The organism is Thiomicrospira sp. (genome assembly GCF_036568485.1).
GTDB lineage: Bacteria > Pseudomonadota > Gammaproteobacteria > Thiomicrospirales > Thiomicrospiraceae > Thiomicrospira.
In genome coordinates this window covers 1-55530 of sequence record NZ_DATCSL010000047.1, presented here as the reverse complement: position 1 = coordinate 55530, position 55530 = coordinate 1, and the positions used below count along the sequence as shown (strand labels likewise).

The 55530-nt window shown below is 42.8% G+C and carries 68 protein-coding genes and 1 tRNA gene; 60 read left to right on the top strand and 9 right to left on the bottom strand.

Annotated elements, in window-relative coordinates; translation table 11 throughout:
- Window positions 1-111: 111 nt before the first annotated feature.
- The 18 genes from VIM91_RS04745 to pilV all read left to right on the top strand — a co-directional run bounded on the left by VIM91_RS04745 (window position 112) and on the right by pilV (window position 16036).
- Window positions 112-720 carry a DUF3577 domain-containing protein gene (locus VIM91_RS04745; protein WP_331863670.1) on the top strand — a complete coding sequence of 203 codons (609 nt, stop codon included), beginning with the start codon at window positions 112-114 and terminating at the stop codon, window positions 718-720.
- A gap of 96 nt (window positions 721-816) precedes the next feature.
- Window positions 817-1134: a hypothetical protein gene (locus VIM91_RS04740; protein ID WP_331863669.1), complete on the top strand. Its 318-nt coding sequence runs from the start codon at window positions 817-819 to the stop codon at window positions 1132-1134.
- Window positions 1135-2090: 956 nt separating this feature from the next.
- Complete coding sequence (locus tag VIM91_RS04735) at window positions 2091-2465, top strand: hypothetical protein (RefSeq protein WP_331863668.1); 375 nt, start codon at window positions 2091-2093, stop codon at window positions 2463-2465.
- Entirely contained in the window at window positions 2466-2699 is a 234-nt protein-coding gene (locus VIM91_RS04730; RefSeq protein WP_331863667.1) for a hypothetical protein, read from the top strand.
- A gap of 229 nt (window positions 2700-2928) precedes the next feature.
- The gene (locus VIM91_RS04725) at window positions 2929-3213 is read left to right on the top strand and encodes a hypothetical protein (RefSeq protein WP_331863666.1); all 285 of its coding nucleotides are present in this window, start codon (window positions 2929-2931) and stop codon (window positions 3211-3213) included.
- A 317-nt stretch (window positions 3214-3530) separates the two neighbouring features.
- Complete coding sequence (locus VIM91_RS04720; RefSeq protein ID WP_331863665.1) at window positions 3531-3836, top strand: hypothetical protein; 306 nt, start codon at window positions 3531-3533, stop codon at window positions 3834-3836.
- Window positions 3837-4088: 252 nt separating this feature from the next.
- Window positions 4089-5060 carry an ArdC family protein gene (locus tag VIM91_RS04715; RefSeq protein WP_331863664.1) on the top strand — a complete coding sequence of 324 codons (972 nt, stop codon included), beginning with the start codon at window positions 4089-4091 and terminating at the stop codon, window positions 5058-5060.
- 131 nt (window positions 5061-5191) lie between these two features.
- The gene (locus tag VIM91_RS04710) at window positions 5192-6322 is read left to right on the top strand and encodes an OmpA family protein (RefSeq protein ID WP_331863662.1); all 1131 of its coding nucleotides are present in this window, start codon (window positions 5192-5194) and stop codon (window positions 6320-6322) included.
- Window positions 6319-6765 carry a TcpQ domain-containing protein gene (locus VIM91_RS04705; protein ID WP_331863661.1) on the top strand — a complete coding sequence of 149 codons (447 nt, stop codon included), beginning with the start codon at window positions 6319-6321 and terminating at the stop codon, window positions 6763-6765. Before VIM91_RS04710 ends, VIM91_RS04705 begins: the two co-directional genes overlap by 4 nt.
- Entirely contained in the window at window positions 6765-8294 is a 1530-nt protein-coding gene (locus VIM91_RS04700) for a hypothetical protein (protein WP_331863660.1), read from the top strand. Before VIM91_RS04705 ends, VIM91_RS04700 begins: the two co-directional genes overlap by 1 nt.
- Before the next feature lie 5 nt (window positions 8295-8299).
- Complete coding sequence (pilO2, locus tag VIM91_RS04695; protein ID WP_331863659.1) at window positions 8300-9583, top strand: type 4b pilus protein PilO2; 1284 nt, start codon at window positions 8300-8302, stop codon at window positions 9581-9583.
- A complete protein-coding gene (pilP, locus tag VIM91_RS04690; RefSeq protein WP_331863658.1) occupies window positions 9570-10106 on the top strand; it encodes a type IV pilus biogenesis protein PilP in 537 nt (178 codons plus the stop codon). The genes pilO2 and pilP overlap by 14 nt, the downstream gene beginning before the upstream one ends.
- Window positions 10107-10117: 11 nt before the next feature.
- Window positions 10118-11677 carry a GspE/PulE family protein gene (locus VIM91_RS04685; RefSeq protein ID WP_331863657.1) on the top strand — a complete coding sequence of 520 codons (1560 nt, stop codon included), beginning with the start codon at window positions 10118-10120 and terminating at the stop codon, window positions 11675-11677.
- A complete protein-coding gene (locus VIM91_RS04680; protein ID WP_331863656.1) occupies window positions 11670-12755 on the top strand; it encodes a type II secretion system F family protein in 1086 nt (361 codons plus the stop codon). Before VIM91_RS04685 ends, VIM91_RS04680 begins: the two co-directional genes overlap by 8 nt.
- 22 nt (window positions 12756-12777) lie before the next feature.
- Complete coding sequence (locus VIM91_RS04675) at window positions 12778-13380, top strand: type II secretion system protein (protein ID WP_331863655.1); 603 nt, start codon at window positions 12778-12780, stop codon at window positions 13378-13380.
- Between the two features lie 13 nt (window positions 13381-13393).
- Window positions 13394-14326 carry an ATPase, T2SS/T4P/T4SS family gene (locus VIM91_RS04670; RefSeq protein WP_331863654.1) on the top strand — a complete coding sequence of 311 codons (933 nt, stop codon included), beginning with the start codon at window positions 13394-13396 and terminating at the stop codon, window positions 14324-14326.
- 4 nt (window positions 14327-14330) lie between these two features.
- Window positions 14331-14774 carry a type IV pilus biogenesis protein PilM gene (gene pilM, locus VIM91_RS04665; protein WP_331863653.1) on the top strand — a complete coding sequence of 148 codons (444 nt, stop codon included), beginning with the start codon at window positions 14331-14333 and terminating at the stop codon, window positions 14772-14774.
- A gap of 2 nt (window positions 14775-14776) precedes the next feature.
- Complete coding sequence (pilV, locus tag VIM91_RS04660) at window positions 14777-16036, top strand: shufflon system plasmid conjugative transfer pilus tip adhesin PilV (protein ID WP_331863652.1); 1260 nt, start codon at window positions 14777-14779, stop codon at window positions 16034-16036.
- Between the two features lie 1329 nt (window positions 16037-17365).
- Here pilV and VIM91_RS04655 read toward each other — a convergent pair.
- Window positions 17366-18298 carry a site-specific integrase gene (locus tag VIM91_RS04655; RefSeq protein WP_331863651.1) on the bottom strand — a complete coding sequence of 311 codons (933 nt, stop codon included), beginning with the start codon at window positions 18296-18298 and terminating at the stop codon, window positions 17366-17368.
- 268 nt (window positions 18299-18566) lie between these two features.
- Here VIM91_RS04655 and VIM91_RS04650 point away from each other — a divergent pair, with 268 nt between their 5' ends.
- The 22 genes from VIM91_RS04650 to VIM91_RS04545 all read left to right on the top strand — a co-directional run bounded on the left by VIM91_RS04650 (window position 18567) and on the right by VIM91_RS04545 (window position 37670).
- Window positions 18567-19583, top strand: a complete 1017-nt coding sequence (locus VIM91_RS04650) for a TIGR03756 family integrating conjugative element protein (protein WP_331863650.1) — start codon at window positions 18567-18569, stop codon at window positions 19581-19583.
- 91 nt (window positions 19584-19674) lie between these two features.
- Window positions 19675-20514, top strand: coding sequence for a hypothetical protein (locus tag VIM91_RS04645; RefSeq protein WP_331863649.1), 840 nt, complete (start codon window positions 19675-19677; stop codon window positions 20512-20514).
- Between the two features lies 1 nt (window position 20515).
- Window positions 20516-21244 carry a hypothetical protein gene (locus VIM91_RS04640; RefSeq protein WP_331863648.1) on the top strand — a complete coding sequence of 243 codons (729 nt, stop codon included), beginning with the start codon at window positions 20516-20518 and terminating at the stop codon, window positions 21242-21244.
- A complete protein-coding gene (locus VIM91_RS04635) occupies window positions 21228-21728 on the top strand; it encodes a hypothetical protein (RefSeq protein ID WP_331863647.1) in 501 nt (166 codons plus the stop codon). Before VIM91_RS04640 ends, VIM91_RS04635 begins: the two co-directional genes overlap by 17 nt.
- Window positions 21725-22171, top strand: coding sequence for a hypothetical protein (locus tag VIM91_RS04630; protein ID WP_331863646.1), 447 nt, complete (start codon window positions 21725-21727; stop codon window positions 22169-22171). Before VIM91_RS04635 ends, VIM91_RS04630 begins: the two co-directional genes overlap by 4 nt.
- The gene (locus VIM91_RS04625) at window positions 22171-22701 is read left to right on the top strand and encodes a PFL_4695 family integrating conjugative element protein (protein WP_331863645.1); all 531 of its coding nucleotides are present in this window, start codon (window positions 22171-22173) and stop codon (window positions 22699-22701) included. The genes VIM91_RS04630 and VIM91_RS04625 overlap by 1 nt, the downstream gene beginning before the upstream one ends.
- Entirely contained in the window at window positions 22701-24809 is a 2109-nt protein-coding gene (traD, locus tag VIM91_RS04620; RefSeq protein WP_331863644.1) for a type IV conjugative transfer system coupling protein TraD, read from the top strand. The genes VIM91_RS04625 and traD overlap by 1 nt, the downstream gene beginning before the upstream one ends.
- On the top strand, window positions 24810-25487 hold the full coding sequence (locus VIM91_RS04615) for a TIGR03747 family integrating conjugative element membrane protein (RefSeq protein ID WP_331863643.1): 678 nt from the start codon (window positions 24810-24812) through the stop codon (window positions 25485-25487).
- Between the two features lie 8 nt (window positions 25488-25495).
- Window positions 25496-26266, top strand: coding sequence for an EAL domain-containing protein (locus tag VIM91_RS04610; protein WP_331863642.1), 771 nt, complete (start codon window positions 25496-25498; stop codon window positions 26264-26266).
- A gap of 96 nt (window positions 26267-26362) precedes the next feature.
- Window positions 26363-26800: an RAQPRD family integrative conjugative element protein gene (locus VIM91_RS04605; RefSeq protein WP_331863641.1), complete on the top strand. Its 438-nt coding sequence runs from the start codon at window positions 26363-26365 to the stop codon at window positions 26798-26800.
- A complete protein-coding gene (locus VIM91_RS04600) occupies window positions 26797-27033 on the top strand; it encodes a hypothetical protein (RefSeq protein WP_331863640.1) in 237 nt (78 codons plus the stop codon). Before VIM91_RS04605 ends, VIM91_RS04600 begins: the two co-directional genes overlap by 4 nt.
- Window positions 27034-27135: 102 nt before the next feature.
- Window positions 27136-27447, top strand: coding sequence for a hypothetical protein (locus VIM91_RS04595; protein WP_331863639.1), 312 nt, complete (start codon window positions 27136-27138; stop codon window positions 27445-27447).
- Entirely contained in the window at window positions 27447-27806 is a 360-nt protein-coding gene (locus tag VIM91_RS04590; protein ID WP_331863638.1) for a DUF3487 family protein, read from the top strand. Before VIM91_RS04595 ends, VIM91_RS04590 begins: the two co-directional genes overlap by 1 nt.
- Complete coding sequence (locus VIM91_RS04585) at window positions 27803-28480, top strand: DUF2895 family protein (RefSeq protein WP_331863637.1); 678 nt, start codon at window positions 27803-27805, stop codon at window positions 28478-28480. Before VIM91_RS04590 ends, VIM91_RS04585 begins: the two co-directional genes overlap by 4 nt.
- Window positions 28477-29280, top strand: a complete 804-nt coding sequence (locus VIM91_RS04580) for a DUF3438 family protein (protein ID WP_331863636.1) — start codon at window positions 28477-28479, stop codon at window positions 29278-29280. Before VIM91_RS04585 ends, VIM91_RS04580 begins: the two co-directional genes overlap by 4 nt.
- Window positions 29277-30641 (top strand): TIGR03752 family integrating conjugative element protein, encoded by a 1365-nt coding sequence (locus tag VIM91_RS04575; protein WP_331863635.1) that lies wholly within the window; start codon window positions 29277-29279, stop codon window positions 30639-30641. The genes VIM91_RS04580 and VIM91_RS04575 overlap by 4 nt, the downstream gene beginning before the upstream one ends.
- Entirely contained in the window at window positions 30601-30981 is a 381-nt protein-coding gene (locus VIM91_RS04570) for a TIGR03751 family conjugal transfer lipoprotein (protein ID WP_331863634.1), read from the top strand. Before VIM91_RS04575 ends, VIM91_RS04570 begins: the two co-directional genes overlap by 41 nt.
- Entirely contained in the window at window positions 30981-33875 is a 2895-nt protein-coding gene (locus VIM91_RS04565) for a conjugative transfer ATPase (protein ID WP_331863633.1), read from the top strand. The genes VIM91_RS04570 and VIM91_RS04565 overlap by 1 nt, the downstream gene beginning before the upstream one ends.
- Window positions 33872-34276, top strand: a complete 405-nt coding sequence (locus tag VIM91_RS04560) for a TIGR03757 family integrating conjugative element protein (RefSeq protein WP_331863632.1) — start codon at window positions 33872-33874, stop codon at window positions 34274-34276. The genes VIM91_RS04565 and VIM91_RS04560 overlap by 4 nt, the downstream gene beginning before the upstream one ends.
- Window positions 34277-34383: 107 nt before the next feature.
- On the top strand, window positions 34384-34584 hold the full coding sequence (locus VIM91_RS04555; RefSeq protein WP_414719602.1) for a YqaE/Pmp3 family membrane protein: 201 nt from the start codon (window positions 34384-34386) through the stop codon (window positions 34582-34584).
- A 94-nt stretch (window positions 34585-34678) separates the two neighbouring features.
- Window positions 34679-36100 carry an integrating conjugative element protein gene (locus tag VIM91_RS04550; RefSeq protein ID WP_331863631.1) on the top strand — a complete coding sequence of 474 codons (1422 nt, stop codon included), beginning with the start codon at window positions 34679-34681 and terminating at the stop codon, window positions 36098-36100.
- Window positions 36101-36104: 4 nt separating this feature from the next.
- Complete coding sequence (locus VIM91_RS04545; RefSeq protein WP_331863630.1) at window positions 36105-37670, top strand: conjugal transfer protein TraG N-terminal domain-containing protein; 1566 nt, start codon at window positions 36105-36107, stop codon at window positions 37668-37670.
- 215 nt (window positions 37671-37885) lie between these two features.
- On the opposite strand, the gene VIM91_RS04540 is transcribed toward VIM91_RS04545, so the two are convergent.
- On the bottom strand, window positions 37886-38089 hold the full coding sequence (locus tag VIM91_RS04540) for a hypothetical protein (RefSeq protein ID WP_331863629.1): 204 nt from the start codon (window positions 38087-38089) through the stop codon (window positions 37886-37888).
- Between the two features lie 250 nt (window positions 38090-38339).
- Here VIM91_RS04540 and VIM91_RS04535 point away from each other — a divergent pair, with 250 nt between their 5' ends.
- Window positions 38340-38903 (top strand): hypothetical protein, encoded by a 564-nt coding sequence (locus tag VIM91_RS04535; RefSeq protein WP_331863628.1) that lies wholly within the window; start codon window positions 38340-38342, stop codon window positions 38901-38903.
- Window positions 38896-39888 carry a hypothetical protein gene (locus tag VIM91_RS04530; protein ID WP_331863627.1) on the top strand — a complete coding sequence of 331 codons (993 nt, stop codon included), beginning with the start codon at window positions 38896-38898 and terminating at the stop codon, window positions 39886-39888. The genes VIM91_RS04535 and VIM91_RS04530 overlap by 8 nt, the downstream gene beginning before the upstream one ends.
- Before the next feature lie 133 nt (window positions 39889-40021).
- Here VIM91_RS04530 and VIM91_RS04525 read toward each other — a convergent pair whose 3' ends face one another.
- Window positions 40022-40720, bottom strand: coding sequence for a hypothetical protein (locus tag VIM91_RS04525; protein WP_331863626.1), 699 nt, complete (start codon window positions 40718-40720; stop codon window positions 40022-40024).
- 219 nt (window positions 40721-40939) lie between these two features.
- Here VIM91_RS04525 and VIM91_RS04520 point away from each other — a divergent pair, with 219 nt between their 5' ends.
- From VIM91_RS04520 to VIM91_RS04505, 4 genes are all read left to right on the top strand, one after another.
- On the top strand, window positions 40940-41257 hold the full coding sequence (locus VIM91_RS04520; RefSeq protein WP_331863625.1) for a hypothetical protein: 318 nt from the start codon (window positions 40940-40942) through the stop codon (window positions 41255-41257).
- A gap of 313 nt (window positions 41258-41570) precedes the next feature.
- A complete protein-coding gene (locus VIM91_RS04515) occupies window positions 41571-41768 on the top strand; it encodes a hypothetical protein (protein WP_331863624.1) in 198 nt (65 codons plus the stop codon).
- Window positions 41769-41826: 58 nt separating this feature from the next.
- The gene (locus tag VIM91_RS04510; protein ID WP_331863623.1) at window positions 41827-42399 is read left to right on the top strand and encodes a recombinase family protein; all 573 of its coding nucleotides are present in this window, start codon (window positions 41827-41829) and stop codon (window positions 42397-42399) included.
- 2 nt (window positions 42400-42401) lie between these two features.
- Window positions 42402-42971, top strand: a complete 570-nt coding sequence (locus tag VIM91_RS04505) for a hypothetical protein (RefSeq protein WP_331863622.1) — start codon at window positions 42402-42404, stop codon at window positions 42969-42971.
- A gap of 229 nt (window positions 42972-43200) precedes the next feature.
- On the opposite strand, the gene VIM91_RS04500 is transcribed toward VIM91_RS04505, so the two are convergent.
- From VIM91_RS04500 to VIM91_RS04490, 3 genes are all read right to left on the bottom strand, one after another.
- Window positions 43201-43473: a hypothetical protein gene (locus VIM91_RS04500; RefSeq protein WP_331863621.1), complete on the bottom strand. Its 273-nt coding sequence runs from the start codon at window positions 43471-43473 to the stop codon at window positions 43201-43203.
- Window positions 43474-43540: 67 nt separating this feature from the next.
- Window positions 43541-44002, bottom strand: coding sequence for a hypothetical protein (locus VIM91_RS04495; protein ID WP_331863620.1), 462 nt, complete (start codon window positions 44000-44002; stop codon window positions 43541-43543).
- Window positions 44003-44301: 299 nt separating this feature from the next.
- Window positions 44302-44592, bottom strand: a complete 291-nt coding sequence (locus tag VIM91_RS04490; protein ID WP_331863619.1) for a hypothetical protein — start codon at window positions 44590-44592, stop codon at window positions 44302-44304.
- A gap of 312 nt (window positions 44593-44904) precedes the next feature.
- Here VIM91_RS04490 and VIM91_RS04485 point away from each other — a divergent pair, with 312 nt between their 5' ends.
- From VIM91_RS04485 to VIM91_RS04475, 3 genes are all read left to right on the top strand, one after another.
- Window positions 44905-45090: a hypothetical protein gene (locus tag VIM91_RS04485; RefSeq protein ID WP_331863618.1), complete on the top strand. Its 186-nt coding sequence runs from the start codon at window positions 44905-44907 to the stop codon at window positions 45088-45090.
- 178 nt (window positions 45091-45268) lie between these two features.
- Window positions 45269-45520 carry a hypothetical protein gene (locus VIM91_RS04480; protein WP_331863617.1) on the top strand — a complete coding sequence of 84 codons (252 nt, stop codon included), beginning with the start codon at window positions 45269-45271 and terminating at the stop codon, window positions 45518-45520.
- Window positions 45521-45667: 147 nt separating this feature from the next.
- The gene (locus tag VIM91_RS04475) at window positions 45668-45805 is read left to right on the top strand and encodes a hypothetical protein (RefSeq protein WP_331863616.1); all 138 of its coding nucleotides are present in this window, start codon (window positions 45668-45670) and stop codon (window positions 45803-45805) included.
- 27 nt (window positions 45806-45832) lie between these two features.
- On the opposite strand, the gene VIM91_RS04470 is transcribed toward VIM91_RS04475, so the two are convergent.
- Together VIM91_RS04470 and VIM91_RS04465 are read right to left on the bottom strand one after the other, a co-directional pair.
- A complete protein-coding gene (locus VIM91_RS04470) occupies window positions 45833-46252 on the bottom strand; it encodes a hypothetical protein (RefSeq protein WP_331863615.1) in 420 nt (139 codons plus the stop codon).
- Between the two features lie 2 nt (window positions 46253-46254).
- Entirely contained in the window at window positions 46255-46686 is a 432-nt protein-coding gene (locus VIM91_RS04465; protein ID WP_331863614.1) for a translesion error-prone DNA polymerase V autoproteolytic subunit, read from the bottom strand.
- A gap of 136 nt (window positions 46687-46822) precedes the next feature.
- Between VIM91_RS04465 and VIM91_RS04460 the strand changes: the two genes are divergently transcribed.
- From VIM91_RS04460 to VIM91_RS04410, 11 genes are all read left to right on the top strand, one after another.
- Window positions 46823-48697, top strand: coding sequence for a DNA cytosine methyltransferase (locus tag VIM91_RS04460; protein WP_331863613.1), 1875 nt, complete (start codon window positions 46823-46825; stop codon window positions 48695-48697).
- Window positions 48687-49037: a hypothetical protein gene (locus VIM91_RS04455; protein ID WP_331863612.1), complete on the top strand. Its 351-nt coding sequence runs from the start codon at window positions 48687-48689 to the stop codon at window positions 49035-49037. Before VIM91_RS04460 ends, VIM91_RS04455 begins: the two co-directional genes overlap by 11 nt.
- A 20-nt stretch (window positions 49038-49057) precedes the next feature.
- On the top strand, window positions 49058-49531 hold the full coding sequence (locus tag VIM91_RS04450) for a hypothetical protein (protein WP_331863611.1): 474 nt from the start codon (window positions 49058-49060) through the stop codon (window positions 49529-49531).
- Between the two features lie 26 nt (window positions 49532-49557).
- Complete coding sequence (locus VIM91_RS04445) at window positions 49558-49758, top strand: hypothetical protein (protein ID WP_331863610.1); 201 nt, start codon at window positions 49558-49560, stop codon at window positions 49756-49758.
- Window positions 49759-49987: 229 nt separating this feature from the next.
- A complete protein-coding gene (locus tag VIM91_RS04440) occupies window positions 49988-50767 on the top strand; it encodes a DNA adenine methylase (protein WP_331863609.1) in 780 nt (259 codons plus the stop codon).
- A gap of 145 nt (window positions 50768-50912) precedes the next feature.
- A complete protein-coding gene (locus VIM91_RS04435) occupies window positions 50913-51248 on the top strand; it encodes a hypothetical protein (RefSeq protein ID WP_331863608.1) in 336 nt (111 codons plus the stop codon).
- Complete coding sequence (locus VIM91_RS04430) at window positions 51241-51627, top strand: hypothetical protein (RefSeq protein ID WP_331863607.1); 387 nt, start codon at window positions 51241-51243, stop codon at window positions 51625-51627. Before VIM91_RS04435 ends, VIM91_RS04430 begins: the two co-directional genes overlap by 8 nt.
- Window positions 51608-51886, top strand: a complete 279-nt coding sequence (locus VIM91_RS04425; protein WP_331863606.1) for a DUF5710 domain-containing protein — start codon at window positions 51608-51610, stop codon at window positions 51884-51886. Before VIM91_RS04430 ends, VIM91_RS04425 begins: the two co-directional genes overlap by 20 nt.
- Window positions 51883-52062 (top strand): hypothetical protein, encoded by a 180-nt coding sequence (locus VIM91_RS04420; protein WP_331863605.1) that lies wholly within the window; start codon window positions 51883-51885, stop codon window positions 52060-52062. Before VIM91_RS04425 ends, VIM91_RS04420 begins: the two co-directional genes overlap by 4 nt.
- Before the next feature lie 10 nt (window positions 52063-52072).
- A complete protein-coding gene (mobH, locus tag VIM91_RS04415) occupies window positions 52073-54055 on the top strand; it encodes a MobH family relaxase (RefSeq protein WP_331863604.1) in 1983 nt (660 codons plus the stop codon).
- 82 nt (window positions 54056-54137) lie between these two features.
- The gene (locus tag VIM91_RS04410; protein WP_331863603.1) at window positions 54138-55070 is read left to right on the top strand and encodes a site-specific integrase; all 933 of its coding nucleotides are present in this window, start codon (window positions 54138-54140) and stop codon (window positions 55068-55070) included.
- A gap of 320 nt (window positions 55071-55390) precedes the next feature.
- Here the strand turns inward: VIM91_RS04410 and VIM91_RS04405 are convergent.
- Window positions 55391-55467, bottom strand: a tRNA-Met gene (locus VIM91_RS04405).
- Between the last annotated feature and the right edge of the window lie 63 nt (window positions 55468-55530).

Genomic DNA, 55530 nt, shown 5'->3' with positions numbered 1-55530 from the left:
TTTGTTCTGGGAGCCACGATTCAAATCTTTTCTACCCAATGGGGATATCACCTTCCCCGTTGGGGCTTGGTATATCCCCTTTTTTATTTTTAATATCTTAGGAGATATATCATGACTGCTACTACTAATCAAAACCAATACTTCGATTTGCACACTTCTGGCATCGGTTACATCAATCGTTTCCGTAAAGTCCCTACTCGTAAAGGCTCTTTTTGTTCAGTAACAATTGGGTTTTTAAGAGGTTCAGCTGATGAAGTCGAATATACCTATATAGACACAATAATCAGAAATAAAGAAGTATGCGAAATCTTGAAACAACATCAAGATGCAATCAACAACAAGGACTCAAAAGTGCTTGGTGTTTTGACTGTATCAGACATTTATGCTGAAACTTATGAGTCATCTGATGGCACTAAAGCCAGCATTAAAGGTCGCTTGATCGGTATGCGTCAATTGAAGGTCAACGGTGAAGTTGTTTATTCTAAGTCTGATGATTCAGATTCTGAAGAACAACCAACTGAAGAGCAAAATGATGCGCCAGTTATTCAAAATGAAGTTGCTGAATCAGCAGAAGCTCCAGTCGAACATGAAGCGCTTGCGCCAGAAGTTCAATTGGATCCAAAAGCTCCAGATTTTGCGGCTCAACGTGATCACTTGAAAGAGTTAGGTTACGTTTGGGATCGCGATCTTAAGCTTTGGGTGCTGCGTCAGGCAGCTTAAGCCACAAAAAAGGAACTTCGGTTCCTTTTTTTATATCTAACGTTAATTTATTAATTTCACCCATCTGGGATGCAAATCCCTAGGCTGGAGAGGTAAATGAAGATGATCAATTCAATTGTACATCAAGGGCAGTTTGGAGTAAGCGTCCTGATCAGAAAGAACCTGATGGTCAACATTTTTAATCTGTCAGGCATGAAAACTGAAACAGTATCGATTTTTACCGATAACTTCAAAGTTGAAGGCCCAAAGCATCTTGTTAAGATTTTTGAGCATGATGAGTGCGAGCCAACCGAATACTGGATCGCGCACGAACATCGACCTAATCAATGGGATTGGGAGGTCAAAATCACTAAAAAGGCTGCTATGGAACTTAAGCAATATCTGAAATTCGTTCCAGGTATGCTAAATATGTAATGTTGGAGAGAGCTAGTAGTGGAGCTCAAAAGGCTGGCATAGGCCAGAAAAGGAAACGGCACCTTTCGATGCCGTTATTCAGGAGATACTATGAGAGCGACCACTACTTCGATTCTCATAATCCTTGTGTTCTTATTATACTCATCACCTGCCTTTTAACAAGGTTATAAAGGTGGTGCAATAAGCCACAAGTGGCGGCCTTCGGGTCGCCCTCCTTTTCAATTTTTATATGCAGATGGTTTTGGTGTGTATTTTGTGTAAAATACAAGTCAAAGCTATTTAGGTTTAACCCAGTGGTCACTGCTGCACAGTGACGCCCTTGCTGACTTAGGTCAGCACCCTTAGCAGGCCTTCGGCTTCAATCGCCTGCAACAGATTTCGGTCTGGAAGTCATGCTCGCCCTGCTTTTTATATAATAAAAAGAAGGCTCTGGAACTCCTTGGGGTTTCTACGGTGTTTGGTAAGCACCCTGCTCGGCCACTCTTGTGGCCTCCTAATCTAATTACAAAGCGCTAGCCGGTGTAGATCGGGGTCTTGGCCAAGTTGATTTTTGTGAGTCAGTTTGGCCAAGGCTCCGGCCTCATCTACCCCGGTTTGCACACAACCGGTTGTTTGTGTGTCCCTTAGTGCTTTGTGCGCCATGACATTAAGAATCGGTAAATTAGATGTGATTAGCTTGATGGATAATAATCACGGCCTCTATCAAAATATTTTCCTTCGCGGCCTTAATAAACTTGGGGTCGCGCGGAAAGATATTTTGTTTTGTATGAGTCTATGACTCGTCCATTGCTGACTTAGGTCAGCACCCTTAAGCAGATCCTTCGACTCCAGTCGATCTGCGCCTGAGTTTACTCAGTGGAGTCACGATTCTTTTCTTAACCCATACGGGGATACATCTTCCCCGTATGGGGCTTGGTGTATCCCCTTTTTTATTTTTATAAATCAGGAGGTACATCATGTCTAATCTTGCTTTATTGCTTCGAAAACAGAAACGGTTATTGACCATTGCTTCAAAAACAGATTCCGAGAATCCACGTTTTGTGAGTCGGCTCAATAATTGTTGTTGGATCGACCAAGAAGTAAATTCTTATCAATCCATGATGTCAATGGATGCTAAAAAAGCGGCCCTTGACCTTGTTTTCTCATCTTATCCGGAAAACGGAAACCCTTATCAAGACTTTATGTCTGCATCCAGTGATGGATGGCAAGTTGAGGGTTTTAGACCACATTCGATGTTTCAGGACTTCGATGTGGATACTCAAAAGTTGGTCTTAGAGCGTGCTTTCACTTCAATTGAACGTTTCGCACTAATTCAGCTTGGAGGGCACTAAATGTCCTCCATCAAAATTCAAATAGAGTCTACTGCTCGCGCGGAAAAAATTGCGGGTACCAAAGTGTCGATTGATCACAATTTGCCATACGTGGCGGTTGATTACCTAAATGGTAATGAATTTGTGGTTGATGGGCATGAGGCACGTGCTTTTCTTGAAGAGATGGTGTCCCGGGCTGATGCATTTAATGTTCAGCTTGAAGATATGATTCTTCATGTAGCGCACGCATGGTAATTTCACTTCACCCTAACCGGGATGCAATCCCGGTAGGGATAACGCATCCCAAAGGATTGCGTTATGGAAATGGTTCTAACTATGGGCTTTGTAGCCTGTTTCGTCAGTCTAATTACGGTTCTCTCTAAGCTTTTTGAGCTTATGGGATGGCTAGATTAATTATCAACCCACCGGGGAATAATTTCCCTGGTGGGAGAAGTGTTCTCCGGTTTATATATTTGGAGGATGCATGTTTTTAGTCATTAAGTTAATTCTATATTTTTGGATCACATCCATAATATGGTTTTTGCTAAGCGATGAGTTAAATCACCTGTTTCAGAAATTCAAAAACCTTGATGCTGAAACCGCCAAGTCAATAAACCTTGGAGCTGGTTTTGTATTATTTGGTTCAGGTTTTTTTGGGTTGTTATCAGGCCTGAATTTTGACTCTTCCGAATTAGAAATTTTCATTCGGATAATCCTCGCTTTTAGCTTTGCTATAATTGCGGCTAAGTTCATCAAAAAAGGAGTTTGATTATGTTTGGATTCTTAATTCAAGTCCTTGCTATTGTTTTGCTTGCTGGCGGATTAGTCTATGTTGTCCATAAGATGAACAAAGATTTTGAAGCACGTAGTAAATAGTGAGTGTAAGCATGTTATACATCACCACAGGAATTGCTCTTCTTGTCGCTTTTGGATTATTTGGCTTGGCTATGTTATTTACAAAGGCATCCAAACAAAAGCGCATTGAAGAACAGCATATCCTGTAGCTAAAATCATATTATCAACCCACCGGGGAATTACTTTCCCTGGTGGGAGAAGTGTTCTCCGGTTTTTTATTTGGAGAACACTATGCAAGTTTTAATTCAACATTTTGCAGCATCAGCTGTTGTCAGAAAGCCAATTGAGGATGATCGAGGTATTCATCTGCATTGGCGATTGCTGGGATATAGCTTTAAAGCTAAGTTTTATGCCAGTGAACCGCTTATGCGTGTAGGGCTTTACCTCAATGAAGTCGAGATCGACGACATTGAGGTGCCTTATTCACCTCAAGCTAATATTAGTCGGTTGCACCAAGATTTGAAGCTCGCAAGGGTTTCCGAGGTCTTGGTTCACCAGGCATCATCATCTGGCAAAATTGGTGTTGCAATTGCATAATCAAAAAAGGCCCCATTAGGGGCTTACCATTTATGGGTTTTACTATTAAAATCCATAAATGGTAAGTGTGACAATTGTCACGCCCTTGCTAAGTTCGCTTAGCACCCTTAGCCGGTCTTCGACTGCACAAACCGGCCTCCGAGTTTGCTCGGCGCAGTCACGATTCTTTTCTTAACCCATACGGGGATACATCCTCCCCTGATGGGGCTTGGTGTATCCCCTTTTTTGTTTCAATAAATCAGGAGATACACCATGAATAATCAATCAATTTTTGAAAGAGTAACCAACGATATCGTTGAACATTTGTTGCGCGGTGTGACAGCCAAATGGAAGTGTCCGTGGGACAGAATGACTTCTGTGGCCATTAATGCCAAAACAGGTAAACGACTTGTTGGGATATCTCAAATCCTATGTTCGATGAGCATGATTCAAAATGAGTATCAGGCCAATAAGTGGTTGACCTTTAAACAGGCCAAGAACTTAGGCGGAGAAATCATTAAAGGCTCAAAGTCGACTTTGGTTTTCTGGCTTCGTCCATTTGTCAAAGTAGAAATCGATGGTAAAGAAAAGCTTATTTCACCGGAAGGTGAGGAGTTGCACAATGCCATCGAGGAAGGCAACGTCATTTGGTCTTATCAGTATGCGCCCTATTTTAATGTAGAGCAGATTGATGGACTAGATGATGAGTTTTATGAGCCAGTTCAACAGGCCAGTCAGCATGGATTAGGCGATGGATTTACCCCAATTGCAGAAGCTGAAGCGTTCATTGATTTGTTACAAACATCTAATGATCCGCTAAAGCTGACACATCAAGGAAATCAAGCTTACTATGCACCGGCTACTGATGATGTGGTCATGCCGGATAAGGCTAAGTTTCATGATGAGTTGTCATATTATGGCACCCTCTTTCATGAAGTTGGCCACTGGACAGGTTGCCAGGCCCGGTTAAATCGTAAAGGTATTGTCGACAAAACCATTCGTTTTGGTGACTCGGCATACGCATACGAGGAACTGGTTGCCGAGTTAACCGCCAGCTTTAAGGCTGCCGAAATGGGGTTGGAGCGTGAAATTCGCGAGGATCATGTGCAATATATTGCATCATGGATCCAAGCTTTACGTGACGACCATAAGTTGATTTTCAAAGCTTCGCAGGAAGCCATGAAAGCCGTTCGACTTATGAACCAATTGGCTGACCATCAAATTAAACTGTTCGAATCAGTTTAAAACTCAAATAACCCGCTTCGGCGGGTTTTTTATTGCCTAAATTACAAAAAACAGTTTTTGATTTTTCTAATTAGGGTCTGATTGCTTGCCTTTTGGGATACTGGGTATAAAGAAAAGAACAGGCCTTTTTTATGCGCAACACGATTATAACAACAGCATGTTTAGCATTGCTTTATTCCGGTACCGCGATATCTGATTCGAAAATTGGTCGTTATACCACTTCCGATTCAGGCGCGACGTTTGTACAACAAAACCTTTTGGCAACCGAAGTCAAAATAGATTTCCCATCACAGGTTGAAACAATCAAACAAGCGATGGATCTTTTGCTGGCACGTAGTGGATATCGCCTGTCAGAAATTGATCTGGATCCACATATTAATTATTTGTTTGACCAGCCTTTGCCTGACGTTCACCGACACGTCGGGCCAATGACTTTAAGAGAGGCTTTACAGACTTTAGCTGGACAAGTATGGGTTCTGGATATCAACCCTTTGGCCAGAACCGTTAGCTTCCATTTAAGTGATGAGCAATATCGGAAACTAGCTCACGGTGGCGTTAAGAATAAACCGGTATTGTTTTTCGAAGCTAATAACGCCTCTTGGGGTTGTGATAAGCCCCACCCTATACACCATAAGCTACCTATTTATTTTGCACCAAATAGTTTCCGGTTGGACTACCGCGACCATCAAAAAATTGATCTCTTGATTAAAAAAGCCAAAGCCGAAGACTTGGGAATCGTAATCAAAAGCTATACCGATCCATCCGGCCCCACTGAAATGCACGTCACCATGTCTAAAGCCCGTGGTGATGCCATTGTTGCCTATTTAAAAGAGCAAGGCGCTGGTTCTAAAGTTGTTGCAAATGAAGCGCTGGGCGCAACCCATCCTGATTTGGATCAACCCTATTCACTCCAGCGAGTAAGTGAAATTTCACTTGTATCTAACGAATGTACCGTTCATGTCCCTCTTTGGGCTGTTGAAGCAGACTCAACCCTTGAAGAAACTATTTTCAAATGGGTATCTCAAAGCGAATCTTATAAGAACTTGGTTTATGAAGTGCGCAACCAGGCTGGGTTTAAGGTGAACGTTATTTTGAATTCAGAACTGGTATTTGAAGGCTCGATTCAAGATGCCATGCGTGAACTGATTCGCAACCTACGCACCCGCCCTGAAATCACATCTATGAAAGCGACCTTCTATCAGGGCGATAAGACTATTTTATTGGAAGGTGTGGTTAATACAGAATTTGGAGGAAAGAAATGATTAGACAAGCCTCATTTGCTATTTTGGCAACACTGTTTTTTTCTGGGTGCGCCACTACACAGCCGGAAAAAGAGTCTCCAAAACCTAACAACAGTGAAGTTGTCGTTACTGATAAAGTCTATTTACAACCTACTTTTACCGTCGATAACGGCCAGGCATCCGATGGCGTTAAATCACGCAAGCGTCATTGGACGGTTAAGCCAAAAACAAATCTTCGATTGACCGTAAACGAATGGGCTGATAAGGCCGGTTATGTAGTTTATTTCGAGACCGATCGTCAGGTGTTGTTTGAAAATACACTTGATGTTTCTGTTCCAGCAGAAAACTTTGTCGCTGCACTCGATGTCCTGTTCCGTTCAATCAGCCTGCCCTCTCGTGGCATTCATTACGCGGTGTATGAAGACTCACGCACCGTTCGTATCTTCTCTAAAGGTGGTGCCTAATGAATAAGTTCCAGTTTGTATTGATCACGCTTGCTTCGTTATTTGTCCTAGCCGGTTGCAGTGGTTTAGGTGAGCGCGTGGATTCAGGGTTTGATGAGCGTCAAGAACAAATCGACAAAATGAAATCCATGCGGAAAGACTCGAAACTTCCGAGCATCTGGATTCCGCACAAGATTGTTGAACCGGTTACTCAGGACAAATCTGAAAAAGAATTAAAGCTTGAGTCGGAGCAATATACGCTCCGTGGCTTTTACGATGAAATTAACAATCTCTCTTCTAAAATTGCCGAAATCACTAATATTCCAGTTGTGGTTGAACAAGGGATTACCAATCAGGCCGAATTGGCCGGGGTCGCTGCGACAACAACTACCGCATCGGGTGTTGCTGGCACCACAACCAACAATCCAATAAAAATGGAATTCTCATATTCGGGCGATTTGAAGGGCCTGCTAAATCTTGCTTCATCAAGATTTAATGTGTATTGGGAGTGGGTCAATAATGGGGAAAAAATTCGTTTCTTTAAAGCCAAAACACAGGTCTATCGTCTTAATGCATCCGCTGGATCTAAAAGTTATCGTTCAATAATCGGAAAAAGCAGTGAGGCATCCGAAAACAGCTCTTCACAATTTGAATCTGGAGTGAGTTTTTCTGAATTAAACCTGTGGGAGTCTGTAAAAGAAAGTGTTGAGACGATGCTTAGTGCAAACGGCAAAGTAGTGGCCTCTCCTGCAACAAGTCTATTTGTTGTGACAGACACACCGGTCATTCTGCGACAAGTGCAAGAATACTTTGACAGGGTGAACGAAACCGCACTGAAGCAAGTGTCAATCAAGTTCACAATCTTATCTGTTGATCAATCTGAGTCTGAGAATTATGGCATCAACTGGGATTTGGTCTATTCATCTATAACCGAGGGAGTTGCAGGATCACTAGCATCGAATGTTGCCAGTGGAACCGGTACTTCACAGTTTGGGCTGAACATTATTGATGGTGGTAACTTTAACGGTTCTGAATTGCTAATTTCAGCGTTGCGTCAACAAGCCAAAATTAGCGATGTCAAATACTACGACGCTATTACAATTAATAGACAAGCTGCACCCTTCTCAATAACAACATCCGAACGGGTTCTTGGTCAATCTTCTGTTGCGCTGGATGGCGGTCAAAGTGTCTCAACTCAAGAGCTGGAAGACTTCGTTGTTGGGCTTAATTTAAGTGTCATACCGAACATTATTAACGGCGAAGAAATGCTTTTGCAAATTGCTCTAGATATGTCACGTGAACTTGACTCCAAAACTGTCCAAAGTGGAAACACCACATATGTCCTACCGAAAAAAGAGTCACGTTCAACCAACCGTGAAGTCAAAATCAAATCCGGTAACACCTTAGTCATAACTGGCTTTGAACAAGCCAATCTGTCTTCAAAAAAGAGTGGGGTTGCCAAATGGCTTGGCTTCTTAGGTAATTCCATACAAAACGAAGATGGTCGCAATACAGTTGTGGTTTTAGTCGAACCCGTGATTATGGATTAAGCGATATGATTCTGGAACAAAGTAAAACCGTAGAACTTGGTAAGCACCGACTTGTTGCTGGTTTGTACTGGCAGCCTTTTTATAACAAAAAGGATGTCAAAACACTCGCTAAAGAGGTTAAGGCCCAATTTCTTATCCAAATAAATAGTCAGGCCGCACACCGCCCTGGAGCTGTGGGTTTTCCTACTCGTGAAGTTAGCAGCGAACTTAAGCGTAAAACCCACTATTCTTTCGCATCGATGTTTTTGGACTACGTCTTAAAATTTGAGCATCAAGGGCAATCTATCAATTTAGATGATTTTGATATTGTCGGGGTTTTTGAACTTGCTGATGAGTTATACCAACTAATCATCATCAGTGAAGGCTTAATTATTAAAGATGCAATAGGTGATTTTGACTTCATTCATCGTGAGTATGAGTCCACTTTATCGTTCTTGCAAAAGAAAACCATTAAGTTTGTTTCTACTCAAAACTCATCGGATTGGTCTTCTGATGCTTTCAATATTGAGCCGCAAGCAATCATTGATGGTGTAAAGCTAAAGAATCACCGGCTCAGCCCATTAAATGTCAGCACAAATCAACTCTTAGTGATTGGTCTAATGTTGGCGGTTGGCTATGCAGGTTACGCTTATTATGAAAGCTACCAGCAAGCTGAGCGTGAAAAACTTGTCGCGATGGCTAAAGCAAAAAAAGCCAAGCAAGAAGCACAAGCACAAGTCTCAATCGATATGCCCTGGCATAAAAGTCCTCGGGCTGAATTAGTGTGGCGTGCATGTAACCAAACCTTAGAGAAAGTCGAACTTTATCCCGCTGGTTGGCACTACTCTGCCCTCGGTTGTAACGACGCAGGTATCACGGTGACATGGGAACGTTCTACAGGCCTGGTGTCTAGCTTGCTCAATGAACACCCTAATGCGATCGTTGAAGTTGATGGTAATAAAGCCGTCGATAACCTTGTGCATTCTGCCCTTCTTGAGCCTAGATCAATACCTGCGACAGCAGATCGGTTACTTAATAAGAGATCAGCAATAAATCATCTTAACGAAATAGCGCAGCAGTATGGATTGGCTTTAAAAATCAATTCAGATAAGGGTTCTGGTCTTCCTGGTCAGAACAAAAAAAACAATAGCGCAGTGATTGGTAAGGTTGCATTCGAGATTGAAACAAAGTTGCTGCCGGTAAATAACTTATTACCGAAAATCCCGCAACCAGGCCTGGTTGTTGAGCATTTTGCATCAACAGATAACGATAAATGGTTAATTAAAGGAGTGTTATATGTCGCTCAATAAAGTTTTATTGGTTTTGATGACCACTATGGTAAGTGTCAGTTGGGCGGGGCAAGAACCCTATATTCCAAAAAATATTGATGATCAGTTCGTAAAAAATATTCAAGAACAAAAACGTGTAGCTGAGGCGTTGTTTGAATTGGAACAGATACAGAAAAAACGCAGTGATTTGATCAAACAAAACTCGGAAACCTCATCTGATATCTCAACAAACAATCAAGTTCGACAACCATCGGTACCATCGCTCAATTGGCCAGTTAATGCCGCCAAACCAGAAATTGAACCGATCGTACTCTCAATCGAGGGTAAAGCCGGTAATTTGAGAGCCATGTTATTAGTTGGACGCGGTGCGACGCAACGTGTTAAATCCGGTAATACGGCAAATGGCTGGAAGGTCATTAAAGTTGAGCATGATGGCGTATTGGCATCGAAGGACGGTAAGGCGAAATTCCTGGCTTTTGGCGACTCAAACTATGTCCCTCAAGAAAGCAACAGTCAGTCTGCTAATCAGCCTTTTGACTACTAGGAGATAGCTTTATGGTTAATGGTTCACTTTTGACGGCTGAAAATGGGTTAATTTCTATTGACCCGGAATTAAGAAAACAAATTTGCTTAGTTGGCGATGATCAAAAGGCGATTCTGTACGTCTCGAAAGGGATTACAGCTGCTAAATTAATGACTTTTCAGTCGCGTATCCAAAAGCAAGGCATTCAAGCAAAGGTCGAAAAGGTTGATCCGGAAGAAATCACCAAGCTATACAAAAAACTCAATGGCGGTCAAGAAAAAACGCAAACACAATTATCAGTCAAAGAGCTTTTTGAGCTCGCGGCGAAAAAGCGCAGCTCCGATGTACACCTTTGGGCTACCGTAAATCGCGGCACAATCGTTCAGTTCAGAGTTGATCGAAAACTCAGAGTTCAGCCGGAATTAACTCAAACTTTTGAAGAAGGAATGTCATTAATCCATTCCATTACAAATTCAATGGCCAGTGGTGCCAATAAAGAGATTTTCCAACAAACCGGGTTTTATAACGCTCGAATTAATGACCCTGCACACTTGCCGGATTCCATTGCGATGATCCGGGTCAATATCACCCCGACCGATGATGGTGACATTGGAAGTAAAGCCGTATTTAGACTGCAAAAGAAAGTTTCATCAATTGGAACCTGGGAGTCGAGTGGTTTTGATGAAAACCAAATTTACGCTCTTAAGTATCTGCAAAAGTTGCCAACGGGGATCACCATTTTCACCGGTCCAACTGGATCCGGGAAGACGACATCTATTGCTGTGGATCTAGATAGTCGGCTGCGTGAGTCAGACTACACAAAAATGTGTTATACGCTTGAAGACCCACCAGAAATTATGGTTGAAGGCGTTGTGCCCATTAAAGTACCACCGGCCGATAATGAAGCTGATCGCAAAAAGAACTTTAATATGGCCATAGCGAACATGCTTCGCCAAGACCCAGACATTGTAATGCTAGGCGAAATACGTGATGCGGCGACGGCGAATGTCGCTTTTGAAGCTGCGATGACTGGGCATTATGTTCTGGCGACACTGCACACCAATAATGCTTTATCCTCAATTTATCGTTTGAGAGAACTCGGTGTTCCACGGTACCTGCTGCATGACCCTAAAATCCTCAATGGCATTGTGAGTCAACGTCTCGTGCCTAAACTTTGCCCTCACTGCAAAAAGAAACTGATGGAAAACCGAGACGCGGTTAAGCCATCCGAGTTCAAGCGCTATGAGAGAGCTACAAATGAATTAGACAATGTCTACATCAAAGGTGATGGATGCGATCAATGCAACCATACCGGCCACCTTGGACTTACAGCTATTGCTGAAGTTTTAATCACTGACAATGTCCTAATGAAACACATCTCCAATGATGATTTAAGTGGTGCAATGGAATATTTACGAAACTCCGAAAAAGCTTATATGAGCTTGATTGGATCGGCGATATCAAAAATGAATCAAGGCATAGTTGATCCTCGTGATGCCGAAGCTGAAGTTGGCCCTCTCACGCTTGATATCATCGAGCAAGACGGCCACATCCATATGCGCGAAATGAAAGAGGTGGTTAAGGATGATTAATTTTAGTCTGCCTGATAAAAAAACCATTGCTCAGTGGCGCTTTAGGAAGAACACCAAGGCAAGAAAAAAGCTATACGGCAAAATGGCAAGAATGCTCGAAAACAGTGTACCTATAAAAAACGCCTTAACCGATTTAAAGAAACGTCGGTTGAGTCAGTTCTCTGAAAACGACGCCCAGGCTCAAGCATTCTCGGACTGGACACAGCGAATGGGCAGTGGTGAAAATTTTGCCAAGGCTCTAACGGGTTGGGTTCCGAGTGATGAACAGAGCATTATTTCCGGTGGAGAGGCTTCCGGGCGGGTCGCAGGAACGCTCATTAATCTTATTGGGGTATTAGAAGCTAAGACCAAAATTAAATCCACGATTGTTAAAGCACTCACATATCCTTCAGTCATATTTATTGGGTTGTGTGTGATTTTGGCGGTTTTCGGTGGCTTCTCAATCCCCATGTTTCTTGATGCTGCACCAAATATTCAGTTATACGGAGTCGGTGCGTTTGTAGCTTCATTAACAGGTTTTTTCTACGAAAACCTGTTCTTAATTTTTGGGTTTTTATTGGTCGTCGCTCTTGTATTTCAACTCAGTCTCAATAGATGGGTTGATGGCTTAAGAGTCAAAGTTGACCGTTTTGGCCCCTGGGCGATATTCAGCATGCTTCATGGGGTTAGCTGGTTAATTTCATTTTCATCTTTAATCCAAGCTGGTGTGCCTGTTAAGGATGCACTGAAACAAACATCGCTCTATGCCAATCCATGGCTCAAGGCTCGGATTAATGCAATTACACAAAGAATTGGTGACTTTAATCTCGGCGAGGCGATGTCTAGAACCGGGTATGACTTTCCAGACAAAGAAGTTATCAATGACTTAGCCACTTATTCCCAATACAGTGGCTTTGATGAGGCTCTCAAGTCTATTGCGGATGAATGGTTAGTTGAAAGCCTTGAATCAATCGAGGCTACTGTAAAAATCCTAAATTACATCGGACTAATTTTAGGTGCCGCAGTAATTATTCTTTTAGGTTTAGGTATGGCTTCAATTGGTTCGCAAATCGAAGCTCATATTACACAAGGCTTTTAATTTTTTTTATAAGGAGACTGTTATGAAACCACTATGTCAAAACAAAAACACTGAACAAGCTGTAAAAGGCAAAGATACTGAATTAAACAAAAAACTCGAAAAACAAAAAGGTTTTACCATCGTTGAATTGATGATTGCTGTCGTGATTGTTGGTGTGTTAGTGGCTGGAGTGATGAAAGGTGTACCAGCACTGCAAAACGCCATTAAAACAAATGGTTTGAAAAATGCAATTATGGACGTAAGCAACGCCATTACTGGGCTAGGGGCAGGTGGAGGTAACTATGGGACTTCATCCCTCGATGAATATATTATCCGTGTTGAAAAAGTGCCATCATCAATCACAGTTACCGGTACAAGCCCAAACCGTGAATTAAATCATGCGCTTGGCGGTACATTAGAGACCATGGGCCGTGGAAATAATTATGTAATTACTTTAAACAATATTCCTGGAAACATCTGTATCGAATTGTTTAACGGAGCATCTAGTAATCGTATCAATGTCTCATCTTCCGATCCATCATCTGTACCAGTAGACTCCGGCGGATTGACTCCTCCATACGAAACGAGCGATATACTGGCTGCCTGTGCTGAAGACACACCAAACCGCATGCACTTCATTTACTAATACGGATAAAAGTATGAGTTTGGATGAATTGGACTTTAGTGATCTTTATTTAGGAAAGGATCGGGCTCATATTCGTGGCCCGAAACTTTCCCCCAATCCTAAGGATATTGATTTTAAGCTGGTCTCTGGGTTGAGGGAGCAATGTGATAAAGCATTTGCGTCTAAAACAACTCATGGAACAGACTTTAATGTTACACATGATAAAACCACTTATCGTGGCTCACTCTTAAACTCGGTTTCGGGGGACTTTTATGTTTTACGAAGACAGCCAAAGGAAGTAAAGCGGGTATCCGATTTGATTCCAGCTAAGGCTTACACTGATCGCTTATTAGCCCCTGAACTTAAAGGACTCATCCTAATAGCTGGAGAGTTTGGGCATGGTAAGACTTGGACAGCCGCCGGAATCGTCGTTGAGCGTTTAGAAAAGTATGGTGGTGTCGCCGCCGCTTTTGAAGACCCACCTGAGTTGCCTTTACAAGGTAAGCACGGCGATGGCATATGCTTTCAGTCTCATGTCGACAAAGGTGGATTCGGAGCCGCTATTCATTCCGCTGCGAGATGGGCTCCTGATATTTTGTATTTTTCTGAGTTACGGGATGCAGACTCGGCCAATGAGGCTCTTAAATCATCCTTAAACGGGAAATTAGCTATTTGCACAATGCACGGTAACTCCCCTATTTCGGCCATTGAACGGCTATTTAATCTTGCAACTTCCGGAAACGCTGGAGGCACAAGCCAAACTGATGTGGCAAGCTTAATAGCGAATGGTTTAGCCATTGTGATTCACCAGAAACTGGAGCGAGATGGTGATCATGTCACGCCAAAAATCCAATGGCTATCGGTTAATAGCCACCCGTCCGTTAAATCTGTCATCAAAGATCGTAAATGGAGCAACCTGCAACAAGAAATCAACCAACAACATAACGAAATTCGGTTTAGAGGTTAATAAGATGTGGCCGGTCGTGTTTTTATCTATGGTTGCAACCGTGACAACTATTTATGTTTTAGAGGTCGAAGCAGATCGGCAACAACTGATTAACCTCTCGACCACTCAAACTGATGTCTTGTCGTTGATGGCTTACAGAGAGGCCGCGATTAAGTATCTCAATGCCAACCCTTCAGCGACCGGGTCGGTTTCGGATGCCGGATTAGCCCCCTATTTTCCTCACGGGTATGTTAATCCAGGTCACTGGAATAATACGATTAGTGCAGGACGGTTATACGTTTACACATCTAAAAAAATTGACACAAATCTTTTAAGAGAAAAATTCTACCGCTCACTTATGGTTGGCCGGAAACAAAGCGGACTACTCGTTTCACTTAGTGGTCAAGCAACCTCAATTACTATTCCAGCCGTTGTACCAAGCAACGCTATTGTTATCGTGGGATCATAAACATGAAGCATAAGACCATTAATAAGCAGAAAGGCTTTACATTAATCGAGTTAATGGTGGTTATCGTCATTATCGGTGTATTGTCTGCCTATGCAGCTTCTTATCAGAAGCGCGACATTGAGAAACAAGTAAGCAGCATTGCTGCCGAGCATTTATCAAAGATTGCAAAAGCCAGTAATGCGTATATTCGGGATAACTATTCGGCAATTATGTCACTTGCGACAAGTACGCAACCTGCCATCATTCGAGTGTCCGACTTAATTTCTCAAAACTACCTACCGCCAGGTACATCAACAAATAATGCATATCAGCAATCGACCTGTGCACTGGTGCTTCAGCCAAGCCCTGGTCAGTTGACTGGCATGGTGGTCACGGAAGGCGGTAAAGCATTGGATGATTTCACTTTATCCAGCATGGTTACAAAAGTCGGCGCTGCCGGTGGTGGCATCTATACCGACACACCGGCGGCGATTATTGGTTCACGCGGTGGTTGGTCGGTGAGCCATGCTAATTACAGCAATGCCAATCATTTGGGACAGGACTGTTCTGGCAATGCTGGGACAGTAGATATGGATGTTGGTCATGCTCACGTAGCTTTGTGGTTTGAAAATAACGATTTGACGGCTGGCTTTCTCTATAGGGAAGAAATACCTGGCCGACCTGAGCTAAACCGCATGGCCACAAATTTAGATATGGCCGGTAATGAGTTAACCGGCGCATCAAAAGTTGAAGCAACAGACTCATTTGATATGAACGGAACTAGCGTTATTGATAGTTCGCGCAACTTAGTCAATATTGACTCAATTTTTGCGTCAGGGAATGTTGAAGTAACAGGCAAACTTGAAGCCAATACAATTAAGCCTACTTTGGTTGTATCCGCTGGAAGTGCATGTAGTGAAAACTCAGCAATAGCAACGGATGCAAGTGGGCAGCTACTTTCTTGCCAATCCGGTAGTTGGCAAACTGCTGGAGACAAGGTGGATAAACCAGCTATAGTTGAGGGGCTGATTGGGCCTAGTGGTACCATCCTATCTTGTCACATGGGGTATAGTCGATACGTTGACCTCCTAAATTCCGGCGGAGTGATGTACCACAGACTTCGGGGTTATTACACCTCTAGCTGGGCAAGATTGGGTACCCCTACAGGCTTTAATGATTCCTACATGGACTATACCAGCCGGACGAAAAGCCCATTTATTGCCGAGATGTCTGCGTGTGACTGGGATGGTTGTAGTTATTCTTACTGTAATCTTGCAAAATAATGCTTTAGAAAATTGGCTTTGGCCGCTTTTCTGTTTTAGCGCCTTGCCAATCCAGTAGTTGGAGCGCGGTCGGTGGAAATCCATCGGGTACACCGATTCTTTTACAACTTAGTTCATTTCAAAATGGAGGTATAAACTGGCAAACAGCAGTGAATTACTGCCGTTCGCAAGGCAATGGTTGGCGTTTACCATCTATTTCTGAAATAGTGGATATACGCAACCTGACAGGATGGAGATCATCTGCGAGATTTTGGTCGTCTACGCGTGTTGACAATGCGACAGCGTATAGACTACAGCCCTCTACTGGAATTGTTACCATTGACGATATGGCAATCGACATAGGAAATAGCTACTACACCAGTTATGCGCGTTGTGTCCGCAGTGTCATTCAATGATTAAGCGCCTTGCCAAGGCGGTAGCTGGGAGAATACACCTGATACTTATGCTAGAAAGCTTGCTTTAAACCCATCATTAATTTATGAAGGCGTTAGTCTTTCATGTAATGCAACGGCCGCGCTATCTCAACCGCGTGGTTATGTTCGGTTTTACAATGGCTGGGTTCAAGGCATGTCTAGATTTTATAGGTCTGGTGTTTTAAAGGATAGTACCGGATGGATCAACCTTTATCCAGGTACCACAACTTTAACAACTAGCTATGATGGGTACACAGGTAGAGCTATTATAAGTTTTGGACTTGGAGGCAGGTTGACATTGAGAGTTGATAGGAGCGGCAGTTATGTTTGCACTACTTATTATGATCCACCATCGATTTGATTATAGGATCAGCCTTTTGATTTATTTTAAAATCCATCCAAATAAAGGCACGGAGTCAAGGTACTGGACTCCTATATAACGCGCTATACTTGAAGATGTGCCCTGTATTTGAGGTCGTTCTCCCCATAGGTGTGGTCTACATGAATTTGTCCCGGCATACCATGTGCCGGATACATAATCACCATGATTTAAAGTAAAGTTGATAGCTCCAGACTGCCCGTTATCATGGATCTGGGGAGATGTGTATATGAGGCTACCATTTCGGTAAAGCCTTAAATACACTGAACCCGACGGATCACAGCTTCCTGTTGCCCAAGCAAACCGAAGATAAAGCGTGCCAATGTTTTCCCCCGTGTAATTTAATGCAGTGCCTTGTGCTCCGAATGTAAAGCTTCGCCATGAATTGTTGTTGATGTCCTCAGTTGAGATCGTCATCAAATTATTCGTGGCATAGTATGTTAATGGATTTTTATAACTAATCCCTCCTGCAACCCCTTGCCAACTACCGGATTGGCAAGGTAATCTTACGACCCTTTCAAGAGTACGGTCGCATGATTATTTTAGCGGATCAATTAAGATAACTTCGCCGGGCGCTTTATCTAAAAACTGGTCGGGTTGTGGGGGCTTTTCTCCATCCTTAATTCTGGCAATAATACACTTTAACGCTATGGCGCGTGCTGACTCTATCGCACCAGGCCTGGTTGTATGCAGTACCGAAAACTTTAAATCTGGAACTAGAATTTTAAACTGATTATCGACTTGTCGGATAATAGCTGGGTAAGCGTTAATATTATCGAGTATAAATCGTCGACCTTTGTTTTTATTGCCATCTAATTTTTTGACTAGCTTTTGGGCTTTGAGGTGCGTGTAGCGTTTAAGCATTCCCAGTGATTTATGACCAGATATCGCCGCGACTTCCATCATGTCTAAACTGGATTTCTCAAAAAGCCGAGATATGGCCTCATGTCGTAAATCATGAAACTTCAAATCTTCAATCTTTAGGCGCTTGATCATTGCTCGCCAAGATGATTTAAAACCTGCGCTGGTATAACTGAAAACTTGTCCATTCGTTTTTATCGGGGTTTTTAAAATGGCCTCTTTTGCTCTGGCGGAAAGTGGAATATCTCTGGCTGTGCCATTTTTTGTTTGAGGAAGGTGGGCAACTCTTGATGTTAAATTGATATGTTCCCATCTAAGGTTCAGTATCTCGCCCTGTCGCATAGCCGTTTCAATCGCAATGACAACAATCGAATACATCTCTTCACTTTGGTGAATCGCGCATTCGCGCAATATTCTGGCCTCTTCTCTCGGTGTAAGTCTCCTGGTTCGTCCAGGAGAAGATTTTGGCTTTCTAACATTGCTTACGGGGTTATCTGAAGATATGCCCCACTCTATACGGGCTATCTCATAAAAATTTTGAAGCAACCCCATCTCTAGACGAACGGTGGCCGGTGATATGGGGTTGCCACACTTCTTTTTTGATTGCAAACGTTGGTCTCGGTAGTTGGCAATATGGTGGGATTGGATCTCTCGCACTTTCATTGACCCTAAAAATGAGTTGGTTAAAAGTTGAATGCGGTAACGTTCTTGTTCATACCCTTTCTTTAAAATGGATACAGTTTTGAGGTACCGGCTCAAACCGGTTTTCAGCATAGGATTTTTCATAAATTTTAAAAAAGCTTTTTTATCTTTTGTAATTCAGGCTCTGGAAGTTCACCTATGGCAACCTAATATCAGGTTAAAAAGGCATGGTGATATGAAAACTAAATTTCTTACAATCGCGGCTTTAGCATGGTTGATTCCAAGTACCTTATCCGCTAAAGAATTCAACAGCGCTGACTTACTTGAAAAGGCCGCTAAGGCAGACTGTATTGACTACTGTGTGGTGGGAATGTGCCACTTTGTAACATGCACACCTTTTGGCTGTTCATATGAAACTAAGCCCAGAATTAGACACTACTTGCCTGATCTGGTTGTCACGGTATCGGATGAAGCAAAGAAAAATCCTTGGACAGAATATCGAGAGGTTATGTCCAATGCAGAATCAGCCGTAACAGAAGGTGTGCTAGGTGAGCTGGCAGGCGCAAAGATTGGTGGAGGCAGCATTATTTCTCCCAACTTGTTAGCCAACTCTAACACGCGCTTTAAGGAAGCTTCTGTGGTGGGTCATCCATTAGCCGTTGCTACTAGACAGGGGTTTTCAGGCGGTTTTTTATGTCCATCTAATGCAGAACCATATAAGCCTTATTTCTCATCTGTGTTTGATTATCTAGCCTGGCGCTGGGGCTTGCCGGATAACTTAACCGTCCAGTCCTGGGTGCCTGGTATGCGTGAGATAGGATCGATGTCTACTTCCAATCCTATCGGTAATAGCTGGGGCGCGGTTTATCCAAGACAGGGCATGGTTGTACAGCAAGATGATGTCATTGCTTCAGCTGTTATTGCCCAGCGAGCTGTAGATATTGTAACTAACACTGGCCAACCTCATGTATATCTGCCTTTTGATAGTAATGATGAATTTATGAGTGGGCAAAACGGTAAAGTTAAAACCAGTGGTAAAGCGAATGAAAGAAAAGATCGCTGGCAACAAATATCACCCAAAACCGACAGTACTTGTCAGCCATTTGGTAATAACAATCTTACCTGGAGTGCCGGTAGAGATGACGGCGAACGACGCTATGGTTGGGCCTATTGGAGACAATACGAATGCTGCACACCAGGTAAGGGGCAATATCTTGGCAGCACTCCAACACCCGAATTCTGTCTGAACTAATTACAAAAAACAAAGTTTGATTTTTCTAATCAAGGCCTATCCTTCGTGTTTTTGTAATAGTAATCCTCAAGCTAATTTGAGGATTACGACTATGTCAGACAATAAACCTGGCCTTCCAGACTTTGAGGAAGACACTCAATCAATCATTGATGAATATGAAGAGGATGAGCCTAAAAAAAACAAAAAACCATTTGTCATTTTCCTGGTTGTTTTTGTCATCGCCCTAGTTCTCGGTCTATCAATTGGTTTGTTTAAAATCGTTTCTGCTGAGCTGGAAAGTGACATCCCTGAAATTCAAGATGAAGATCGGGTAGATCCTGTTCAAATAGCGTCAATAAGACCCGCCCCTCTAATGCCCATTGATAGCCCTGTCGACAATGGTAAGGATGAGACGAAGCGTGCAACGATTGAAGTTGATCCAGCCACTCCAGTCCCAAATTCCACTGACACAAACCTAGATACAGTCGTGCCATCATTTGAAAATGGTGGTGTTGACTTTACCAGTATTGAAGAAAAGCTTGATCAAGTCTCAAACCAGATGGCAAATGTGGTGCAACGGATAGATGACATTGAAAGTGCTCAGCAATCTTTCCAGTCGCAAAATAGAACGGATCAAGCCGCATTAAAAGAAATAAATACACAGATCAACCGATTGAGTCGCGAACTAAGCAACCTATCTAAAGTAAAGCAAGAAGAGATAAAAAGTAAACCAACGCAACGATCCCAGCAACCGGAACCACCTGCACCCATGTCATTTGCGATTTGGAACGGGCGTGATGCGGTGATGGTTGAATACCCTATCGGAAAGATCCGTCTCTTATATAAATCGGACACTGTTGGCAGCTGGCGTGTAATTGATCTCAAGTCCAATAGTGTTACCTATCAATCCACCATCGACCAACATAAACGCACACTAAAGCTGGGAGAGTAATATGAAAAAGGCATTACTAATTATCGTTTCTACACTTTTTTTTGCTGGCAATGGGTGGACACAAACCACCCAAGAGCAAAAAACTGAAACCACGTCGACCAGCAAACAAGCCACTCAGTTGGATCAGTTTAATCAAGCTTTTTGGGGGCTGAATCAGACTGAATGGGATCGGTATCAAAAGGTCAAACCGATAGCTAAGTTACTCGGACAAGCCGAAACAACTCCTGTCGAAGTGCTTGGAATTTTTGCTGAAACCGAAGCAGAACGTAAGCGTTATGCGCAGGCATATGTAAAAAAAATGGATGCGTATGTTTCGAATTTGCAGCAGTTCCAGCGTGTAGCTAGTCAAATTCAATCTCAATACTACACAGATATCCCAATGATTGACCCTGACAAAATTAATGAGCTCCGAAATGCGCCTATTCGCTCAAATGACCGCATTCAATATTTCACGCGACTTGATTGCTCAAGTTGTGACCTGATTTTGCTGAAACTTGTTCGTCAAGTTCGGATGTACGGCGCAAAACTGGATGTATTTTTTGAAGCGGCGACGGATGAACAAATCCAGCAATACGCTTTGGATAAGAAGTTGCCAGCTGAGTTAGTAGCTGATGGCCAAATAACGCTGAATACTGACAATGGCTTTATCGTCAAGCACAAGATTAAAACACCTAGATCTTATATCTCCAAATCAGGAGGCGAGCTGACGCACCATGATCCGGATTTATAGTGTCATTTTACTGCTTTTAATATTTGCCAAGCCTGGTCATGCCTCTTCATCAATTTTTGATGAGGTTGGTCACGCAATGGGGATCAACCCCATTGTGCTGTGGGGTATTGCTTTGCAAGAGTCCACCAGGCCTGGTCATGGCCCGTGGCCATGGACGGCAAATATTAATGGTAAAAGTCGTTATTACCCTTCAAAAGCGGATGCCATTGCAGACATTAAAGCCTCTATTGATCGCGGTCATACGGTTGATGTTGGATTAATGCAGGTCAACTGGAATTGGCATTCGCACGAATTTCTGAGCCTGGAGCATGCGCTTGATCCCAAAGCGAATCTGATCGTGGCCACAAAAATACTGTCACGTTATGCGCACCACCCTACTGCCGACGCTATAGGTAAATATCACTGTCCTAACTGGTCTCAAGATTGGTGTAAGCGTCGAGCTATTAATTATTCAAATCAAGTACTGATGAGGTTAAGCCAATGAACGAATTGATTACGCCAGAATGTATAAGCTTGTCGGATAACGCCTACCACGACTATATGCACAACGTGCAGCGTGTCATTAATGATTTCAGTCACCAGGCCTGGTCTCGCGACGACATGGAGTTGTGTCGAGAAACTTTTTCTGTTTGTCCACATACACGAGATTTAACCATCCGAGTTTTCAACGCCAAAGACAAGCCCATTCTTGAGCATGTGGTGTCACTCGATGATTATCAAATCAAACCACCTCTCAAAAACTGTGTGGAATGCGGTCTATATCAATCCATAGGGGCGATGAACGCACGATTAGGTAATAAGCTGCCACATTGTCCAAAAGGGTGTCATGAGTGCCATGTTCGCTTTGAAAGGTTGCGACAAGATTTAAATGAGCAGTCACGCCAATTTAAAAAAGTTAAACCTAAGTATTATCGTCGAGTCTGCTAATGAAACGGTCCTTAATTCTATTCTTAGTCATGTTGGCCAACGGCTATGTGCAAGCAAAAAGCTTTGCCCCCGTGCCTGTTTGGGAGGTACTGGGTCAGACGGTACCGTATCAATCAGATTTGCCAGACGAAGTGCGTTTATGGCCAGAAGATGTTGACCCACCCAAACAATCCATAAAGCCCATTACTTTTGATGAAATGGTGTCCCAAAATTTACCGATCGATATCGGGATAAAGAACCAGCGGTTTGAGCGTTACCAAGACCAAAGGGCGGATAGGTTTGTCACACCTATCTGTATCGTCGGCTATGACAGATTAAGTCTTAAGTGGTTAGCTGAGCATGCCACAGCTTTATCACAGCACGGCGCAGTATGTTTGATTGCAAAAGCAAATAGTATGCAGGAGGTTAAAGCGATTCAACGATCCGCACCCGGAGTGATTATTCAGCCGGTGTCGGCTCAACAAATTGCCAGTCAGCTGAATATTCAATCCTTTCCGGCACTGATATTTAATGGTTGGGTGGCACAGTAATGTTTTTTGGTAAGTCTGAATATCAAGTAGAAGCGCTGCTAAGACCACCGGTCGAGTTTCAGTCTGCGCTAGCTGCATGGTCACTCGCATTATTAGCCTATATGGCACCCTCACTTATCATGATGACCGAGTCGGTGGCTTATGTCACAACCCTGCTGTTAATTTATTTAGGGTTTAGACGATTTAGACAAGGTTGGGCTGTTTGGACATATCACCGTTATTTAGTGCGTCTGCCCTACTATGGTTTAAAGCCTAATCAGATTCCGGTAAGCAAGCGCACCTTGTTTATCGGTATGGGGTTTCGCTGGAATCAGCGACACACCCAACGACTTTTAGATACTTTAGAGCCAAAGAACGAGAAATACATCACACCTGGATGGGCCTTTAGGCAAGCTCGAAAGTTAGAGAACTTTTTTGATCGATTCAAAGCCTTTGCTTTTGTTGTGACCTTGCTTTCATCCAGCTCACGTTGGAATCCGGTTGCGCCCTTGCCGCCGGTTGGAGGCAATCCGGCGATTCATGCAGTAGGCATGCCAGAGGGTGAGGAAGCGATTCGCTTGCCACTTGGTGAACGTGTTGGCCACACACTTGTACTGGGTACCACGCGGGTTGGCAAAACGCGCCTTGCTGAAATTCTCATCACTCAAGATATTCGTCGTGGTGATGTCACCATCGTATTTGATCCCAAAGGTGACGGCGATGTCATGTTACGGTGTGAAAACGAAGCGAAACGTGCCGGACGCCCGTTCTATTGCTTCCACCTCGGCTATCCAGAAATTAGCGCGCGTTATAACGGTATTGGCAGTTTTAGTAAAATTACTGAACCTGCCGGACGCTTAACCGATGCCCTGCCTTCTGAGGGAAATAGCGCCGCGTTTAAAGAGTTCGGCTGGCGCTTTGCCAATATCATTGTCCAAGCCGATGTCGCCCTGGGCAACCGGCCCCACTATCAACGCCTACGTCGTTACATTAACAACGTTGAACCTTTGTTGTTAGAGTACGGTCGTAAGATTCTGTCGCTCAAAGGCCCGGAGGGCTGGGAGAAGATCCAACAACAAATTCAACGTGGGTTGGATCCTAAAACCCTGCCTTTCGCGCTCAAAGACCGGAATATGGAAGCCATTTCTCTATTAAGACTGGTCGAGCAATTGGATTTTTACGATCCGGTGCTCGATGGTTTACTGTCTGCTTTTAAGTATGATCGATCATATTTCGATAAGATCGTTTCATCTTTAGGGCCGTTGCTTGAAAAGCTCACAACTGGTCGTGTTGCCGAACTGATCGCTCCTGATTATTCCGACCTTACCGATAAACGCCCTATTTTTGATTGGATGTCGGTCATTCGCCAGAAAGCCGTCGTTTATGTCGGTCTAGATGCCCTGTCTGATTCCACAATCGCATCTGCGATCGGCGCATCGATGTTTGCCGATTTAACCTCCGTATCAGGCTTTATTTATAAACACGGGATCAACTTTGGTTTGCCTGGTCTTAAGAAAGCGCCTGAGCCTCGCAAAATCTCAATTCATGCCGATGAGTTTAATGAATTGGTCGGTGATCAATTTATTCCGATGGTGAACAAGGCCGGTGGCTCGGGCTTCCAAATCACTGCCTATACTCAGACGATATCAGATATTGAAGCTAGGATTGGATCTAAGGCTAAGTCTGGCCAGATCCAAGGTAACTTTAACAACCTGGTCATGCTGCGCGTTAAAGAACCGGAAACCGCTGAAGTATTGACCAATCAGTTACCTAAGGTTCGCGTCAACGAACTGATGCAAGTGTCCGGTGCCAATGACTCTTCTGATCCAGATTCCGGTGTCGACTTTACATCCAAAAATGAAGACCGCCTATCCAAGCGTGATGTCGACATGATCGGTGTGCATGACATTATCAAGCTACCGAAAGGCCAGGCGTTTGCCTTGATCGAAGGTGGGCAGCTTTATAAGGTGCGCATGCCGATGCCAGAGAAAGAAACCGATAAGCGCATTAAAACGGATTTTGGTGCGGTATATAAGGACATGAAGAAGCGTTATGCCACCGGCGAGAATTTGTTTGTCAAAGATAACCATTGGCTTGATTTAATGGATCAAATGCAGGAGGCGGCATAGATGGCGTCTCGTGAGAACCAAGATGTTAATAAAAAGAAACAAGGTTTGGCAACAAAAAGCATTGGGTTTGCAGTCGGGCTCGTTGGTGCTTACTTTGGATCGCTTTTTATGGCCATCGTAATTGAATGGTCTGGTATTTATTTTGAATGGTGGACTCAGCCCGGCGCTGAACACGCCAGGCTAGCGGTGGAGCGCGAGCTAAATTGGCTCAATGATGACTTTAAAGAAATGATGACTCCGCCGGTCGAAATTGCATTACTTCTGACTAAAATCTCTTACGAATATGCAATACAAGCAACTGGCTTAGAGTGGTTGATCACCAAACTGCAAGGGACAGCTATATACCCTTATGCTTTAGCTACGGCCTATACAATCGAGCTTAACGCTGTTCGTTTGGCCGTTATAGTGATGTCTATGCCAGCACTAATTCTGCTGGGCATGTACGCAATGATTGATGGATTAGTTGAGCGTGATCTGCGAACCTGGGGCGGTGGTCACGAAACCTCTTATGTTTATCACCACGCTAAAAAGTTTATTCTTCCGATGATTTTTCTGCCGATCATTATATATTTGTCATCGCCCTGGTCTATCCACCCTTCCATTTTTGTATTGGCATTTGCGATTCCGTTTGCCATCTCGATTTGGCTGACCTCCATGTACTTCAAAAAATACTTATGAGCTAGCATATGATCGATACTATACAAAAGCATTTTTATCTAGCTTATCAGCCCATTATTGAGCGATCAGGAAATGTTCGAAAGTTTGAGGTTTTGATTCGTTTTGATGAGCAATTCCCACTCGGGAATAACCCTCAAGAGATCATTGATACAGCCGAAACCGATCCGGCCACCATCGCTGCGATCGACAATATCGTTTTGAGCCAGCTAGTGCATGACCTGAGTCATTGGATGAATCGTGGTTATGGTATTGAAGGATTAAGATTTGCCTTGAACGCCTCCCCTATAACCTTGGCCATTTCTGATCAATACATTTCTCACTTGATGGCGCTGCCAATCATGCTGTCATCGCGCTTAGAAATTGAAGTACTAGAATCTAAAATCCCGCCTGAGCTGGAGCAGCTTTTGAGATCAAATATGCAAATGCTGTCAAACCATGGGTTCCCTCTGTCTCTCGATGATTTTGGAGTTGGATTCGCATGTATGCGTAAGTTGACATTCAACGGTTTCACCAACATCAAACTGGATGGTTCGCTTACGCCGGTTCACCAGTGCAAGCAAACCTATCAGATTGTTCAGTCTGTTGTTGAACTGGCACACAATCTACACAAAACGGTTACGGCAGAAAAAGTTGAAACGCAAGATCAATTTGAAGCCCTATCCTCACTTGGATGCGATTTTTTCCAAGGCTGGTATTTCTCAAAAGCTATTGCTTGCGAAGATTTATCGGCCTATTTACTCTCTCCAATTCGGCATCCCAAAGCCTCCGGTTTCGTCTAAATATTTCAAGAAACAAAGTTTGTTTTTTCTAATTCCATCATGCTCGAATGAGTTTTGGCATGATTGTCCTAACTTAATTATTAGGCGATCCATCCAATGAAAAAACATGTTTTATTCATCATTTTCCCACTACTTTACCTAGTCGGCTGCCAAACCACACCTGAGCAACCGGCTAAGCAAGTGGTGGTCGACGAAAATCAAGTTGAAGAATCAGATCACTCTATTGAACCCATGGTTAAGGAAGTGTCTGGTTCGACTGTTGTTGTAAAGCCCACATACTACAACTACGAGATATCCGATCAGTCCACAGCCGAGCGTAAAGCGTTGCTCGACATACTCGCTCATCTGCAACAACTGGATGGTTTGATTGCGGTAGCAAAAGCAAATCAAAATCCAGATCAACGAATTAAGTTTCGGTATGACTGGTTACAAACTGATATGTACAAAATCACACGAGGGATAAGTGACCACTTATCGTCCCCAGACTCGCAACCGCGAGTTGTTGAACCAATAGATGGAGACTATCGTCGATGAATGACGTAAATATGGATACCTTTGAGGGTTTAGCTGGGTCAGCTGAAATCTGGATGGCCATCATGCTTGGTTTAGCCGTTTCTACTCTATTGGCTCGATCAGCATTCATGCTTTTAGGTCATCTAAAGCTTTTTCAGACCTCCTCTATTGATAGTGGAGATATGGCAATTAGTGTTTTCAAAATCGGCTTACTACTTGTTGGTGGCCTTGTTTATTTCACAATCGTTACGTAATCAACTACTGGAGATTTCATCATGTTATCAATCACGAAAATTCATTGGGTCAGTATCTTATCTATCACATTGCTTTTTGCATTCGCATGGGTACCGGAAGTTATGGCATACGTCCCGCAAAAACCAAACATTGATCTTGGTGAGATTGTTAATGAGGGTGACTCCATTGATAAGACGTTAGGCAACTTAATCGGATATGGCGTCATGTTCGTAGGTCTAATGATTGGTCTTGGAAGTTTGATCGGCATGGGTTATGCGGCCTATAACACAATCATGCGTTTGATCGATGAAAACGATAAGTTTGCAATTAAGGATGCCGTCATTTTAATTTTTATGGTTGCTGTTATCGGTATCGCCGGGGTTGTCATTGCATTTATGGTCTTTGGCCAAGGCATGACTATGCGAGGTGCGTAATGGATGAGCCTGTTTTATTCGCATCCAACCTGGATCAAGAACCTCTCGCCTATAAAGGTGCGACCATGAGTGAAATTATCATGATGCTGAAGGTGGTACCCATATTGGCTTCATTTATTGGATTTGTCCTAGGTTTTCTTTTGGGTGGTTTGAAGGCTGCTGTACTGGGTATGCTGATCTCAATGATTGTTTTAACTATGTTTATGGTTTGGCTATTGGCGTCGATCTTAGTAAATCTCAAACTAGGTAAGCCGGAAGGTTACATTCTGCAATGGTCAGCCATTAAATTAAATCAGTTTTTGGGATTTAAAACTGGCTTTATCAGTCAAATCGCTAACTGGGGCGACATGAGGTTATGAAATTCTTTAGAGACCCTACAGCTAATGACAAGTCACATATCAACACACTTAGATTTGTCATCGCCCTTTTAGCTTTTGCTCTTCTCGGTGTTGTCACTGCGTTAATCATTAGTGCCCAAGAACCTGAAACTCAAAGATTGAGTATCCCACCGGAGATTCGATACGGTGCAAACGTTAAGACTGGTGAAGTTTATCCATGGGAGATATACAACTTTGCCGGAATGGTGAATCAATTGATTAACAACTGGCAAGAGAATGGTGCGGTTGATTATGAAAAGAATTTAGCATCGTATTCGGCCTTATTCACTCGTCGTTATTTGACACAAAAATATAACGATTACAAATCAAAGTTATCGCGTGGGGAGCTTGAACAACGTCTTCGGTCTACCCAGGCTCTTGGACACTGGACAGAAAGCGAGCATTGCGGAGCCTATTCTGAAAATTGCGTTAAGTCGCTTGGATCAGGGCGCTGGCAAGTTTGGCTAGATGTGAGTTTGAAAGAGCATCAAATTACACGTGGAGCCAATTCACTCCCTTATTTAATTAAAGACGAGAAAATCCGGATACCAGTTATCGTCGTTTATGAGAATGACCAACCCCAATACAATCCTTGGGGATTGAAGTTAGATATCGAACTATCCGATAAAATTCAAACACTCGGGGTGAGTCAATGATCCGCCTATTAATTTCCATTCTGTTTTTTATCAGCTCAACTGTATTGGCCGATGAACATATTGAGTATACGGGTGAACCCGTTTCGATTGGTTTAACGATTGGCCAAGAGCGACAAATTGTGTTTGAAGAATCGGTAAAAGCGGGTGTACCGGGAACAATTATCAATGACCTCAAACTATCCTCTATCGGCAATCGTCTGTTTATCGAACCACTGAATGAGTTCTCTAGTCAAAGATTACTGGTCAAGGGCTCTGAAAGCGGAACGACATATGTAATTACAATCCAGACATTTGAGAGTGACTCACTTGATCCTAAGGTAAATATTTATTTACCAAAGCCTGAGGCATCACCCAAACATCGCGACCAAGCCTGGTCGGGTTCAGATATGCCAATCAATAGTTATCCGTTTCTAACACGCTACGCGATGCAGTTTTTGTATGCACCTGAAAGGTTAGTTAAAAGGCATTCGGCGATTCAGCAAATCACTCTACCGGCCAAGCCGGTGATGATTTTTCGTTGCACACCCAGATCGAGTGCGTGCAGGAGTATTAAGGCAACGCCTATGGTCGGTTTTAAAACAGACCGCTTATTTGCCACGGCACTAAAACTTGAAAATATCAGCTCACAAGCAATGGAGATTGATCCTCGTTTAGTGCGGGTACCCAGCCCTAACAACTTGCTGACAGCCAGCACAATGCATGGTCGACTACTACCTAAAGAGGCCGGAACAAAATCACAAACGGTTATGGTGATTATTCACAACCGACCATTTCGGGAACTGATGGGAGGCGCTTGGTGAATAAAAGACGAAATATTCTTGTGACCCTGCTTGTTGTAGCCTTAGTTATCATCGTTTTCATGGTGATTTTTTATGGTGGAAAGGATGAGGTGTCTGTCGCTGAAGGCCCAAAACAAGAAGCACCAAAATTGCCTGAGTCTCACGCTGGGCGAGATACCCAGCGAACTGATGTGAATAAATTGATTGCGGACTTGCAGACAATGACGGATAACATGGAGCAGCTAAACCAAACCATGAGCGTGCTTAAAGCTGAGAATAAAGCCCAAGCTCAAGCGCTTGAACTCATCAAAGATAGCGCCCAAAAAAGAGTAATTGAACGGCTAAATCCGACGGTTGAAACAGCTGAGCCGATTCGGCTTGGCCCTCAAACACCGGGAGAAAATTCAGAACAAACAGAGTCAAAGGTCGAAGGTCTTTTAGGTATCACCCCGCCGCTTAATTTACCTATGCCAAATACTAACCGTAACAAGCCTTCCTCAGCTCCGGCTGATCCAAACCAAATCGTTTGGATTGAGCCTATGGATAATATGGCTAACAATTTTAAAAAAGTTGAGTCACCAGGCGCGTCAAACCAACAGCAACCACCAGGCCTGGTGGATGAAGTCAGTTCAAAAGCTAAAAATGAATTAGGCCTCGAAAGTGGTAAAGATCCGCGCTACACCATTCCTCATGGTTCCGTGATTGAGAGTTCACAGTCGGTTACGGCACTAGTCGGGAAAATACCAATACGTGGACAGGTTCAAGATCCGTGGCAATTTAAGGTTCAAACCGGCCCTAACATCATTATGGCCAATAATCATGAACTCAGTGGGTTGGAAAGAACGATTGTCGAGGGAACAGCAATTGGTAATCTCGCATTAAGGTGTGTTACAGGTCGGGTTGAGGCTATTACGTTTATTTTTAATGATGGCCGTATCGTTACGCATCGAGCACAAGATGCAAAAAAAGGCATGGGTTACATATCCGATAGTTCAGCTAATCCTTGTGTACCTGGTGAACTAATTACCAATGCACCTCAAGTTATTACACAACTTGGTCTGCTTGGTGCCATTGAGGGTGCCGCAACCGCCTATGCAAACCAGCAGACTCAAACCACACGTAACCCTGATGGTTCTACTGGATCTGTCGTTATCGGCGACCATTTTAAAAATCAAATGGGAAATGCGGGAGCCTCTGGCGTGGGGGAAATCCGAAAATGGTTTACCGACCGGATGGATCAATACTTTGATGTGATTTATGTCGAAGCTGGTAAGCAATTAGATATACACATTTCAGAAGAAATAAAAATCGACTACGACGTAATGGGAAGGAAAATACAGTATGAGAGCTCTAACGCTATTGATCGCGGTTATATGGATTAGTGGGTGCAGCACAAGTGCGCCGATGAAAAAAATGCAAACGAATGGTCAATCTACTTCTGAATTAATGCGCGGCCATAGTGGCCTTAATTCTGGAGCTAATTCAAGCAAACCTATACGTCCAGTATTTGATTACAACTACAGTCAATACACTCGAAATTCTATGAGTGAGTTAGATGTTTTGTTCCCCCGCTTGCCTAATCCTACCTTGGTAATGTATGTCTATCCTCATATGAGTCAAGCCGGTGTACCGGTGCCTGGATACTCGACTGCATTTGCATTGTTTGACAAAGTTGAATACGCACTGCCTGGTGAAACCCCATACCTCCAGGAGTCGCGTTAATGAAATGGTTAGATCGACTTTTACGTCTAGGTGAGGATGACAACGTGGCAAATGAGCCACGTATCACGGTTGATGGAAAAACAACAAAACGATGGGATGGAAAGGGACAGCTTCCATTATCTCAAAAAAAATGGGACAACCCGCTATTTACAACCGATGAGCAAGACGCTGAATTTAAAAGCTTAGAATCTTTTGTGGACTTACTGGAGCCTCGGATGGTCATTGATGATCCAGAGGGTAAAGGTGATTTTGTACTGCTAAAAGATCTTAACAGCCTTGGGGTTGGGTTTGAACTCGATCCGATCGTCGCTGACGGTCGATCAGAGAAGTTTATGCAGGATGCATTAGATAAAGTGATCGGCATTCTACGTGATGCCATCCCCTCCGATGCACTATCGCCGTGGATGATGCAAATCACTATGCAAGATGAAGCCTCGATGGATGGCTTTAAAAAAGCCATTGAATCCTATCCGGTTGAAGGCATTAAAAATGCCGAATTTACTAAGGAGTGGATTCGTATCCTCAAGGAGCACATGGACGATGTTGCAGATCCGACCGGGCTATTTGAAGATACGATGGTTTCAGGTGGTATCTGGTTTGCGCGCTGGCGTAAAGTCCGTATTTACCTTTGGCGTCAATTGCCCAATGTTAAAAAAGACACCGGCGCGAATATATCCAGAGTCATCGCTAATCTTACCAAGCGTGCTGAGTCATCGAGTATCAAGATGAGGCGTTTACCGGCTGATGATGTTTATGAATGGTTAAGCCGCTTTTTGGTACCCGCCAGTGAAGACTATTTATCTAAAACAATGGATAAGCAGCTCAACGAACGCCCTTACCCAAAAGATGAAGGCCTCAGAATGATGGGGCTATTTGATGATGGTGCGACCGGCGATCTAGCTAAAATGGCATTGCACGGCACCCGGCCCCAATCTGATGATAGTGGGAACTGGTATTTAACTGGTAAGCCTACACGGTTCATATCGGTTGCCGATCCAAGCAAGGCTCCAACAACCGGGCTTGTATCTGCCGAGCTTGAAAACGGTGATAAACGCTATGCACTTTGGGACAAAATGCCGTTAGGATCAATCTGGTCACAAGTGATTATATTTGAATCCGAAGATACAATTATGAGTGAGATTGATAAGCTTGAATCTCGCACTATGGGTGATTCCGAAAAAGTAAAAGCTAAGCGTGAATATATCAAAGACATTCGCGCCAGAATGGCTCGTGGTGATACGATTTTGAAATCCTTTATGGGTGTGTTTGTACAAGGAAGCGACATTAAGGAGCTAGACAATAATGCCTTAACAGCTACATCCTGGATTAATGCAGCAGGCCTCAATACAATCGATCCTCACATGGACTTATTGGCTCAAGATAGTTTTATTCGAGCCCTCCCCTTCAACTTCAATCATAAGCATGACTTAAGACCCGCTATTCGCCGAGCACGCAAATGGTTCGTAAAACACTTGGCTATGCTTGTACCTTTTTACGGTCGAAGCCGAGGTACCGGTAATCCCGGTTTCCTGTTTTTCAATCGCGGTGGTGAGCCGTTTACATTCGATCCGCTTGTCGATCGTATGAAAAATGCCTTTGCACTAATTTTAGGGCCGACCGGCTCCGGTAAGTCGGCTCTGCTTAACTTTACGATCGCTCAGTACATTGCGTTCCACAATGCTCGTTTTTTTGTCATCGAGAAAGGAAAATCATTTTATTTACTTGGTAAGTTTCTAAAGAAATTTGGCGTAAAAGTACATCAAATAACAGTAACACCTAACAATCCAATATCGCTTAACCCATTCAATGATGCTTATAAATTGCCGGAGGTTGAATCCGAATTATTCGCTGAGGAAGCTTTTGATAATAGACCAACACCAGGGCTGGTGGATCAGATTGCCCACCCTGGAGAATCTGATGACTCAGACATTGAAGAGAGTGACGAAGATGATGGCCAGCGTGATGAGCTCGGTGAGATGTTGGTTGCGGCTATTACAATGATCACTGGTGGTGATGAGGCCGAATTAAAGCTGCTACGCCGGTATGAGCAATATCACATAAGCATGGCGATAATTGATGCCGGTAAACGCACTCGAGAACGCGGCTATACTTTGCCAGAAGATATCGAGGTGTCATTTAGAACAATGGCACAAGATACGGCTAAATATACTGAAAAACACCGTGAACGTTTGAATGAATTTGCCGATGCGATGGCTCAGTTTTGTACTGGCTTTCGCGGCAAGTTTTTCAATGTGCCGGGCGAACAATGGCCTGATGCCGATATTACTATTTTTGATGTGGGCGCGATGGTGTCAGATCAATACAGCGATATGCTCGGTGTGAGCGTGGTTTCCATGCTCAATAAAATCATCTCAATCGCTGAGCGCGACCAGTACACCGGTCGCCCAATTATTACGCTCGCTGATGAGGGGCATTTGACTACCACTAATCCACTTATCGCACCTATCGTGACCAATATGACCAAAATGGCACGTAAGCTAAATTTGTGGTTCTGGTTGGCCACACAAAACTTAAAAGACTTTAAAGACACATCGGCCAAAATGCTCTCCAACTTTGAATGGTGGATCACCATGTCGACCACCCAGGATGAGGTGGATCAGATATCTCGATTTAAGAATCTAACTGACGATCAAAAGGCTCTGCTACTCGCTGCGCGTAAAGAGCCAGGCAAGTACACCGAAGGTGTGGTCATGTCTGACAACCTGCTTTCTTTGTTTCGAAATGTGCCACCGACCATCTCGATGGCCCTGGCTCAAACTGAGGGGCACGAAAAAGTGGCACGCAAGAAAATCATGGATGAGGATGGCGTAACAGAGTTAGAGGCCGCATACAAAATTGCAGCAAAAATGAGATCGTCAAGGAAAGCGTCATGAAGTGGTTAATTGGATTGTTAATGCTTAGCTCAGTCCACCAGGCCTGGTCGGTGGACGTGCGAAAAATTGAATTGTTTTTGAACTCCGATATGTCTGTGCAAAACGAGCGGTTTGCACGGGATATCGAGTTTGAGGTGATCTATTTAGATCAAGTCAAAATGCTAGAAAAAAGCATTAGTCAGCAGCTACCCAAAGATCCGGATAAAGCTCAGCAAGTTGCTAAGCGCCTTATTAATGACAGCGAATTTACGAGTGCTATGGGTGTAGCTTATCAAGGACAACTTAAAGCGTGGCGGTATGGCATTAAGCATTTACCCGCCGCCGTTATTAATGATGGCCAGGGCTTAATTTATGGTTCTAGTGATGTGGCTGAATTGCTTTCCAGGGTTGAACAGCAGTAATTTGATGAACGTTAAGTATTAAGAGCTTAACTAAAATCGTTTAAAATCTGGAATGGACTACATGGTAGAATTTTGATTTTTTAATGATTAGTCCGTAGGGAAACAATATGAGATATTTATTTGCAATAATCTTACCTCCATTGGCCGTATTTTTATGTGGTAAACCAATACAGGGTGTGCTTAATATCTTTTTAACGCTTTTATTCTGGATACCAGGCATGATTCATGCGTTGTTCGTTGTTAATAGTCATCTTGCGGACAAAAGAACTAATCGAATAATTGATGCATTAAAAACCAAGAGTAATTAGCTCTAAATTTCAAGAAACAAACTTTGTTTTTTCTAATCTAGTCCCCTCTTTTTGTTTTTTGTCATGATGTTCTCAAAACAGTGAGGGCATCAATATGAAGTTTAGAAACCACGTCTTAGTCACCGCAATCATCTTGGCTGTTTACCAGCCAGCTATGGCTCAAACCGTTGTCGTAGATAAAATCAGCTCCAGTGAAACCAACATGGATCATATGGCGGGTGAAAGAGAATCTAGACTTTATTACAAAATGGGCGGTGCTCGCCCAGTATCAGAACCACCGTCCCAAGCGGCCGAAATTAAACTTGGTGGGTCAGCTGTAATTGGGCCGGGCTATTCATGCGGCAAATTTGATCCGGTCAACAGCTTGCAAAACTTTTTCAACAACTTAGAAAAAGGACTGGATAACGCTGTAAAAACCATTGAAAACGCAGCTACATCTGCCATTGCTGCCCTTCCAATGATGGCGGTTCAACGCAACTCTCCTGGACTATATGAAATGCTCCAAAACAACATTTTTCGTGCAGAAGAAAAATGGCGTTTTTCAGCGATGAGCTGTCAAGAAATGGAGCGTCGTATCGCACAAGGGCAAAACCCTTATAAGGCGTATATGGAGTATTCACAAGGCGAATCACTTCAAGAAGAAGCCATGTCAAACCCTGATGCCGTAACCGCAATGGATAATGTTGCACAAGGTGGCGGTGATAGTGGGTTTTATATGCCGGTGCCAGACAAGGGTATCGTAAAAGCTGGCGGCAAAAACCAAGAGCCAATAAAACCGGTTACTTCAACAACGATCGCTGGCTACAACATGCTTATGGGTTCATCGGATATCACCAGTACTTCTAAACCTTTAGATATGCAAACCGAATACGAAACGCAAGGCCAAATGGCTCGCCACTTTTCAACCCCAACTGAAATGGCGGACTGGGTGAGTACGGTTGTTGGCGAAGATGAAGTTTATACAACCAATTCTCCAAAATCACCTCCGCAAACAAAGGCGGCCACTGGCTTAGTAGTCAAAGCAAGTCACACACAAGACAGTATTAAGACCATTCTTTATGAAGCACGTAGAGTGGATGATAAATCTTCTCAAGAAGACTTACTACGTAAGCTACCTAGCACCGGATCAGTCAACATAACACCAGATTTGATGAAAAGAATACGTAGTCATGGGCCAGGTGTTGAAGGCATGTTACTTCATAATCTCGCTGGTGAAATGGCACTGGCAAGTGAGATTGAAAAAGCCTTAGTAGCAAGGCGCGCCCTAATGGTCGGCTTGAGTGAGCGTAATATTGCATCGGCATCGCCCGTTAGAGAAGAAGTTGAGCGAAAGATTGCTCGATTAGAAAAAGATATTGATCAAGCTATGTTTGAGTATCGACTTCGTAAAGAGCTTGTAAGCGACCTGGCTACAACTATCTATGAAGAAGACGTTGAAGGCGTCCGCCAAACCATTAAAGAAAAACGCTCTGAACTCCCTGAATTAAGAAACGTCAAATCAAAAAATGAGGACTAATTAGATGTATTCAGAAAGTTTACTCGAAATTGGCCTCACTTCTATTGGCTGGATGTTCTACGGCAAAATAATACTATTTATAACGACTTTAAACCTACACCTGTTACCGTTTGTATTTATGATGATGCGTAACTGGTGGGAGACTTCAAGATCTCAGGATGCCGGTTATGCGACTGTTACGGAAGTCAAAAGAACGACCAGTGACTTTCTTGTGATGGCCATTGTTGTTTTGTTGTTTTGGTATCCAAGCAGTAAGACAACATTTAATCCGAATCAATATATTAATAACACGCCCGAATCAACGATTCAGAGCATTACACCAAACAATACAAGTTCAATTGAAGTACCACCTGGTTGGTGGTTAATTATGTTTGGTTCCAAAGCGGCCGTAACGCAAATTATTGAGTGGTTTCCCTTTGATGCGAGGGCTCAAACAACCTTACACGCCATGAACACCATGCGTATAGAAGATCCTGATTTACAGTTTCAAGTGGATGCTTTTGCATCCTATTGTTACTACCCTACCCTAAAAAAATGGCAGTACGAAACAAAAACACCGATACCTAAACCTGCTTCAGACAGTATAACGGACAGACCACAATTCATTGGTAACAGTATGTTTTTGGAAACTAAAGGCTATTACAAGCAATGCCATCAAACGGATACCGACTCTGGCGGTTGTTATGGTACAGCTGAAAGCATGCCGGTTGAAGTTGCTCAAAGGTACAGCATACAAAGCAAACACCTAATGCCTGCCGACGATGGATATCCGGCATACTATGCAACGGTCACACCCTCTTGTTACACATGGTGGACAGGCAATGAAGATAACTACTATGACATATCTGGCATACCAAGCGATTATGTACCTTTGCGTAAAGCCCTCGTTGAGGAAGCTAAAAATCACTTTTTGAAATTTCCAAACTCACATAACAATTTGAATATGGGAACAGAAGATGAAAATCAACTCATTATCCAATTGCTTTCCAATGATCAACCCAGTCTCTCTGGACAATCAAAAGATTGGGATGAGATGGGCTTTTGGGATTTATTAAAAAATGGTGCGATGTATGTGATTGGTGTAATCGGTGGCTCAATTATGGCCTGGTTGTTGAGTATCGCGATTGACATTCTAAAACCGCTTTTATTTATGCTTCAAGGCTTAGCGATATTTGGGGTAATTATGTCGATGTCAATCACGATGGTATTCGGCGGTTTTCGGCCAGATGTGGTTTTTAAGCATGGTGCTTTTTTGATTACTATTTTATTCCTGCCATTATGGTGGCATGCTGCTGACTTCTTAAATGAAGTGCTACTAAGGATGCTTTATCCTCAATATGAAAACGGTGTCGTCGCCGCTGTTACCAGTGAGGGAATCGTAGCGGTAATCTACTTTATATTTCTATTGCTTGCGTATCTGTCTTTACCTGTCTACTTTGTCAAGTTTATGGGGCAAGCTGGAGCTGAAGCGGCTGATGTGGCTGGGGATGCTATGAGTCTTGCGACTGATGCTTCAAAAAAAGGTAGTGGTGCCGGTAGCCGTTTTTTGAAAGGTGGGCTTAGAAAGTAATAAAATCAGGTAAGCCCCAAGGGGTTTACCTTTCATTATTTATTCTTGAGCGTCTATTATAGACAGCTAAGAATGCGGGTTTTAATACATACAGAAATAAAGCTTTGATCATTTTAAACAGTGCGACTGTGCCAATTACAGCGGCAGAAAAAGCTATATTTATAGGATTGAATAAATTCATCTTCTATTCTCTATAATTTAAAGGTTTTAATCTATTAATATCTAAATCCATCATCGTCGTAGTCAGGGTCAATACCTGCGCGCATTGGATCGTAAGATGGTTTATCGTCATTACCAAAAAAAACTTCTATTAAACCATTCCATACGAATTTAAGCACCACTAGAACCAATCCAAACAATGCCAATACAAGCCATTTGCTGGCTTTCAACATGCTGTCTTTATTAAATACTGCGCTCATCTTCGTACCCTCAATTTTCGCTCTTGTTGGTTTCTATTATAGTCCCCTATCAAGCCGTGTCAACAATATTTTTTATATTTTTTCTTTAAAAACAATCACTTAAACTGTTTCAAACATATGGAACTGTTTCAACTTAGGCGCTTAAAGAGCATCAAGTTTGTCTCAAATCCTTATTTATCATTTTATTGTTACTTAGTTAATTTTACTATAGCATGGCGTAAATCACGATTATATTGATGGAAAAGTTTTAATGTCTGAAAATATTCAACTTCATAGTGAAATCAAATTTAGAAGTGCGAGAAATCAGATAAAACAGATTAAATACCTGTCTATCTATACTGATGACTTGCTGGAAAATGGCCATATTCTTGAAGCAAAGTATTTTGTTGATCAGCTGGTTGAATTAAAGCCCAGTCATCCTAAAGCACTAACACTTGCTTATAAAATAGCTGTAAATATGAATGATCACACTAGAGTGAAGGAATGTGATGAAAAACTCATAAGGTTAAAAAAAGTTCCTATTGAAAATGTTATTAGTTTGCAGATTGAGTTCTACGTAAAAAACAATCTCGAGTCCACTCTATATAAATTGTGCAAAGAATATTTATATAGAGCTAGAAAACTAGAAGATACAACTTATGCAAAACTGGTCTCTTTTGCTCAAGAGAGAAAGAATTTTTTTATATTGTTTAATACTCTTAATCACTTAAGAAAAAGTAACCTTCAAGGAAGGTTTGTCTTTAATAATGAACAAGCAATGAAAAAAATACTCATAATCGGGCTCTTAAAATTTTTGAGGGACATTTATGAATGATTATCTTGTTGCCATGCTTTTAGATGATGGTGGAGCTATTTATTCTGAAACTATTGTTTATGGTGATGTTGAAGTCAGACCGGCAAGTTCAGATATCGCTGGAGAATCTGACTTAATAAAAAAATCGGCGGAAAAAAATCAGCTTGTTTTAAGTACAAAATTTAACTCTCGTGTCTGTTGTATCGTGAATACAGTTGGAATAGATGAAGCTGTAGAACTAGCAATTGTAAAATTTGAGAAAGTCTTGGATTTACTATCCAGCAACTTCGTAATTAGTAAGGTTACTTTAGCCAATTGTGGTTTTATCAAAAATCTTAATACAGGTGTTTATACCTATTTAGAATCTGAAAAAGAGCCATTTTCTAATATGTTTGTAACTCCACAAGTGACAGATCCTGTCACATTACAAAACAATTACCTAATGCAGCAAGATAACGAACTGAGTAAAAGCTATTTCAACTCTCTTCACTGGGGTCGTAATGCGTCCAAGGAAAATAATCTTCAGTTGAAGATACTTTTTAAATGGTTTGCATTAGAAGCACTTTTTAAGAAAAATGATAACGATAACGTTGCAGATACGATGAGATGGTTTTTAGGTTTTCCGAATGGTAATCAAGCTCAGATTGTTAAATCAACTGCATTAGTTCTTCAACAGGATAGTCGTTATCGTAAATGGCGAGGCTGGATAAGCGAAGCATTGAAGGATATCAGAGAGTTCCGAAATAATTCAACCCATTCAGGGTTTAGATACTTTGACTATGAGTACAGCATGTTAAAAACGTATGATCTTTTAATGACACTAGGCCTTAGTCGTTGCCAAAGTGCAGTGAGATATTCTATTCTTCAGCGAATTGAAACCGTCGACGAATTTAAAGAATATATAGGAATTATTTTCGAACAGGTAGCAGATGCTAATGATATTCTCAACAACATTCTATTTTCAATAGAAAACCACGTTGATAACAAGGCCAATATCAAGCATTGATGGCAAAATTGTTTTGATATTTTGCGTCTGAGTTAAGCGTTAAAGCTCTTCCATTCAGAACAACTTAAGTTGCCTAGCTCAACTAGACAACTTAGCCCGCGAAACAGACCGTCTTAATTGCCCTGCCGTTTGTTTAATTAAATCCCCACTCAACACCAATAGACGTCGTTGGGCCTAGATATGATACGGCCTTGAGTTTTGGTGTAAATTGATAACTGGCATAAAATGGCCCCATTCTAGTATCGTCATGACTATGTCCAATCCCCGGATCCAATAAGGCAAACCCGAGCATCAATTTTGGAATATCCGCATGGGTTACGTGAGCGCCAAAATCAAATGGGATACCGGTCAATAACCGATTGAAGTCACTACCCTGGGTATCAATATCTACATAGGCAAGGCGAACACCAATATTGCCTGATATAGCCACTTTAACTTTACTGTCTACTGACTCGAAAACTGGCTGCCAAGCACCAATACCTGCACCAATACTATAATGAGTTAAATTAATATCAGGCTGTTGCATGCCGCTGGGTAAATCCCACTTAACTTTGCCCGAGCCATAAATGCCCTGCCCCCAGAAATGAACTTGATTTGAAAAATCACCAAAATACTGTCCCCAGCCTAAATCCTCTGATGGCACATAAGCGCGCGCAAAAAAACCATCTGTGGTATCTGCCGAATAATGCATTACTTCGACGCCATTCTTTTTGAATTGACCGAAGTTCTCAATTGAAGGTGGGCTGTATTCTTGAGCCTCTTGAGCAAAAGATCCACTCGCTAGAAGAGTGGCTGTAACACCTAAAGCTGTAGCAATAGTTTTGATTTTCATGACTTACCCTTATATTTATGGATGATGAAATAACACTCATGCGCATCATACCCAATGCCTGATTCTCAGGTCTGTTTTAGAAAAAATGAATTTTGGTTTTTGTAATTTGATTAAATCGCAGCTCTACCTTGAAACAAAAATCATGGTATTTTACTGATGACATTTCTAATATAAAAGCCTGTAAAATAATTATTTGATAAGAACTTAGGGGGTAAGCTCATGAGCGAAGTTAATTTAACTGATGAAAAGATAGAATTCATAAAAGAAATTCTTGTTGGTGGGTTCGGGTTGAGCCTCGATGAGGCCCAGTCCGTTATTCATGACTGTAGTGAAGCAGAGCCTAGCCATCAAATGAGTTGCATTTTTCATAAGGCACAATCAAAGCTTTCAGAATGGCGGAGCGATTTTGTCCGCACTCAAATTCAAGAGTACCTAGAGAAGAAAACGCAGCAAGAACGTGAAGCGTATATCGAATCACTTAGGGTGTTGGACTCCAAAAATCCTGACGATGACAATGATCCAGGGTCAAGAATTTAAGTCTCAAATACGTATGGATTTGAGACTATATTAACTTGAAAGAATTTCTGTTGCTATTTAAGAACTACCAAGTATCATAACTCAGTATCAATATTAAGAAATCAATAAGTTCGATGCTTGTGAGTATTGAGACTTCAGGAGTAAGTCATGAATGATTTTAATGTTTTCGATTTTTTAGAGTTGATACTTCCACCATTTCTGGTGATGTGTGCATCAATTGCTTTGTCTTTGTACCTGGTAATAAATTATTATCACAAGGTACATAGTGGACTGGGTGCATTGATATTTTAAAATTATCGAACAGGAGATTGGGATGAATAAGGATAAAGCAATGAAAACTCAAACGGCTCTTGGTCGAATAATGCAATGGAAAAAGACAGCGGACAATAAGATCCAAGATTTTTTAGGCAACCAACGTTTTGGAGAGATCATTGAGCGCCTTGTCTATATTCCCATTGTGTTCACTATTTTTCTTTTGCTTTTCTTCTTATACCTAGTGATCTTTGTCTAATGAATGATAGTCGCCATGAATCAAATAGGTTTAACCCTAACCCCAGTAAACTGTAAAAATGAAAATCGGCTACGCACGCGTATCAACACTTCATCAAGACCTTACTCTTCAGCTTGATGCCCTCAAAGTGGCTGGATGTGAAGTCATCTATGAAGAAACCGGATCAGGTGCAAAGTATGATCGCCCGGAACTTGCAAATGCGCTCAAAGCATTGCGTCCAGGTGATCAACTTGTCGTTTGGAAGCTTGATCGACTTAGCCGGTCAATCAAAGACTTGATATCTATCATCAACGACCTAGATGCCAGAGAGGTCGAGTTCACATCGATCACTGACAACATCGAAACGAGCACCCCTTCCGGGAAGCTCATGTTTCATATTTTTGGTGCATTAGCAGAGTTCGAGCGCAACTTGATTAGAGAGCGAACGACTGCCGGTTTAAAGGCCGCTAGAGCGCGAGGCAAACTGGGCGGTCGCAAAAAAAAGCTTACCAAGCATCAAGTTGAAATGGCGAAAACTTTACTTGATAAGCCTGATAACACATTGAGTGTTCAAGAAGTGGCCAAACAGTTTAATGTATCAAGAGCAACCCTATTCAGAGAGCTTTCACTGCTAAAGTCGCACGGAGATTAATATTGACTAAAGGTATCGGACAAATTTCGGAAGTTAAGCAATGGAGGCCTTTTCAATATCAGGGCGAGACGTATCATTTAGATCACCTAGACGCCCACTTTGTGGAGTATAAGTTTGACTTAGATGACCCGCAGAGACATTACGAGGTTATCGTGACCTATAGTTTCCACTGTTTTGCAAAAGATTGTGACCACTATTCTGATGATCAAAGACAGGATCTAATGTATCAAGCTCCTAAAGAATCCAGGCCATTTCATTTTGAAAGGTATGAATACTCAAAAAACCTACGTGAAATCATTGAAAGGCTGCACGTGAGCGATGATGTTATCGTTGGTTATGCCGGATATGATAACTACGCTGTTTTTACTTACGAATCTGAATCTGGTGTGCAACAGCAATACAAAATTGCCTTCAATGTGTTTAGAGAGCACAAGAAGTTGAGGATGCACATAACCAGTGCCTATCGAAACGAAAACCCAGTGGATCCCAAAAAAGTGAAGGTCAACTTTGAAGCAATTCTCAAAAGCGTGAGGTTAAACAAAGAGCGGCCAAAACCGAGAGGCTATAAATAACAAAGCCCGCTTAAGCGGGCTTCGCTCAAAACTTAAAAGCTTTGAGTATTCCGAACATCTTTACCGGCTAGGCCAGACCAACTTACGTTGGTAATGGGATGTCATATCGAAATATGTCGGCAACATCCTTGGTTAGGTAAATATTACGGATCCTACTAACGTTAGTCAACAAATATTTATAACAATTTGCTAACGTTAGTAAGTTACTAACGTTACTACGCTTAGTAAGTTAGCTCGAAAAACTATTGCCCCAAATCCCAATTAAGTTAATCACTGTAAACGTTAATTGAAGCATTAACAGGTATGGCAATTTAGAGATATGCGCAAACGCGGCTAATGCTATCGAGCTGATCAACCAAACAGGAAAAGCAATAGCCGCATACTCAGCTGGATTGATGGCCATAAGCAACGCGCCAATGATCCCACACCCTGCCCCAACAAATTCCAATAACCGATGACTGGAAATCTGCCCCAAACTTAAAACCTTAACGATCCTGCTCACTTTTTAATCGCCCCTACAAACATCCAAATAAAATCAGTACATTCTCAATCTGACACAACCTAATGGGCTATGACTTATCCACAGAATTTGTGGATGAAATAAACGAAGGAATTCGATGCCACTTTGGGATACGAATAACTTTTGAAAAGTTTACTTGGTGTCCCCACGAAGTTGGCCGCATGTATTTTTGCGCTGCATCAATATCGGCTTGTTCGCTTACCGCAACATCAATCCTGAACTCTTCTTTTTTCCCGAGAAGCTCTCCATAAAATTGAACCAATACCGCTACCTGGCATTCGACCTGCTCTGCTATGACTCGTTCATCATGGGATATGTAGCGCACGGGCTTAAATGGATCTATAGAAAACTGTTTAATCTCAATTTCAGGATCACAAGGCATAAAAGTGTCGTAGACCAACTCATTGATAGCACTCTTGAGTGCTTCAAAGCTTTTGTAAAGATGTTGGGCACGCGACACATCAACTTCACGATCCAAGCCAGCACAATAAATTCTCATCACTTTCAGCATCTTTAGCTCCTTTGTTTTAGACACCAAAAGCGATTTAAACATGCACCAGGCCTGGCGATACGAATTACAAAAAACCAGCTGCGATTTTTGTAATGGCCATAAGGGATAAAAGCTAAGGGTTGCCGGTCGAGGGCGACCGTCTTAAATGGAGTGGATAAAAAGGGATTGGCTCAAGGGAAGGGAATTTACGGGAGGGGCGGCCTAGGGGCTAGGCCTTATCCGTAAGGGCCTGCCCCACCAATGTGGGCAGCTAAGGGCTACCGGCACCCGCCGCCAAAGGCGGACGGGTTAAGGGCGGCTCAGACTTCAACTGGCTTTGCAGCACCCGCTTGAATAACAGATTTTATTGAGCTCTTAATTTGGAGCTTAGAATATATTGCTTCAAGATTAGCGCTTTCGACCTTTAACGCCTCTGCCTCAGCATTTTTTTCACCAAACACCAAGTCCTTTGTTTTATATGTCTTCCACCACGCGGTATTAACATGATCATACTTTTCCCAGCCATTTTCTTTTAATGCGGCATTAATCTCTTTTCTTGAGCTTTCTTTACTTAGTTCCAGTGTTAATAATAGATAAACTTCAGTTCTCATTTGTATCTCCTATTTAGTTGTATTAAAAACCACCAGATAGGTGGCCAGTATTAATATGGGGTCAAATACGTAATTTTCAATACCAATATCAAAAACTTGCCCCAATCTCCAAAATAAATAATAATCAACGATGAAATATGTGTCGTTCCATGCTGAACGAGCCCTTTCCGAGTTCGCTCGGAACCCTTAGCCGGTCTTTGACTGCAATTACCGGCCCCCGAGTTTACTCGGCGCAGTCACGATTATATTCAACCCAACCGGGAACAACGTTTCCCGGCTGGGATTCGGCGTTCCCATTTTTAGGAGAGCGCTATGACAATCAACTTGGAAGCCCTTAAGGAAGACTTGAGGAAACTCGGGGTGGTTTTGATTGGCGGTGGTTTAATAGCCATTTTGTTAAACACACCACCTATTGCGATGTATGAAGCACTATACTCAATTGGAGTTGGCGCAATTTTGTATATCACTGGTTTAGTCAATAAAGGAGAATCAGAATGACAGCAACATTTTGGGCAATAACCTTTGTAGCTGTGTTTTTTCTGGGGCTTTATGCAATTGCATTGTGGCAACAAAAAAAACGCCATAAATAGTTTTTAATCAAACCCTACAGGGGATGTACTATCTCCTGTAGGAGCTGGTGCATCCCTTTTTTTGTTTTTAAATTAGGAGATACACCATGAAACCAACTTACTTTTATCAAATTTTCTGGCACAAAGGCTCTGATACTTTTTTAGGTAAATACCTAAATTGGTATGTCAGTAACTCGCTGGCCGTTTTTTCAAAGCAAGATGTTATTGAAGTTTTGAAGAATTTTTTCGCCGACGAAGTGGATTATATTTTGACCATGGATAACTTTAAAGTTGTCAATTTTGGCGGAACTACAAGCATCACTAACCTATCAACTCATGAGCGTGAATTGATAGCCTAAGAATGTGTAAATGAAGGAGGCCAAAAATGACACCAACAGAAATTATGCAAATTATGACCATGGGTATTGCACTCATAATTGGTTGCGGTGCCCTTGCAATTGCCTTGTATCACCAATACAAGAACAATCGCAAGGCTCATCAATGAAATGGAAAGTTTATTATTTCAAGCAGCGCTCGTTCTATCGGGTGCAACTGGTATTTTTTCTTGGGCCGTTTATCTCTCTTTAAAGAATAAGAAGCGTGCAAAAAAAGAAAAAGAAGTCAAAGAAGCATTTTCATGCTAAACAAAAGGCTCCCTACTGGAGCCTTTTTTATCCCTTGTAAACCGTCCTATAAAAAGGACGTCGACCGGCTATCCAGAGTTTGATAACAATTTTCCGACCACTTCTCCAACTGAAGTGGTCGCCATCAGTAAAATATAATGTCAGACTATTATGTGATTTAATTTGAGTGTCACAGCTTTCTGGGCCGGGAGAGGCAATTTCTGACAATTTCGCGAAAGGCCAATAACCTTTTTTATAATAAAGCTCCCAATGCTCCAAAATAATCGGTTCCTTGTTTAGGTTGCGAATAGAGATTTGGTTGCCTTCATTATGATCTGAAGTGAAATTGCTTCTCGTATTTACTCTGAACCGGTTGCCCCAAAACTCATAGATTTTAATTCCAGCCAACATTGACGATAACACTGCGCCCCATAAAGCCAGTATTTGAGTCGATATAAAATTTTCCACCCCTACCTCCCCAAACTTCTAAGAACACCTGTCACAACACCCCAAATAAACAGCTCGCTGCCCTCTTTTATCAGTATTGGCTCAAACTTTTCATTTTCAGGTACCAACCATGTGCCAGTTGATTTTATGGATAAACGCTTAACAGTCAGATCGCCATCAACTACGGCTATGACGACATCTTTATCTCTTGGTTCAAGGTTTCGATCGACGACAAGGGTATCTTTATCGAAAATCCCCGCGTTCTTCATTGATTCACCCTGAACACGAACCAAAAACGATGTGGTTGGGCTTTTTATGAATTGCTCATTTAGATCAATCATACCGTCAATGTAATCTTCAGCCGGTGAAGGAAAACCTGCCACAACTTTATGTGAGTACATTGGTATGGCCACCTTGGTAGCTGGCTCATTTTCATAAATCTCTGTTGCTTTCATTTTGAATCCCACGAATACATGAATCCATATTTTAACTGGATTGAATTACAAAAAATGGTTTTGAGTTTTTGTAATTGGGGTCTGCAATTTAGTTGTTTGGCAAACTAGGTTCAGGTTTTAAAAAAAGGACTTCCAGGTGTTGGTACAAATCATAAACCACTTCCACTTATTTTGCGGTCTTGGCGGTGGAGCCAAAGGCTTCAATCGCGGTACCGCTCGTGTTGGCCAAGCTACTGCAAGATATAAATGTTTAGGCGGCGTAGACTCTGATTCGGCGGGTATCGCCGATTTTGAACAGCTTTCAGGTGTGAAAGGTACTGTGCTTGATATGTTCGACCGTGACCAGTATATCGCGTGGCACGGATGTGAACCGCCGGAAGACTGGCGAGAAGCCACGCCAGATGATTTGCGTCGTGCGGCAGGCGGTGAACGTCCACATATTATCTTCACCTCCCCACCCTGCAAAGGATTTTCAGGCCTGCTTTCTGAAAGCAAAAGCATCACAGATAAGTACCAGGCATTAAACCGTTTAACGGTTCGTGGTATTTGGCTGGCGCTTGAGGCCTGGTCGGATGATCCACCCGAGTTTTTTCTATTGGAAAATGTGCCGCGTATCGGTTCACGCGGTCGCGCCCTGCTCGACCAAATTCAGCAGCTTCTTGAGCGTTACGGTTATGCCGTCGCCGAAACCGCACATGATTGCGGTGAGTTGGCAGGCCTGGCGCAAAGTCGTAAACGCTTCTTTTTGGTTGCTCGTCATCAAGAGAAAGTACCGCCCTTCTTGTATCAACCTGAAACCAAATCTCTCAAGCCAGTTGGTGAAGTATTAGGATTAATGCCTTTGCCTGGTGATCCATTGGCCGGGCCAATGCACCGCGTCCCCTCGCTTGAGTGGAAAACATGGGTGCGTCTTGCGTTTGTTGAAGCTGGCAAGGATTGGCGTTCACTGCAAAATTTAAATGTTGAAAATGGGGTGCTGACTGATTTTGCCATTGTGCCAGATGCTGAATACCAAAACACCGTTCTTGGTGTGCGTCGTTGGGATGAGTCAATGGGCGTTGTTGCCGGTCGTTCGGGTGTATCTAACGGCTCATACAGCGTGGCCGATCCACGTTGGACAGGTAATCACTCATTCGGACAAATGGGTGTTAAACAGTGGCAGCAATCAATGGGGACGGTTAGTGGTCAATCAGCCGTTGGTGGTGGTGCTTATGCGGTTCAAGATATTCGATTTAGTGGTGAGCGCCATAAAAACGTATATCGAGTTGTTGAGTTGAGTGATCCTTCACCAACCGTTACAGGTGGAACTGGGCCAACTGCCGGAGGAATATCCGTTGCCGACCCAAGAATGCCGGGAAGTAACAAAAATCGCCATGCGGGATTCTACCGTGTAATCGACTTTAATGGTCAAGCGCATACAGTTACCGGCGCAAAGCACGTTGCCGGTACCGCAATGTCGGTTGCTGATCCTCGGCCAAACTTTGCCCAAAAGAACGGTTCGCGTGAACACTACCAAACCGCTGGTCACTATGGTGTTGTGGGTTGGAATGACAAAACCGGAGCCGTACCAGGTAAGGCCAAATTAGATCGTGGCCACTGGTCACTCGCCGACCCGCGAATAAATGCTGTTCAATCTAACAATGAGTTTATCGCCTTGCCAAAGGAAAAGGATCGCGGTGTTTTCATTATTGAAGCACTGGATGGTACCTGGCACCGACCATTTACCACGCTGGAGCTTGCGGCAATCCAAAGCCTAATTGATCCAGAAGAATATTTGGAGTTGCACGGAAAATCGGATTCGGCCTGGCGTGAGCGTATTGGTAATGCCGTGCCCCCGGATGCCGCCGAAGCGATTGCCGGTGTTATGGCTCAAACGCTTTTATTGGCCTGGGCAGGCGAAACATTTGTGCTCTCTTCACTCCCAATTTGGGTTCAGCCCTTTGCTACTGCGTTATCTGTTGATGTTCAACAAAATAAAAACTTAATTGGAGGTTTATGTCATGGAGTTTAAAGAGTCAAAGTGTATCGGTTGTGGCTGCACAGATAGTCGCGCTTGTATTGAGCCTGGAAGCGGTCACCCTTGTTCATGGTTAAGGGTTGATCGTCAGTCTGGTTCGGGTGTGTATTCATGCTGTAAAAAGCATGTTGAGCGCTGGGACGAAGGCAAGCGCACTTCTGGTAAACCTAAAGCTGGAATCCTCATCCCTCAAGATAATCGTCGCGGAGTATTTGATCCGAAAGGTGACTTAGAATTAAGTCAGTCTATTGCCGATATCGTATCGTCGCTTCGTTCGGATCAAGTGAAACAAAACTGTGCGACGCGCAAAGTCAACAAGCTCGATATTGATTAAAGAAAAAATGGAGTAAAACCATGTTTAAAGTCATTCACTGTTTCGATTATTTCGCTGAAGAAGACACAACTTTCACAGTGCCTTTTGAGGCTTCAGAGTTTTCAGGGGTCTTTTCCAGTTTCAATGCTATTCGACCAAGATTTAGTCGTGATGCGCAACTTAGAGAGTTTGACTTAGTTTTTAATTTTCAACGCTTGGACGGTTTTCGAGAAGTAGTGCTACAGAATCGTGAAACCGAAGATTTGGGGACGCTGCATTTCGCACAAGTGGAAGGTATCTTGGACTTTGTCGGCGAGGATGCCAAAACCAAGGAGTTCAATCAAGAATATCGCCTGCGTTACGATGTCGTAACCCTGTCTGAAGAAGCTGCCGAGCTGGCGAATGACACCTTTTCGTTCTCAGGTGGCTTTGCTTTTGATGCTATGCGAAAAATGAAAATGATTAAGGTGGTCGATGCCGAATATTTCAATGCGGTATTCGGTGGTTCGCAGTAACAGGCCTAGAGCCGAAAGGAATTGAAATGCGTAGACTGCTTTTTTATATCCAAGTTGCAAGAGCTTTTGCGTCAAGATTCGGGTGGTTATGGGTTTTTGAGAACATTGACATAGTAAAAATTGAAGCCGGTGTATTCATAAATGATTGGGAGCATGACCTAAGTGACCTGTCATTTGATACCGCTAATAGCTTTGTTGGCGATGCACTATCTTACTGGAACGATTAACTGGTCTCGTGGCCGTAGCTAATCAATCACTCAAACGGCAATTTGCCTATTACTTCTAAACAGGTACACCTGTTCGCTCAATCACTATCTATAAAGAAAAGGAGCGACCTCCAAGGTGCTCTAACACCCGGAAGTCGCCCAACCATGCTAACCACCAGCATAGTTGAGCCAAGGCTCCCCTGCTCGCGCGAGCGTGGGGATTGTACCATTTTATGTTTAGGAGCATTTTATGAAACATTATCCTGTAATCCCTTGGATTGGTGGAAAGCGGCGTTTGGCAAAATGGATATTGCCAAAATTTCCGGAACACGAATGCTATGTTGAAGCATTCGCCGGTGGAGGCGCTCTATTTTTTGCCAAAGATGAGGCAAAGGTTGAAGTGCTGAATGACTTCGATGGCGAATTGGTCAATATGTACCGGGTCATTCAGCATCATTTAGAGGAGTTTATCCGACAGTTCAAATGGAGTCTGAGTAGTCGACAGATATACGATTGGCTCAAAATGACGCACCCTGAAACCTTGACCGATATTCAGCGTGCAGCGCGGTTCTACTTTATCCAAAAAATGTCTTTTGGCGGCAAAGTGAAAGGCCGCACGTTTGGTACGGCCACAACGACCCCGCCAAGGTTTAACTTGTTAAGAATCGAAGAAGATTTAAGCCAGGCGCATTTGCGGTTGGCCAGAACCTACATTGAGCATTTATCATGGGAGAAAGTGTTTAAAAAATACGATCGACCGCACACCCTGCTCTACCTCGATCCACCCTATTGGCAAACAGAAGGGTACGCTTCAGATTTTGATTGGCATCATTACGAGCTAATGAGCGAAATGATGCGCTCTGCACAGGGTATGGTGGTTGTGAGTTTAAACGCACACCCGGATATCGTTAATCTCTTCGATGGTTTGCACATGGAAACCCGAAAACTTAACCATACCGTCGGTGGTGCAGGTGGCACACCTGCTGATGAGTTAATGATTTGGAATAATCATATTGAGACAAGGCTTTAAGAGTCACAGGAACCAACCCGCTTCGGCGGGTTTTTTTATGGCCCAAATTCCAAAAACGCCAATTTGTTTTTTGTAATCCCAACAAAAAATGATCGGTTTGAGACAATGACCACATCAAATATGACAGAGAGAATTAGAGCAAAGAATGGGACTAGAACTTAAAAATCAGGACTGCACCAAAGTTTATAACTTCGGGGGGCACATCAGCCGTGTGATTAAGCATTTAGACAATCTATATGAGTTTGGCCCAACTTGCGTATTTGCTTATGTATCAGATGTGGAAAGTAGTCGTGTTTTGTTTGATAAGGCGCTATCAAGTTTGACGATCGAAGAAATAAATCGAGGACTAGAGCGTATCGAAACTTTAAAAAACCGTAAACGTGTCAGCCCTTGGCCAACTGATTTTTCTCAAGCATGTATTGCCAGTGATGATGTGTGGTCAGAAATTAAAACCTATTACGAGCAAAACTATCATGATTGAACGAAACTCGCAGATTATTGACCAGATCATCAATGAATTATCAGTCCGCTTTAAAGGCGTACGTGAATACCTTGGGCATGAATATAACTTTGATGTCCTATCTCAGCACTTAAAGACGCTAGAAAGCGTAGAGTCAACTACCCCGCTTGCGCCGCTGTCGCTATCCACACATCTTTCGATTGCGTTAATTGAAACGGGTCTCTTTGAAATCCGAGTTTACAGTCGGACAAGCAAGGAAGCATGGAACCCTTTGGATGAATCGCTAGCGAGTTTCAAGGCTCGAAATATTGAGCATAAAGTGCAAGGTTATGTCGATGGCAAATCAACACCAGGCCTGGTTGAGGTAAAGGAATGGGTAGATGACTTCTTTTTGGGTTAATCCCCCCACCCCATATTGCCCAGTGAATGAAAAGGCTGAGCGCGTATATTTTGGCATTCGATTTAGTTTGTCTGAACAGGCTCAAGAGCTGGGCGCTAAGTGGGATATCCATGAACGAAAGTGGTATGTAGTATCAGCGCACCCCAACCTTGACCAGCTACTGCAATTAAGTGGGTATCACCCATATTATTTACCAGAACACTGCAATCCCCATGAGCATGGCTGTTGCGGATGTGCAAGCTTTAGGAGGCAGTCATGAGTTTTATCATGGTTTCGTACCGCTCATTACCGGTACCAATAAAGAAACTAATCAAAGAGGCTGATTTTGAGGCATTGAATACCGAGCTTGAAAAGGCTCGATATAGTGCCGCTGTTCGCCTAGCAGCGAAACACCATTATGAGCAACAAAACACTGGTAAAACAAATGATGAATAGGATCATATCTATGCTGGGTTTTGGAGCAAAGGCCCAAAGCCCAGCTATTATGAAAGGCAAGTTTTACATTCGCCAAAGCCCCGAACAATTGCTAGCACCCCACCAAGAGGAGTTGGTCGAAATCAAAGAGCTAACCGGCCTGGCAGATGAGCACTTCAACTTTCTGTATCTAAAGCCACTCCAGCGTTATGTAGAAGCCATCCAGCTTGTACCTGCATCAGAAAGCTATCATCACGCGAGCGTGGGCGGCATGCTCCAGCACATAATGGAAGTATTGGTCAATGCCCTAAGAATCCGGCGTGGCCACATTTTGCCACCAGGCGTTACACCAGAAGAGATTGAGCACCGCAAAGACTTGTGGACATACCTCGTATTTATCGCGGCCCTACTCCATGATGTCGGAAAAATAATTACCGATGTTTATTTGGAAGATGAAAAAGGTAAGTCATGGAATCTACTATCGTCTCACCCGCAGCCAGAGACATACCGAGTACGATTCAACTACAACCGCAAGCATAAGTTCCATGAAAAACTGGGCGCGATTGCCCTGCATAGAATTTTCACACCAAAACAAATTGAATGGGTGATGAGCAATGATGAAGAGGCTTGGTATGCTCTAAATCATTTTTTGATCGGTGATTATTCGAACGCGGGTGTTTTGCACGATATCGTTCAAAAAGCAGACCAAGCATCCGTTGTGGCCAACTTAGGCGGTGACATTAAAACAGCAACCGCCAACCCAGCACAACGTCCATTATCAGAACGGATTTTGCGTACTCTACAAAATCTTGTCTCCAAGGATGTCATATCAATCAACCGACCAGGTGCGTTTGGCTTCTATGCAGATGGTTGGGTCTATTTCGTGGTGTCCAGGACACTGGATACCGTGATTGAGAAAATGCGATCGGAGGGTCAATCCGTCCCCAACGACCGCAACCGGTTAATGGATGAATTGCAGCAGTTTGAAGTCATCGAGAAAACCGCCGCCGGTCGAGCCGTTTTCTCAACAAAAGTTAAGGTTGGTGAATGGGAACAAAACCTTAAGCTGCTTAAAGTATCAGCTTTAAAAGTATGGCCAAGTGATGATGGCCGCCCTGCATCAAGCTCAGATGTTCAAGTTGTCGAGCTGGATAATGATGGCGAAGCTGAGTCAGTAACCAAAGAAGCCAAAACGTCTGCTACCAGTGCAAAGCCTGAACCAGTACCCCAAAATACGCCTGTAACAAAGGCTACAGAAAAAGTTGTCCCCAAAAATACAAATGATGAACCTGAACCAGTTTCGGTTGAAGCAGACATCAAAGCAGAGTTTGATGAACTTGACGCTTTGATCAACTCACCTGGTGAGGCTGTCGAAAGTGACGACATTGATATGTCAGATTTCGATGATAGTTTGTACGATGATCTTGGTGCTACTTCTGAAGATATACCTGAAGAAATTGCGAAAGAACCGGAGGCTATACCGCAAGTTTCAGAAAAAGCAAAACCTGATACGCCAGAGCCAAAAGAATCGAGAGAATCCGTTATTCAAGAAGCCATGGAAGTTGCTAAATCTGCCATTCCGAACAGCGTGGCTCTTCACAATGAAGATGTTATGAGCTCAGCTGTATTGATTGAATTTGAAGACCCTGATTCACCTGGTGCGCATTTTGTAAAATGGCTAATCAATGGAATAAAGGATGCATCAATACCAATGAACAACCCTGGCAATCTCGTACACCTGGTAAGCGAAGGTTTGTTTATTGTCTCACCACGTATTTTTCGTCAGTTCGAGTCTGAAACGGGTCGCCCTTGGGCGCAATCTCAAAAAGAGCTGCAACGTAAAAAAATTAACTTAAAAACCCAACGTGGTGAAAACATTTTTGAATACGAAATAATTTCAAAATCTGGTCGCAATTCAACTAAAAAAATCAAAGGAATGTTGATACCTAATCCGAAAGTTAAGCTCGGCATATCTGTAAGTGAACAAAATACATACATGAGGCAAACATCTTGATTTAGCCCATTGACAGGCGTACTCTTTCGCTGTGTAGTTCCATAGCCTTCATTTAACTAATCAATAATATGTAGGATTATCTATGGTAACTAACAATAATAATACAGATCATCACCTTGAAAATGCGATACGCAATCAACTTATCAAACTGGTACAAGACGACGGCAAAGTTCGCATGAAATGGGACAGCGCCGTCATTAGATACCGGCAAGAAACTAAAAATAAAGATGCGGTCAATGAGGAATCCCTTTTCAAAATTGTCCAACCATTTTTAGGGCAAATCTACCTAGACGAAATCAATCGTCATCACATCAACACAATCATACAGGCACGGCTTGACGAGGGTGTAAGTAACACCACAGTCAATCGATTGCTCCAAAAAATCCGGGCGGTATTAAGGAAAGCTCAGCGCGAATGGGAAGTCAGATGTGAGCCGCCTTATATTAAGATGCTCAAAGAACCAAGAGTCCGGATACGCTGGCTTACTCGCCGGGAATCTTATCGACTCTTAGCCGCCCTCCCACCGCATTTAAAAGATATGGTTGTATTTTCACTTGAAACAGGATTGCGAGAATCAAATGTCACCCTGCTCCGTTGGGATCAAGTTGATATCAATCAACAAGTGATCTTTATAGAGGGTGAGGACATCCTAAAGGGTGAAAAGCCATTTGTTGTGCCTTTATCTAACAAAGCGATGACTGTTTTGTCGCGACAAAAAGGAAAGCACTCAGAACGGGTATTCACTTACAAAGGCAAGCCAGTTCGACGTGCGAATGGAAAAGCATTTAGAAAAGCGTTAGAGCGTGCAGAAATTGAAGATTTTCGTTGGCACGATCTTAGACATACCTGGGCAACCTGGCATGTTCAACGAGGAACGCCTCTGGAGATCCTACAAGAGCTTGGCGGATGGACAGATTATAAAATGGTTAAGCGGTACGCACATTATAGCCACGAGCACTTACATCGCTACGTGAGTGATAAATATTTTAATGAAGCAGATAAAAGATTTGGATGAGTATCACCAGTAACAATACTAACCATGGGCTAGACTTTTTATTTGGCCTTGGGTATGATTGGTGCTCATGGGCGGTTACACACGCTGTTGTGTGATCCCCAGAAAGAGAAAAGCCGGCAAGGGCGAATTTGATTTGGACGTCAATTCCCTTAACCGGCTTTGGAGGACGAACGATCCGGAAAGATCGTTTGCTCTGGAACCTTGTTTTGAATTCTTATTTTATTGATGTTGCTGTCCAATTGCAAACTAAAAACATCAATAAATTAACATTCTTTTCAAGAACTACAACTTATCGTATAAGTTTGAAAGTCCCGTAAATTTGGTAGCGGGGGCAGGATTTGAACCTACGACCTTCGGGTTATGAGCCCGACGAGCTACCAAGCTGCTCCACCCCGCGTTAATTGATGTGCGTATTATACTGGCTGAGACTCAGATTACAAGCCTTTATTTGGTTTATTTA

Bases quoted from the DNA above. Each gene is read 5' to 3' on its own strand.
- VIM91_RS04745 (WP_331863670.1), top strand. From the start codon at position 112: ATGACTGCTACTACTAATCAAAACCAATACTTCGATTTGCACACTTCT.
- VIM91_RS04740 (WP_331863669.1), top strand. From the start codon at position 817: ATGAAGATGATCAATTCAATTGTACATCAAGGGCAGTTTGGAGTAAGC.
- VIM91_RS04735 (WP_331863668.1), top strand. From the start codon at position 2,091: ATGTCTAATCTTGCTTTATTGCTTCGAAAACAGAAACGGTTATTGACC.
- VIM91_RS04730 (WP_331863667.1), top strand. From the start codon at position 2,466: ATGTCCTCCATCAAAATTCAAATAGAGTCTACTGCTCGCGCGGAAAAA.
- VIM91_RS04725 (WP_331863666.1), top strand. From the start codon at position 2,929: ATGTTTTTAGTCATTAAGTTAATTCTATATTTTTGGATCACATCCATA.
- VIM91_RS04720 (WP_331863665.1), top strand. From the start codon at position 3,531: ATGCAAGTTTTAATTCAACATTTTGCAGCATCAGCTGTTGTCAGAAAG.
- VIM91_RS04715 (WP_331863664.1), top strand. From the start codon at position 4,089: ATGAATAATCAATCAATTTTTGAAAGAGTAACCAACGATATCGTTGAA.
- VIM91_RS04710 (WP_331863662.1), top strand. From the start codon at position 5,192: ATGCGCAACACGATTATAACAACAGCATGTTTAGCATTGCTTTATTCC.
- VIM91_RS04705 (WP_331863661.1), top strand. From the start codon at position 6,319: ATGATTAGACAAGCCTCATTTGCTATTTTGGCAACACTGTTTTTTTCT.
- VIM91_RS04700 (WP_331863660.1), top strand. From the start codon at position 6,765: ATGAATAAGTTCCAGTTTGTATTGATCACGCTTGCTTCGTTATTTGTC.
- pilO2 (WP_331863659.1), top strand. From the start codon at position 8,300: ATGATTCTGGAACAAAGTAAAACCGTAGAACTTGGTAAGCACCGACTT.
- pilP (WP_331863658.1), top strand. From the start codon at position 9,570: ATGTCGCTCAATAAAGTTTTATTGGTTTTGATGACCACTATGGTAAGT.
- VIM91_RS04685 (WP_331863657.1), top strand. From the start codon at position 10,118: ATGGTTAATGGTTCACTTTTGACGGCTGAAAATGGGTTAATTTCTATT.
- VIM91_RS04680 (WP_331863656.1), top strand. From the start codon at position 11,670: ATGATTAATTTTAGTCTGCCTGATAAAAAAACCATTGCTCAGTGGCGC.
- VIM91_RS04675 (WP_331863655.1), top strand. From the start codon at position 12,778: ATGAAACCACTATGTCAAAACAAAAACACTGAACAAGCTGTAAAAGGC.
- VIM91_RS04670 (WP_331863654.1), top strand. From the start codon at position 13,394: ATGAGTTTGGATGAATTGGACTTTAGTGATCTTTATTTAGGAAAGGAT.
- pilM (WP_331863653.1), top strand. From the start codon at position 14,331: ATGTGGCCGGTCGTGTTTTTATCTATGGTTGCAACCGTGACAACTATT.
- pilV (WP_331863652.1), top strand. From the start codon at position 14,777: ATGAAGCATAAGACCATTAATAAGCAGAAAGGCTTTACATTAATCGAG.
- VIM91_RS04650 (WP_331863650.1), top strand. From the start codon at position 18,567: ATGAAAACTAAATTTCTTACAATCGCGGCTTTAGCATGGTTGATTCCA.
- VIM91_RS04645 (WP_331863649.1), top strand. From the start codon at position 19,675: ATGTCAGACAATAAACCTGGCCTTCCAGACTTTGAGGAAGACACTCAA.
- VIM91_RS04640 (WP_331863648.1), top strand. From the start codon at position 20,516: ATGAAAAAGGCATTACTAATTATCGTTTCTACACTTTTTTTTGCTGGC.
- VIM91_RS04635 (WP_331863647.1), top strand. From the start codon at position 21,228: ATGATCCGGATTTATAGTGTCATTTTACTGCTTTTAATATTTGCCAAG.
- VIM91_RS04630 (WP_331863646.1), top strand. From the start codon at position 21,725: ATGAACGAATTGATTACGCCAGAATGTATAAGCTTGTCGGATAACGCC.
- VIM91_RS04625 (WP_331863645.1), top strand. From the start codon at position 22,171: ATGAAACGGTCCTTAATTCTATTCTTAGTCATGTTGGCCAACGGCTAT.
- traD (WP_331863644.1), top strand. From the start codon at position 22,701: ATGTTTTTTGGTAAGTCTGAATATCAAGTAGAAGCGCTGCTAAGACCA.
- VIM91_RS04615 (WP_331863643.1), top strand. From the start codon at position 24,810: ATGGCGTCTCGTGAGAACCAAGATGTTAATAAAAAGAAACAAGGTTTG.
- VIM91_RS04610 (WP_331863642.1), top strand. From the start codon at position 25,496: ATGATCGATACTATACAAAAGCATTTTTATCTAGCTTATCAGCCCATT.
- VIM91_RS04605 (WP_331863641.1), top strand. From the start codon at position 26,363: ATGAAAAAACATGTTTTATTCATCATTTTCCCACTACTTTACCTAGTC.
- VIM91_RS04600 (WP_331863640.1), top strand. From the start codon at position 26,797: ATGAATGACGTAAATATGGATACCTTTGAGGGTTTAGCTGGGTCAGCT.
- VIM91_RS04595 (WP_331863639.1), top strand. From the start codon at position 27,136: ATGGCATACGTCCCGCAAAAACCAAACATTGATCTTGGTGAGATTGTT.
- VIM91_RS04590 (WP_331863638.1), top strand. From the start codon at position 27,447: ATGGATGAGCCTGTTTTATTCGCATCCAACCTGGATCAAGAACCTCTC.
- VIM91_RS04585 (WP_331863637.1), top strand. From the start codon at position 27,803: ATGAAATTCTTTAGAGACCCTACAGCTAATGACAAGTCACATATCAAC.
- VIM91_RS04580 (WP_331863636.1), top strand. From the start codon at position 28,477: ATGATCCGCCTATTAATTTCCATTCTGTTTTTTATCAGCTCAACTGTA.
- VIM91_RS04570 (WP_331863634.1), top strand. From the start codon at position 30,601: ATGAGAGCTCTAACGCTATTGATCGCGGTTATATGGATTAGTGGGTGC.
- VIM91_RS04565 (WP_331863633.1), top strand. From the start codon at position 30,981: ATGAAATGGTTAGATCGACTTTTACGTCTAGGTGAGGATGACAACGTG.
- VIM91_RS04560 (WP_331863632.1), top strand. From the start codon at position 33,872: ATGAAGTGGTTAATTGGATTGTTAATGCTTAGCTCAGTCCACCAGGCC.
- VIM91_RS04555 (WP_414719602.1), top strand. From the start codon at position 34,384: ATGAGATATTTATTTGCAATAATCTTACCTCCATTGGCCGTATTTTTA.
- VIM91_RS04550 (WP_331863631.1), top strand. From the start codon at position 34,679: ATGAAGTTTAGAAACCACGTCTTAGTCACCGCAATCATCTTGGCTGTT.
- VIM91_RS04545 (WP_331863630.1), top strand. From the start codon at position 36,105: ATGTATTCAGAAAGTTTACTCGAAATTGGCCTCACTTCTATTGGCTGG.
- VIM91_RS04540 (WP_331863629.1), bottom strand. From the start codon at position 38,089: ATGAGCGCAGTATTTAATAAAGACAGCATGTTGAAAGCCAGCAAATGG.
- VIM91_RS04535 (WP_331863628.1), top strand. From the start codon at position 38,340: ATGTCTGAAAATATTCAACTTCATAGTGAAATCAAATTTAGAAGTGCG.
- VIM91_RS04530 (WP_331863627.1), top strand. From the start codon at position 38,896: ATGAATGATTATCTTGTTGCCATGCTTTTAGATGATGGTGGAGCTATT.
- VIM91_RS04525 (WP_331863626.1), bottom strand. From the start codon at position 40,720: ATGAAAATCAAAACTATTGCTACAGCTTTAGGTGTTACAGCCACTCTT.
- VIM91_RS04520 (WP_331863625.1), top strand. From the start codon at position 40,940: ATGAGCGAAGTTAATTTAACTGATGAAAAGATAGAATTCATAAAAGAA.
- VIM91_RS04515 (WP_331863624.1), top strand. From the start codon at position 41,571: ATGAATAAGGATAAAGCAATGAAAACTCAAACGGCTCTTGGTCGAATA.
- VIM91_RS04510 (WP_331863623.1), top strand. From the start codon at position 41,827: ATGAAAATCGGCTACGCACGCGTATCAACACTTCATCAAGACCTTACT.
- VIM91_RS04495 (WP_331863620.1), bottom strand. From the start codon at position 44,002: ATGCTGAAAGTGATGAGAATTTATTGTGCTGGCTTGGATCGTGAAGTT.
- VIM91_RS04490 (WP_331863619.1), bottom strand. From the start codon at position 44,592: ATGAGAACTGAAGTTTATCTATTATTAACACTGGAACTAAGTAAAGAA.
- VIM91_RS04485 (WP_331863618.1), top strand. From the start codon at position 44,905: ATGACAATCAACTTGGAAGCCCTTAAGGAAGACTTGAGGAAACTCGGG.
- VIM91_RS04480 (WP_331863617.1), top strand. From the start codon at position 45,269: ATGAAACCAACTTACTTTTATCAAATTTTCTGGCACAAAGGCTCTGAT.
- VIM91_RS04475 (WP_331863616.1), top strand. From the start codon at position 45,668: ATGGAAAGTTTATTATTTCAAGCAGCGCTCGTTCTATCGGGTGCAACT.
- VIM91_RS04465 (WP_331863614.1), bottom strand. From the start codon at position 46,686: ATGAAAGCAACAGAGATTTATGAAAATGAGCCAGCTACCAAGGTGGCC.
- VIM91_RS04455 (WP_331863612.1), top strand. From the start codon at position 48,687: ATGGAGTTTAAAGAGTCAAAGTGTATCGGTTGTGGCTGCACAGATAGT.
- VIM91_RS04450 (WP_331863611.1), top strand. From the start codon at position 49,058: ATGTTTAAAGTCATTCACTGTTTCGATTATTTCGCTGAAGAAGACACA.
- VIM91_RS04445 (WP_331863610.1), top strand. From the start codon at position 49,558: ATGCGTAGACTGCTTTTTTATATCCAAGTTGCAAGAGCTTTTGCGTCA.
- VIM91_RS04440 (WP_331863609.1), top strand. From the start codon at position 49,988: ATGAAACATTATCCTGTAATCCCTTGGATTGGTGGAAAGCGGCGTTTG.
- VIM91_RS04435 (WP_331863608.1), top strand. From the start codon at position 50,913: ATGGGACTAGAACTTAAAAATCAGGACTGCACCAAAGTTTATAACTTC.
- VIM91_RS04430 (WP_331863607.1), top strand. From the start codon at position 51,241: ATGATTGAACGAAACTCGCAGATTATTGACCAGATCATCAATGAATTA.
- VIM91_RS04425 (WP_331863606.1), top strand. From the start codon at position 51,608: ATGACTTCTTTTTGGGTTAATCCCCCCACCCCATATTGCCCAGTGAAT.
- VIM91_RS04420 (WP_331863605.1), top strand. From the start codon at position 51,883: ATGAGTTTTATCATGGTTTCGTACCGCTCATTACCGGTACCAATAAAG.
- mobH (WP_331863604.1), top strand. From the start codon at position 52,073: ATGCTGGGTTTTGGAGCAAAGGCCCAAAGCCCAGCTATTATGAAAGGC.
- VIM91_RS04410 (WP_331863603.1), top strand. From the start codon at position 54,138: ATGGTAACTAACAATAATAATACAGATCATCACCTTGAAAATGCGATA.